At 44.5% G+C, this 57,007-nt stretch carries 56 protein-coding genes (1 of these 56 cut by a window edge); 30 read left to right on the top strand and 26 right to left on the bottom strand.

The features are described 5' to 3' along the window. The 3 genes from DVG78_RS15575 to ctlX all read left to right on the top strand — a co-directional run. A protein-coding gene (locus DVG78_RS15575; RefSeq protein WP_114461991.1) for an arginine deiminase family protein crosses the window boundary here: on the top strand, positions 1 to 1,195 show its 3' portion. The gene continues 251 nt to the left of window position 1, outside the view; the window shows 1,195 of its 1,446 coding nt (coding positions 252-1,446); its start codon lies off the left edge, out of view; its stop codon occupies positions 1,193 to 1,195. Between the two features lie 61 nt (positions 1,196 to 1,256). Then, positions 1,257 to 1,823 carry a Uma2 family endonuclease gene (locus DVG78_RS15570; RefSeq protein ID WP_114461990.1) on the top strand — a complete coding sequence of 189 codons (567 nt, stop codon included), beginning with the start codon at positions 1,257 to 1,259 and terminating at the stop codon, positions 1,821 to 1,823. Between the two features lie 20 nt (positions 1,824 to 1,843). Then, on the top strand, positions 1,844 to 2,785 hold the full coding sequence (gene ctlX, locus DVG78_RS15565; protein WP_114461989.1) for a citrulline utilization hydrolase CtlX: 942 nt from the start codon (positions 1,844 to 1,846) through the stop codon (positions 2,783 to 2,785). Between the two features lie 72 nt (positions 2,786 to 2,857). Here ctlX and DVG78_RS15560 read toward each other — a convergent pair whose 3' ends face one another. The 4 genes from DVG78_RS15560 to DVG78_RS15545 form a co-directional block, all read right to left on the bottom strand. Beyond that, entirely contained in the window at positions 2,858 to 4,531 is a 1,674-nt protein-coding gene (locus DVG78_RS15560) for a D-alanine--D-alanine ligase family protein (RefSeq protein ID WP_114461988.1), read from the bottom strand. Between the two features lie 93 nt (positions 4,532 to 4,624). Further along, a complete protein-coding gene (bla, locus tag DVG78_RS15555; protein ID WP_114461987.1) occupies positions 4,625 to 5,527 on the bottom strand; it encodes a class A beta-lactamase, subclass A2 in 903 nt (300 codons plus the stop codon). Between the two features lie 30 nt (positions 5,528 to 5,557). Beyond that, a complete protein-coding gene (locus DVG78_RS15550; protein WP_114461986.1) occupies positions 5,558 to 7,642 on the bottom strand; it encodes a glycoside hydrolase family 97 protein in 2,085 nt (694 codons plus the stop codon). A 34-nt stretch (positions 7,643 to 7,676) separates the two neighbouring features. Further along, on the bottom strand, positions 7,677 to 8,297 hold the full coding sequence (locus tag DVG78_RS15545; RefSeq protein WP_114461985.1) for a DUF4230 domain-containing protein: 621 nt from the start codon (positions 8,295 to 8,297) through the stop codon (positions 7,677 to 7,679). A 207-nt stretch (positions 8,298 to 8,504) separates the two neighbouring features. On the opposite strand from DVG78_RS15545, the gene pyrG reads away from it, so the two are divergent. Further along, positions 8,505 to 10,190 carry a CTP synthase gene (gene pyrG, locus DVG78_RS15540; RefSeq protein WP_114461984.1) on the top strand — a complete coding sequence of 562 codons (1,686 nt, stop codon included), beginning with the start codon at positions 8,505 to 8,507 and terminating at the stop codon, positions 10,188 to 10,190. Between the two features lie 87 nt (positions 10,191 to 10,277). Here pyrG and ribD read toward each other — a convergent pair whose 3' ends face one another. Next, positions 10,278 to 11,339 carry a bifunctional diaminohydroxyphosphoribosylaminopyrimidine deaminase/5-amino-6-(5-phosphoribosylamino)uracil reductase RibD gene (gene ribD, locus DVG78_RS15535; RefSeq protein WP_114461983.1) on the bottom strand — a complete coding sequence of 354 codons (1,062 nt, stop codon included), beginning with the start codon at positions 11,337 to 11,339 and terminating at the stop codon, positions 10,278 to 10,280. Positions 11,340 to 11,465: 126 nt separating this feature from the next. Between ribD and DVG78_RS15530 the strand changes: the two genes are divergently transcribed. Then, positions 11,466 to 12,323 (top strand): prephenate dehydrogenase, encoded by an 858-nt coding sequence (locus DVG78_RS15530; protein ID WP_114461982.1) that lies wholly within the window; start codon positions 11,466 to 11,468, stop codon positions 12,321 to 12,323. Positions 12,324 to 12,444: 121 nt separating this feature from the next. Then, entirely contained in the window at positions 12,445 to 13,998 is a 1,554-nt protein-coding gene (locus DVG78_RS15525) for an acyl-CoA carboxylase subunit beta (protein WP_114461981.1), read from the top strand. A 42-nt stretch (positions 13,999 to 14,040) separates the two neighbouring features. Here DVG78_RS15525 and DVG78_RS15520 read toward each other — a convergent pair whose 3' ends face one another. From DVG78_RS15520 to DVG78_RS15510, 3 genes are all read right to left on the bottom strand, one after another. After that, positions 14,041 to 14,613: a helix-turn-helix domain-containing protein gene (locus tag DVG78_RS15520; protein ID WP_114461980.1), complete on the bottom strand. Its 573-nt coding sequence runs from the start codon at positions 14,611 to 14,613 to the stop codon at positions 14,041 to 14,043. Between the two features lie 616 nt (positions 14,614 to 15,229). After that, complete coding sequence (locus DVG78_RS15515) at positions 15,230 to 15,937, bottom strand: LytR/AlgR family response regulator transcription factor (protein ID WP_114461979.1); 708 nt, start codon at positions 15,935 to 15,937, stop codon at positions 15,230 to 15,232. Positions 15,938 to 15,953: 16 nt separating this feature from the next. After that, complete coding sequence (locus DVG78_RS15510; protein WP_114461978.1) at positions 15,954 to 16,979, bottom strand: sensor histidine kinase; 1,026 nt, start codon at positions 16,977 to 16,979, stop codon at positions 15,954 to 15,956. 157 nt (positions 16,980 to 17,136) lie between these two features. On the opposite strand from DVG78_RS15510, the gene DVG78_RS15505 reads away from it, so the two are divergent. From DVG78_RS15505 to DVG78_RS15485, 5 genes are all read left to right on the top strand, one after another. Then, positions 17,137 to 17,958 carry an NHL repeat-containing protein gene (locus DVG78_RS15505; RefSeq protein WP_147277095.1) on the top strand — a complete coding sequence of 274 codons (822 nt, stop codon included), beginning with the start codon at positions 17,137 to 17,139 and terminating at the stop codon, positions 17,956 to 17,958. A gap of 11 nt (positions 17,959 to 17,969) precedes the next feature. Next, entirely contained in the window at positions 17,970 to 18,464 is a 495-nt protein-coding gene (locus tag DVG78_RS15500; RefSeq protein ID WP_147277094.1) for a hypothetical protein, read from the top strand. Then, on the top strand, positions 18,461 to 18,961 hold the full coding sequence (locus DVG78_RS15495) for a copper resistance protein NlpE N-terminal domain-containing protein (protein WP_114461975.1): 501 nt from the start codon (positions 18,461 to 18,463) through the stop codon (positions 18,959 to 18,961). Before DVG78_RS15500 ends, DVG78_RS15495 begins: the two co-directional genes overlap by 4 nt. A gap of 22 nt (positions 18,962 to 18,983) precedes the next feature. After that, on the top strand, positions 18,984 to 19,337 hold the full coding sequence (locus DVG78_RS15490; RefSeq protein WP_114461974.1) for a hypothetical protein: 354 nt from the start codon (positions 18,984 to 18,986) through the stop codon (positions 19,335 to 19,337). 150 nt (positions 19,338 to 19,487) lie between these two features. Then, entirely contained in the window at positions 19,488 to 21,887 is a 2,400-nt protein-coding gene (locus DVG78_RS15485; protein ID WP_114461973.1) for a TonB-dependent receptor, read from the top strand. Positions 21,888 to 21,923: 36 nt separating this feature from the next. Here DVG78_RS15485 and DVG78_RS15480 read toward each other — a convergent pair whose 3' ends face one another. After that, complete coding sequence (locus DVG78_RS15480; RefSeq protein ID WP_229598239.1) at positions 21,924 to 22,952, bottom strand: ligand-binding sensor domain-containing protein; 1,029 nt, start codon at positions 22,950 to 22,952, stop codon at positions 21,924 to 21,926. 386 nt (positions 22,953 to 23,338) lie between these two features. On the opposite strand from DVG78_RS15480, the gene DVG78_RS15475 reads away from it, so the two are divergent. The 3 genes from DVG78_RS15475 to DVG78_RS15465 all read left to right on the top strand — a co-directional run bounded on the left by DVG78_RS15475 (position 23,339) and on the right by DVG78_RS15465 (position 26,385). Next, positions 23,339 to 24,763, top strand: a complete 1,425-nt coding sequence (locus DVG78_RS15475; RefSeq protein ID WP_114461971.1) for a CotH kinase family protein — start codon at positions 23,339 to 23,341, stop codon at positions 24,761 to 24,763. Between the two features lie 344 nt (positions 24,764 to 25,107). Continuing rightward, the gene (locus tag DVG78_RS15470) at positions 25,108 to 25,713 is read left to right on the top strand and encodes a dioxygenase family protein (protein ID WP_158550037.1); all 606 of its coding nucleotides are present in this window, start codon (positions 25,108 to 25,110) and stop codon (positions 25,711 to 25,713) included. A 42-nt stretch (positions 25,714 to 25,755) separates the two neighbouring features. Continuing rightward, positions 25,756 to 26,385, top strand: a complete 630-nt coding sequence (locus tag DVG78_RS15465; RefSeq protein WP_114461969.1) for a LysE family translocator — start codon at positions 25,756 to 25,758, stop codon at positions 26,383 to 26,385. Between the two features lie 109 nt (positions 26,386 to 26,494). Here the strand turns inward: DVG78_RS15465 and DVG78_RS15460 are convergent, their stop codons facing one another. Further along, on the bottom strand, positions 26,495 to 27,049 hold the full coding sequence (locus DVG78_RS15460) for a hypothetical protein (protein WP_114461968.1): 555 nt from the start codon (positions 27,047 to 27,049) through the stop codon (positions 26,495 to 26,497). 104 nt (positions 27,050 to 27,153) lie between these two features. Here DVG78_RS15460 and DVG78_RS15455 point away from each other — a divergent pair, with 104 nt between their 5' ends. Beyond that, on the top strand, positions 27,154 to 28,239 hold the full coding sequence (locus DVG78_RS15455) for a CaiB/BaiF CoA transferase family protein (RefSeq protein ID WP_114461967.1): 1,086 nt from the start codon (positions 27,154 to 27,156) through the stop codon (positions 28,237 to 28,239). 17 nt (positions 28,240 to 28,256) lie between these two features. On the opposite strand, the gene coaE is transcribed toward DVG78_RS15455, so the two are convergent. The 6 genes from coaE to nusB form a co-directional block, all read right to left on the bottom strand. Further along, positions 28,257 to 28,844, bottom strand: a complete 588-nt coding sequence (coaE, locus tag DVG78_RS15450; RefSeq protein ID WP_114461966.1) for a dephospho-CoA kinase — start codon at positions 28,842 to 28,844, stop codon at positions 28,257 to 28,259. Positions 28,845 to 28,910: 66 nt separating this feature from the next. Continuing rightward, positions 28,911 to 29,684 carry a YbbR-like domain-containing protein gene (locus tag DVG78_RS15445; RefSeq protein ID WP_199563261.1) on the bottom strand — a complete coding sequence of 258 codons (774 nt, stop codon included), beginning with the start codon at positions 29,682 to 29,684 and terminating at the stop codon, positions 28,911 to 28,913. Between the two features lie 10 nt (positions 29,685 to 29,694). Next, positions 29,695 to 30,006: a preprotein translocase subunit YajC gene (gene yajC, locus DVG78_RS15440; RefSeq protein WP_114461965.1), complete on the bottom strand. Its 312-nt coding sequence runs from the start codon at positions 30,004 to 30,006 to the stop codon at positions 29,695 to 29,697. A 42-nt stretch (positions 30,007 to 30,048) separates the two neighbouring features. Further along, on the bottom strand, positions 30,049 to 30,489 hold the full coding sequence (locus DVG78_RS15435) for a DUF1573 domain-containing protein (RefSeq protein ID WP_114461964.1): 441 nt from the start codon (positions 30,487 to 30,489) through the stop codon (positions 30,049 to 30,051). A 12-nt stretch (positions 30,490 to 30,501) separates the two neighbouring features. Further along, positions 30,502 to 30,804 carry a YtxH domain-containing protein gene (locus DVG78_RS15430; RefSeq protein ID WP_114066780.1) on the bottom strand — a complete coding sequence of 101 codons (303 nt, stop codon included), beginning with the start codon at positions 30,802 to 30,804 and terminating at the stop codon, positions 30,502 to 30,504. Positions 30,805 to 30,870: 66 nt separating this feature from the next. Further along, entirely contained in the window at positions 30,871 to 32,043 is a 1,173-nt protein-coding gene (nusB, locus tag DVG78_RS15425) for a transcription antitermination factor NusB (RefSeq protein WP_114461963.1), read from the bottom strand. 329 nt (positions 32,044 to 32,372) lie between these two features. Between nusB and recA the strand changes: the two genes are divergently transcribed. Next, positions 32,373 to 33,431 carry a recombinase RecA gene (gene recA, locus DVG78_RS15420; protein WP_114461962.1) on the top strand — a complete coding sequence of 353 codons (1,059 nt, stop codon included), beginning with the start codon at positions 32,373 to 32,375 and terminating at the stop codon, positions 33,429 to 33,431. 127 nt (positions 33,432 to 33,558) lie between these two features. Here the strand turns inward: recA and DVG78_RS15415 are convergent, their stop codons facing one another. Further along, positions 33,559 to 34,698, bottom strand: coding sequence for an acyl-CoA dehydrogenase family protein (locus tag DVG78_RS15415; protein WP_114461961.1), 1,140 nt, complete (start codon positions 34,696 to 34,698; stop codon positions 33,559 to 33,561). A gap of 399 nt (positions 34,699 to 35,097) precedes the next feature. Here DVG78_RS15415 and DVG78_RS15410 point away from each other — a divergent pair, with 399 nt between their 5' ends. Genes DVG78_RS15410 through DVG78_RS15400 form a run of 3 tightly spaced genes read left to right on the top strand, consistent with a single transcriptional unit; the run spans position 35,098 to position 37,664 of the window. Further along, positions 35,098 to 36,414 (top strand): UDP-glucose dehydrogenase family protein, encoded by a 1,317-nt coding sequence (locus tag DVG78_RS15410; protein ID WP_114461960.1) that lies wholly within the window; start codon positions 35,098 to 35,100, stop codon positions 36,412 to 36,414. 28 nt (positions 36,415 to 36,442) lie between these two features. Further along, a complete protein-coding gene (locus tag DVG78_RS15405) occupies positions 36,443 to 36,760 on the top strand; it encodes a four helix bundle protein (RefSeq protein ID WP_114461959.1) in 318 nt (105 codons plus the stop codon). Next, positions 36,693 to 37,664, top strand: coding sequence for a UDP-glucuronic acid decarboxylase family protein (locus DVG78_RS15400; RefSeq protein ID WP_114066775.1), 972 nt, complete (start codon positions 36,693 to 36,695; stop codon positions 37,662 to 37,664). The genes DVG78_RS15405 and DVG78_RS15400 overlap by 68 nt, the downstream gene beginning before the upstream one ends. 104 nt (positions 37,665 to 37,768) lie before the next feature. On the opposite strand, the gene DVG78_RS15395 is transcribed toward DVG78_RS15400, so the two are convergent. After that, positions 37,769 to 38,743, bottom strand: coding sequence for a ComEA family DNA-binding protein (locus DVG78_RS15395; protein ID WP_114461958.1), 975 nt, complete (start codon positions 38,741 to 38,743; stop codon positions 37,769 to 37,771). Between the two features lie 120 nt (positions 38,744 to 38,863). Here DVG78_RS15395 and DVG78_RS15390 point away from each other — a divergent pair, with 120 nt between their 5' ends. Then, positions 38,864 to 40,348, top strand: coding sequence for a glycine--tRNA ligase (locus DVG78_RS15390; protein ID WP_114461957.1), 1,485 nt, complete (start codon positions 38,864 to 38,866; stop codon positions 40,346 to 40,348). Positions 40,349 to 40,446: 98 nt separating this feature from the next. Here DVG78_RS15390 and DVG78_RS15385 read toward each other — a convergent pair whose 3' ends face one another. Together DVG78_RS15385 and DVG78_RS15380 are read right to left on the bottom strand one after the other, a co-directional pair. Next, entirely contained in the window at positions 40,447 to 41,184 is a 738-nt protein-coding gene (locus DVG78_RS15385) for a hypothetical protein (RefSeq protein ID WP_114461956.1), read from the bottom strand. Next, complete coding sequence (locus DVG78_RS15380; RefSeq protein ID WP_166561171.1) at positions 41,181 to 41,519, bottom strand: PadR family transcriptional regulator; 339 nt, start codon at positions 41,517 to 41,519, stop codon at positions 41,181 to 41,183. Before DVG78_RS15380 ends, DVG78_RS15385 begins: the two co-directional genes overlap by 4 nt. 54 nt (positions 41,520 to 41,573) lie before the next feature. Between DVG78_RS15380 and DVG78_RS15375 the strand changes: the two genes are divergently transcribed. From DVG78_RS15375 to DVG78_RS15330, 10 genes are all read left to right on the top strand, one after another. Next, the gene (locus DVG78_RS15375) at positions 41,574 to 41,843 is read left to right on the top strand and encodes a Uma2 family endonuclease (protein ID WP_199563260.1); all 270 of its coding nucleotides are present in this window, start codon (positions 41,574 to 41,576) and stop codon (positions 41,841 to 41,843) included. Positions 41,844 to 41,936: 93 nt separating this feature from the next. Next, complete coding sequence (locus DVG78_RS15370; RefSeq protein WP_114461954.1) at positions 41,937 to 43,091, top strand: MFS transporter; 1,155 nt, start codon at positions 41,937 to 41,939, stop codon at positions 43,089 to 43,091. A gap of 108 nt (positions 43,092 to 43,199) precedes the next feature. Continuing rightward, positions 43,200 to 43,862 (top strand): heme exporter protein CcmB, encoded by a 663-nt coding sequence (locus tag DVG78_RS15365; RefSeq protein ID WP_114461953.1) that lies wholly within the window; start codon positions 43,200 to 43,202, stop codon positions 43,860 to 43,862. Positions 43,863 to 43,947: 85 nt separating this feature from the next. Further along, on the top strand, positions 43,948 to 44,601 hold the full coding sequence (gene ccsA / locus DVG78_RS15360) for a cytochrome c biogenesis protein (protein ID WP_114461952.1): 654 nt from the start codon (positions 43,948 to 43,950) through the stop codon (positions 44,599 to 44,601). A 22-nt stretch (positions 44,602 to 44,623) separates the two neighbouring features. Further along, positions 44,624 to 44,848: a CcmD family protein gene (locus DVG78_RS15355; RefSeq protein ID WP_114462083.1), complete on the top strand. Its 225-nt coding sequence runs from the start codon at positions 44,624 to 44,626 to the stop codon at positions 44,846 to 44,848. After that, on the top strand, positions 44,845 to 45,054 hold the full coding sequence (vapB, locus tag DVG78_RS15350) for a type II toxin-antitoxin system VapB family antitoxin (RefSeq protein ID WP_114461951.1): 210 nt from the start codon (positions 44,845 to 44,847) through the stop codon (positions 45,052 to 45,054). Before DVG78_RS15355 ends, vapB begins: the two co-directional genes overlap by 4 nt. Further along, the gene (locus tag DVG78_RS15345) at positions 45,051 to 45,434 is read left to right on the top strand and encodes a type II toxin-antitoxin system VapC family toxin (RefSeq protein ID WP_114461950.1); all 384 of its coding nucleotides are present in this window, start codon (positions 45,051 to 45,053) and stop codon (positions 45,432 to 45,434) included. The genes vapB and DVG78_RS15345 overlap by 4 nt, the downstream gene beginning before the upstream one ends. A 25-nt stretch (positions 45,435 to 45,459) precedes the next feature. Continuing rightward, positions 45,460 to 45,894, top strand: coding sequence for a cytochrome c maturation protein CcmE domain-containing protein (locus tag DVG78_RS15340; protein ID WP_114461949.1), 435 nt, complete (start codon positions 45,460 to 45,462; stop codon positions 45,892 to 45,894). A gap of 67 nt (positions 45,895 to 45,961) precedes the next feature. After that, a complete protein-coding gene (gene ccsA / locus DVG78_RS15335; protein WP_114461948.1) occupies positions 45,962 to 48,520 on the top strand; it encodes a cytochrome c biogenesis protein CcsA in 2,559 nt (852 codons plus the stop codon). Between the two features lie 119 nt (positions 48,521 to 48,639). Then, the gene (locus tag DVG78_RS15330; protein ID WP_114461947.1) at positions 48,640 to 49,236 is read left to right on the top strand and encodes a hypothetical protein; all 597 of its coding nucleotides are present in this window, start codon (positions 48,640 to 48,642) and stop codon (positions 49,234 to 49,236) included. Between the two features lie 92 nt (positions 49,237 to 49,328). On the opposite strand, the gene DVG78_RS15325 is transcribed toward DVG78_RS15330, so the two are convergent. The 6 genes from DVG78_RS15325 to DVG78_RS15300 form a co-directional block, all read right to left on the bottom strand. After that, positions 49,329 to 49,799 (bottom strand): YybH family protein, encoded by a 471-nt coding sequence (locus DVG78_RS15325; RefSeq protein WP_374755721.1) that lies wholly within the window; start codon positions 49,797 to 49,799, stop codon positions 49,329 to 49,331. Continuing rightward, a complete protein-coding gene (locus tag DVG78_RS15320; RefSeq protein WP_114461945.1) occupies positions 49,789 to 50,724 on the bottom strand; it encodes a D-2-hydroxyacid dehydrogenase in 936 nt (311 codons plus the stop codon). The genes DVG78_RS15325 and DVG78_RS15320 overlap by 11 nt, the downstream gene beginning before the upstream one ends. A 266-nt stretch (positions 50,725 to 50,990) precedes the next feature. Next, on the bottom strand, positions 50,991 to 53,453 hold the full coding sequence (locus tag DVG78_RS15315) for a zinc-dependent metalloprotease (protein WP_114461944.1): 2,463 nt from the start codon (positions 53,451 to 53,453) through the stop codon (positions 50,991 to 50,993). Between the two features lie 400 nt (positions 53,454 to 53,853). Continuing rightward, on the bottom strand, positions 53,854 to 54,210 hold the full coding sequence (locus tag DVG78_RS15310; RefSeq protein WP_114462082.1) for a DUF2200 domain-containing protein: 357 nt from the start codon (positions 54,208 to 54,210) through the stop codon (positions 53,854 to 53,856). Between the two features lie 51 nt (positions 54,211 to 54,261). After that, a complete protein-coding gene (locus DVG78_RS15305) occupies positions 54,262 to 55,155 on the bottom strand; it encodes an NAD-dependent epimerase/dehydratase family protein (protein ID WP_114461943.1) in 894 nt (297 codons plus the stop codon). A 99-nt stretch (positions 55,156 to 55,254) separates the two neighbouring features. After that, the gene (locus tag DVG78_RS15300; protein WP_262511872.1) at positions 55,255 to 56,871 is read right to left on the bottom strand and encodes a COR domain-containing protein; all 1,617 of its coding nucleotides are present in this window, start codon (positions 56,869 to 56,871) and stop codon (positions 55,255 to 55,257) included. Positions 56,872 to 57,007 lie beyond the last annotated feature (136 nt).

Below are 57,007 nucleotides of genomic sequence, written 5' to 3'. Positions count from 1 at the left end.
GTCGTTTTATAAGCCCGGAAATCCTCAGTATTTTAATTCGGATAAGGTGGTCGATATTCAGAAACTTTTGACCGAAATTCTTGAAAACGAAACCATCAAAACCAAATTGATTGCGTCGATTTGTGCGGTTGAGCGTTGTTCGTTCAAAATACAACATAAACTCAAAGAATACGACGCGTCGGAATTGGCTAAAATCCTGATTTCAGGGTCATTGCCCGATAAGTCCATGATTTTTGCGCCCGTTCCCAATTTCATTTTCACGCGTGATATAGGAATCGTCATCAACGATTATGTTTTGTTGAACAAACCAGCCAAAACGGCCCGCACGCGGGAGTCGCTTCTGACGCAGTACATCTTTTTCTACCATTCGATGTTTGAGGTGTATCGTGACAATATCATCGAAATCCCCGACAACGAGCACCATTTTCTGTTGACCGACGATGAGCTAAAAAGTGATTATCTGCGCTCAACCCTCGAAGGCGGCGATGTGATGATGGTAGCACCCCGACATTTATTGATTGGTTGTAGTGAGCGTACCACGCTTTATGCGGCCCAGCAGGTAATGAAAGCGCTGTTTGAACGAAATGTGGTGGATACCATCACCATCGTCAAAATTCCTAAAAAGCGGGATTATATGCACATTGATACGGTATTTACGCAGGTAAAACGCAATATGTGGGTGTTGTTGGGAGCGATTGCGCGGCAAGGTGACGAAGCAAAAAAACGGGATGTGCTGCACTTTTTTGCGCCTAAAGAAGACCCAGACCGCCTGCAAATTATGCAGTTTAATAAAGGTTGGGAAAACAAACCGACCGAAATCGAAAATTTGGAAGATTTGTTGACCGACATCAGCAAAAATGACTTGGGGTGTGCAGAACCAGTGCAATTTATTTATTCGGGAAACAACGAATTTCCTTTTGGCGCACGTGAACAATGGACTGATTCCTGCAATTTACTGGCGCTCAAAGACGGCGTTGTGATAGGCTATGACCGCAACGACAAAACACTGGAGGCGTTTCGGACGGCAGGGTTCAGGACCGTTCGGGCCAAAGATTTATTGGATGAATTTGAAGCGGGAATTTCCTCGCCTGATACCCTCACAGATACGTTTATCATGTTGCCTTCGGCAGAGCTTTCGCGGGCGCGTGGAGGCTCACATTGCATGAGTTTACCGATTTTACGGGATGATTTTTAGTCAATTTCTTATTTTGATTCATCAGTTTTATGGCTAATTTTAGGATAAAATTAAGAAAGCTATGACAACCACATTAGTTCAAACTGAAGTATTGCCTACTGACCTTCAAACCGTCGAAGAGTTTGAAAATTGGCAGCGCCAACACGTGTCGGAAGGGAGTTTTGAATTTTTAGATGGCAGAATCATTCAAAAGGAATCTATGAAGCAAGACGAAGCTTTTATCGCAAACTTTTTGTTACGCACTTTCATGCAAACTACAGCATTTCAAAAAGGGGATATGCTGTTGCCAGAGTTAGACTCTTACGTAAGCGAAACCCGAAAGCGAGTGCCTGATTTGACTTATTTTACTGCCGAAGAAATCCAGCAAATGCGCCAAAAAGTGCGGGTAAAATCTAAGTTTGCCATTGAGATACTGTCTGATTCTGAATCTTTTGAAGATGTGATTGACAAAGTACAGGATTATTTTGACGCAGGGGGGCTGTTGGTGTGGTACATTGTTCCTAAGCAACAAAAAATTTACGTTTATGCGAGCCCTGATGAATCAAAGGCTTATAAAGGTAATGAGGTAATTTCAGCAGCGCCCGTAATCGCTGATTTTCAGTTTGAGGTATCCCAAATGTTTTCCTAAAATCAGAAAAAGAAGTTGATATGTCGCACAAAATGCAACCCCAAGCCACATCGCACATTCTGATGATTCGACCGGTGCGATTCGCTTTTAATGAACAAACCGCCGAAAGTAACGCATTTCAGAGCGTTGAGATTGCCGCTAAGACCAAAGAAGCTGCCCAACAGGAAGCCTTGGAAGAGTTTGAACACATGGTGTCGCAGCTTACAGCGGCGGGCGTAGAGGTAACCGTCTATGAAGATACGCCTGAGCCTTTTACACCCGATTCGATTTTTCCTAACAACTGGATTTCTTTTCACCAAAGTGGTAAGGTAGTACTGTATCCGATGCAAGCCCCTAACCGTCGGTTGGAGCGACGGATGGATATCATCGAAGACCTCAGGAAGCGCTATCAGGTGGAAGAAATCATTGATTTGTCGTCGTTTGAGCAGCAGGGAAAATACCTCGAAGGCACGGGGAGCATGGTGCTAGACCGTCGTTATAAAATTGCGTATGCCTGCCTTTCACCCCGCACACACGAGGAAGTGCTGGATGCTTTTGCCAACGAAACAGGCTATAAAATTGTGAAGTTCAACGCGGTGGATGCGGGTGGAAAACCCGTATACCACACCAACGTGGTGATGTGCGTCGGCGATTCGTTTGCGGTGGTATGTTTGCAGTCGATTCAAGACCCCGACGAGCGGCTCATGGTTCGTGAAGAACTCGAAAAAACGGGCAAACAAGTGATTGAAATCACCTTAGAACAGATGAATAGTTTTGCGGGTAATATGCTGTTGGTCAATAACAAACGCGGAGAAAAACTGTTGGTGATGTCGACGCAGGCGTTTGAATCTCTTTCTGCCAAGCAACGCGACGAAATCGACGATTACGCCGTGCTTTTGCACTTCGATTTGTCGGTCATTGAAGGAAACGGCGGCGGCTCAGCCCGCTGCATGATGGCCGAGGTACACTTACCTGAAAAATAAATTTTATACTTGCCAAGTTTTTGGACAGGGCCGCCTAGACAGGGTCGCCCAGACTTGGCAAGTATCGTTTTTTTATCCCACAAAACGACGGGTAATATTTTTCGCTTTTTCGCGGGTTTCTTCGATGAGTGGGTGTAGGGGTTGCGAAACCATTTCCAATACATCTTCAATTGTATCTTTAAAAAGCAGACTTACTGGTAATTCGTATTTTTCTTCATCGCTGATTTTCAACACGGCTGTGGGTTTTACTGTACCCGAGGCAGAAAGTTGGCTGAAGGTACGGCGGGCTTCAATATAAGCCTCCGTAGTAGCCTCAAATTCAACCGATTGAAAAGTCAACTCCGAAAGTTTTTGTTCAATTTTGGCATCTAAAGCCGTCAGCAATTGCCGTAAATGCACCGTGTCTTTGCCTGTACGAATACGCTCGCGCAATGATTGCCGAATCAGGTACGTGATAGCATGCGTAACGTCCAATCCGATTTCGGCCATTTGTTTGAAAATCAAAGAAGTAGGCGACATGCCGGGCAGCGTATTGGGGTCGTGAAGCAGCACACGCCCGTCGGGAGTGAGGAAGCCATCAATGCGAGCTACGGCGTTCATGCCCAATTTCTCAAATACCAATGCAATGTTGTATTGAATTTTTTGGTTGTTTTCCAGTACCGTTCTTACTGGAATAAACTTACGGGTAACGTTGAGTTTATATTTGGTCTTGAAATCAAACGTCTGATTTTCGTCCATTTTGGCAATTTCGGTAGGAGGCAAGGCAATGACGGTGCCGTCGTCGTCCTGAATGACCCCGCACGAAAACTCCTGCCCCGTCATAAATTCTTCCAACAACACTTGGTCTTCGGCATTAACGGATAGCAGCGATACGTGGGAAGAAAAGAGGGAAGAATCCAGTTTTTCAATTAAGTCGATTGGGTGGTAAATGGTTTCGCCCGTTTCCTGAATCACTACGGGATAACCGATGCTTTCGTCGAGGTTGCCGATGCGCTGCGCAAAAGCGTGTTTTTCGGTCTCTGACCAACTTTTCCAATCGTCGGACTTTATTTCCAACGAGAAAAAACATTGATTCATGGCGGCTGCAAAGGCCGTAGCGCTGTCTTCTTTCACAATCGCTACCCCAATCGAAGAGCCTTGGTGCGGCGCTTTTACCACGATGGGCAATCCTACGGCGGCTTTGGCCGCCTCAAAAATGGTGTTTATATCACCGCCGTTCCACTCTTCCCAGCGGACTACTTTCATTTTTTTCTGCTGACCATTGGCGCGGGCGATTTGCTCATTTTGCAAGATTTTATCAATACTTACCGCCGAGCCGAGCAGCCCCGGACCCATATACGGCATTTTGTGCCACTCCATTAGGCCCTGAATGGCGCCGTCTTCGCAGTCGGGGCCGTGGAGGATAATGAAAGCAAAATCGAAATATTTTTTGAAATCTTGCGGTTGAATTGGCGTGCCGATGCCGTGCATCAATGCCTCCAGTTCAGCCTGCGAAAGTTGTTGCTGTAACGACTCAATGTATACTTCAAAACCGCCTTCTCTGAATGCAGGCCCTGGATAAAAAGCGCGGATGCCAGCATGATAAAGGGTAGACTCGTCGGTCAGGATAAAATTGCCGAGGCTGTCTACAAATACCAATACGGGCGTAAACAACGCCTTGTCCATGTTTTCATAGGCCGTTTTACCGCCTGCATAAGAAATTTCGCGCTCACGCGCGGGGCCGCCAAAAAAGATTCCGATACGCACGATGTAAACTAATTAGAGTAGTAGTGAATGGAAAATGAGACAATGGGCAAAGGTAGCGACGCTTTTCGGAATTTGAAACGACAAACTACTAGTTCATTTGGCCGAAAAATAATCCCAAGCTGCTTTGGTTACTTCGGCAATGACTTTGTCGCTTTCTTTGTCGCTCAATTTGGTGTTTCCGTAAAAAATGGAAATGATAAAATGCTTACCGTTGGGCAAGGTCACGATGCCGATGTCGTTGGTGGCCGCCGTAATGCCTTCCTTGTTTGCTCCCGAAAGACCCGATTTGTGCGCAACGAGGGTTCCTGCGGGCAGCAATCCTTTGATTTTTCCGCTTCCGGTGTTGGCTTCGGTCAATACTTTCCACATAAAGGCGTGGCTGGCAGGCGAAAGAATTTTCTTTTGGTAAAATTTCTCCAATAATTGCACCGCCGACCAAGGAGTAGTCCAATTGGTAAACTGTGCACCTTCGGTTTTATGCATTTCTTCTTCTGTGGTACGGATCGAAACATCCGTCATGCCAATGCTCTTGATGTAGTTGTCAACCACTCTTGGCCCGCCCATAATTCTGAATAAAATGTCACAACCGTTGTTGTCGCTCTGGGCAACCGTAAATTGAATCAGTTCACTGAGGGGGATTTCTACGTTTCCATTGGGATATTTTTCGCGCAATGGACTCCACGTATCTGGCAGTAAATCTTTTTTCTGAATGAGGATTTTCTGGTTCAGTTTGAGATTTCCTTTATCAACCTGATTCAAAATGGCCAATCCTAGATGAAACTTGTACACACTTTGCATCGCAAAATGAACGTGATTGTTGAGCGTAAGCGTGTCTCGATTTTCCAACCCTAAAATCCCCACGCCCAATGTGCCATCGGTTTTAGAGGCGATTTGCTGGATTTTTTGTCTCAATGGGTCGATTTGGCCCATTGAAGAATGAGACATTAGGGCAATGAAAAGCGTAAAGAGTGTGGCTTTTAAAGTAGTGTTTTGCATGGATATTGGACTTGAAAAAAGAATAAAAACTTACATTTTACGAAAACTGACGGCACAACCGCCTCCTTTAGCTAAACGTAAATTCAGTGTTGTTTTGTTTGTAACGGTCATTTTTTCTATTGAATACGCCGCAGGATTGGTTTGCCAATCGGCATTCTCGGCATCTCGATAAATGGTAGCTTGATAAGTGGCGCCTTCTTCCAGAAAATTCAAGGGAAGCGCGGTTGTCCGGCTGTTTTCATCAGAAATAGCGCCCAAAAACCAGTTAGGTTTGCCTTTTTCCCGGCGAGCAATGGTGATATAATCGCCAGGTTCGGCCTCTAAAATTTGGGTGTCATCCCAATCTACGGGTACATCCTTAATGAATTGAAAAGCGTCTAAATGTTTATTGAAATTTTCGGGAAAATCACCCGCCATTTGCAGAGGGCTGTACATTGTCACGTACAGCGCCAATTGCTTGGCGAGGGTTGTTTTGACGCGCGTAGTACGGGTGGCGTCGTACTGGTTCAACTGAAAATGAAAAAAGCCGGGTGTATAGTCCATGGGCCCGCCCATCAACCGGGTAAAAGGCAATATGGTTTCGTGCTCGGGCACGAGGCCGAGTTTGGGGGCATTGTTAAACTCATTGCCGCGCGCAGCTTCGTTGGCCAGCCAGTTGGGATAGGTGCGGTGGAGGCCCGTGGGGTGCGCGGGTTCGTGGGCTTCTACCATGATTTTGTACTCCGCGGCTTTTTCGGCGACGCGCTGGTAATGATTGACCATCCATTGACCGTCGTGGTGCTCGCCCCGGGGAATGATTTTGCCGACATAACCCGTTTTGACGGTATTTATTTGGTGGTCGTTCATGTATTTGTAGGCTTTGTCCATCCAGCGTTCGTAGTTGGTGGCCGAGCCAGAGGTTTCGTGGTGCATGATGATTCGGACGCCCTTTTGCCGCGCGTAGGCCGTCAGTTCTTCCAAATTGTAGTCAGGGTAAGGGGTAATAAAATCAAACACATTTTCTTTCCAGTTGCCAAACCAATCTTCCCAACCTTCGTTCCAGCCTTCCACCAAAACACCGTCAAAACCGTGTTTTGCCGCAAAATCAATGTACGTTTTTACGTTGGCCGTGTTGGCCCCGTGTTTTCCGCCCGCTTTCTCCCAAGTGGCTTTCCCCACGTGCATTTCCCACCACATCCCGATGAATTTTTGCGGTTTTATCCACGAAACATCCGTGATTTTGGAAGGTTCGTTCAGATTGAGAATGAGCTTTGAAGCCAAAATGTCGGTCGCTTTATCGCTGACGTTGATGGTGCGCCAAGGCGTTTGAAAAGGCGTTTGCAGATAAGCTTTGTTGCCCACGGCATCAGGTACTAAGTGCGATGTAAGCGTAAACGTTTTTTTTTCCAACATCAAATGCATCACTGGATAGTTGACCAATGCCGCTTCGTGGAGGTTGATGTAAAGCCCCTGAGGCGTTTTGAGCATCAGCGGTGTTTGTATGGCATTGGGGCCGATGACAGACTTGAGCGCGATGTCGGTTTCTTTGGCCGCCGCCGCTACGGCGTTTACTTCGCTGAGTTTGGTGGTGTTATAAAGATATTCGTTGGTGTCATAATCGCCGGGAATCCAGAACGCTTTGTAGTCTCCCGCCAAATTAAACTGGGTCAACTCGTCGGCAACCACAAAATGCGTCAAATTTTCCTGTTTGGGAAATTCGTACCGAAAGCCGATACCCTCGTTAAACACCCGAAAATGTACCTTGACCAACACGCCTGATTTATCCTTCAGGAGTAGGCTGAGGGCTTTATAATGATTTCGAATGCGGTTTACTTCGCCCCAAACGGGCTGCCAAGTTTCGTCGGTCGTGGAGGAATCAACGGATATAATCCTGAATTGGGAAAGGGTAAGTTTGGGCCTGCTCAACGAAAAACCCAGAGAAGATGGCTCGATAAAAGTGTTGTTTTTGTAGCTGACGCGGTACTGTACATTGCCATTTGTAGCCAAGGTGGTGGTTAGCGCAACGAAATGATTTGGAGAGGTAACGGAAATAGATTGCTGTGCTTGCGGCAAAAAAGGGAGTAGAAGCCCCCCGACCACGTAGAGGACAGCTTTAAGGGTAAACGTATTCTTCATTTTATCATAGGTTTTGTTGGTTCATTTTAGACCCTTACCTTGGGTTGGGGATGGTCGCTTTTAAGCGATAGCGCAGCACTACCTTTTTGCCCGATATTTTTTCTAATACGGGTTTCAAAATCAGGTTGGCATTCTGTTTTGTTTGCTCCAAAATGCCCAAATCCAGCGCTGATTTTTGGATTTGTTTTTCGGCCTGTTGGTAGGCTTCTTGTACCAATTTTGCCTCTTCCGTAAAGGCATATTCGGTGTTGTAGACCTTTGATTTTGTATGGTCGATTTTATAGCTACACAACTCCGGCTCAGGCAAATGCACCACGACGGTGTCAGAGGCACTCGTGATGTCGGAGGTGGTGATTTTGGTTAAATCAATGCAGCCGATGGCTTCGCCTTGCACAATCAAAATGGCTTTGGGATTCGGAAACCACTGGAGTTTTTGTTCGTGTTCTACAATGTCCTTAAAATTGTACCTCACCAGCTCCAATTTTCCCATCGCTTGCACCTCTTCAAGCACCATGGCGTGGGTCGTTTCGGTCTCTCCAGCGGCACCGAGTGAAAACCATTTGCCAGTCTTCATACCTTCCCAAACCGAAATGATTCCAACGGTGAAAATCGCAAAAAGAAACAGACGCAGCAACAGACGAAGAACAGCACTCATAAGGGACGGGGATTTGAAAAGTAAAAGTAAGAAAGTTGAACCAAATTGTGACCGACAAACTATTTTCAACTTTTTAAATTTTTTTTTAATATTGATTGTCAGTGTGTTACATTGAAAATAGAGGTGCTTTGTAAAATCTGATAGTGCCTCAGTGCCAAATTTTAGTACCTTTGTATCCCGTAACCAGTCAAAAACTCACTGCTAATCATGGCTGCTAACGGGCAAAAAACCGCAAAATATATCTTCGTTACGGGCGGCGTAACGTCATCTTTGGGAAAGGGCATTATTGGCTCTTCCCTCGCAAAACTCCTTCAATCACGGGGATTGTCGGTCACTATCCAAAAATTCGATCCGTACATCAACGTTGATCCAGGTACACTCAATCCTTACGAACACGGCGAGTGCTACGTCACCGACGACGGTGCCGAAACTGACCTTGATTTAGGGCACTACGAACGCTATCTAAACGTACGTACTTCTCAGGCCAATAACGTCACCACTGGGCGCATCTATTACGATGTCATCATGCGGGAGCGTCGCGGCGATTTTTTGGGGAAAACGGTTCAAGTGGTCCCTCACATCACCGACGAAATCAAAAACCGAATGCTTTTGCTCGGCGAAACTGGCGAGTACGACGTAGTCATTACCGAAATCGGTGGATGTGTGGGCGATATTGAGTCGCTTCCGTTTCTGGAAGCGGTACGTCAGCTGAAGTTCGAATTGGGCGTCAACGACGCGCTTGTAATTCACCTGACCTTGATTCCGTATTTGAGTTCAGCGGGCGAGTTGAAAACCAAACCTACGCAGCACTCCGTCAGGATGTTGCAAGAGTCAGGTATTCAGCCCGACATTCTGGTGTGTCGCACGGAGCATCCGCTCCCGGTCGAAATGCGTAAAAAAATCGCGTTGTTCTGTAATGTTCAGCCTGCATCGGTGATTGAAGCCATGGACGCTTCCACGATTTACGATGTTCCACTTTTGATGAAAAGAGAGAGACTCGACCAACGTGTGCTTTACATGCTAGACATCTACGACGACAAAGACGTAGATTTGGATGCGTGGCAGGTATTTGTCGATCGACTCAAAAACCCCAAAAGTACGATTCGCATCGGCTTGGTAGGAAAATACGTGGAATTACACGATGCTTACAAATCCATCACCGAGTCATTCATTCATGCGGGAGCGGTCAATGAGTGTAAAGTGGAAATAGAATGGATTCACTCTGAGCATCTTACGCCAGATAATGCAGCCGAAAAAATGGCAGCGTTGGACGGAGTACTCGTAGCGCCAGGCTTTGGCGAGCGAGGAATTGAGGGCAAAATCGCGGCGGTGCAGTACGTACGCGAAAATAATATTCCGTTCTTCGGAATTTGTTTGGGAATGCAAATGGCGGTCATCGAATACGCCCGCAATGTGTTGGGCTGGGCCGATGCGCATTCAACCGAAATGGACAGTGAAACCGATCATGCCGTTATTGGGATGATGGAAGAGCAAAAAAGCATTACCAACAAAGGAGGAACGATGCGTTTGGGGGCATACGCCTGTAAATTGCAGCCGCTAACGTTGGCGCATAAAATCTACGGAAAATCAAACATCAGCGAGCGTCACCGCCACCGCTATGAGTTCAACAACCAGTTCCGCAAAGACTTCGAAAAAGCGGGCATGGTGTTGTCGGGAATTAATCCTGAGAATGACTTGGTGGAAGTGATTGAATTGCCGAAACACCCTTATTTTATCGGGGTGCAATACCACCCTGAGCTTAAAAGCACGGTGATGGCTCCGCATCCTCTGTTTGTTCATTTTGTAAAAGCGGCGTTGAACAATGCGAATCAAAAACGCGAAGTGGCTCAATTGCTCGTACCCGAAACCAACGAGTTGGTGGCTGAACAATAGAAGTTTTGGATTTAAAATACCTTAGTACTAAAAAAGCCGATGGTATCATCGGCTTTTTTAGTTGTATAAAATCGGCGGAGTGTCATTTTATCCCTCTTTTTCAAAATAGGTCAGCCAATCCACCCCAATTTTTTCTTGCGTCATGAACCTAACGCCTGGCGGCAAGAGCGGCGACGAAGTGCCTTTCCCGATGGGATTGGGGCTTTTTACAATACGGATTTCGTCAAAACGGCCATCATTCAGAAATGCTTGCAGTAATTGAGAACCGCCTTCCACCAGTACAGATTGAATTTTGCGGTGGTGGAGGTCGTCAAAAAAATGATCGAGGAACATATCATCAAAATTGATTTGTACAAATGTGGTTGCGCCTGCTGCTTCGTTGGTGAAGGCGTTGTAACAAATCGTTTTTTGTGAATTATCAAACAAATGAAGCGCACGAGGCAGTCGTAAGGTGCGGTCAAGCACGATTCGGACGGGATTGTGCCCCGCCCACAGCCGGGCGTTAAGTTGAGGGTTGTCGTTGAGGGCGGTGTTGGTTCCTACCAGAATGGCATCTTCTTGGGTGCGCCATTGGTGACTCAACGTGCGCGATTGTCGGCAACTGATGGCGAGTGGTTGTTTATCTTCGTCGGCGATGAATCCGTCGGCGGTTTCGGCCCACTTGAGAATGACGTAAGGGCGTTTTTTTTCAAAGAACGTAAGAAAGCGGGCGTTGAGTTTGCGGCCTTCTTCGTTCAATACGCCCGTCGTAACGTCAATTCCTGCGTCTCGTAATTTCTGAATTCCTTTTCCTGCCACGAGCGGATTAGGGTCATCGTTGCAAACAACGACTCGTTTTACCTGCTTTTCAATCAATAAATCGGCGCAAGGGGGCGTTTTGCCAAAATGTGAACAAGGTTCAAGGGTTACGTATATCGTAGATTCTGGTAGGAGAGAAGCCGCGTTTTGTGTTAGTGCGTCATTGACGGCGTTGACCTCGGCGTGCCAATCGCCATAGCGTTGGTGCCAACCTTCACCGATGATTCGGTCATTGTGTACAATCACACAGCCCACCATCGGATTGGGACTGACGCTGCCACGCCCAAGCGCCGCCAACTCCAACGCGCGGTGCATGTATACATTATCCAATATTGATAGAGAATCGGTCATCAGACATCATTCGTTTTTGAAGGAGACAAATTAACGAAACAAAAAGCCGGATTAAAAACCGGAACTTTCTACTTTTGCATCCCAACAGGAGCAAGCGTCTCCCTGATTCTCTAATTAATTCAAAAAATGGTTACCACAGTTATCGGCATCGGTCTCCTTGGCGGCTCGTATGCGCTTTCGTTACGGGATAAATACCCAAAAATGCATTTTATCGGGGTGGATGCTTCCGATGTTCACGGTCGTTTGGCGGTAGCCAAAGGCATTGTAGATGAGGTTCTTCCGATGGGAATAGCGATTCCTAATTCCGATTTGGTAGTGCTTGCTGTACCCGTCAATTATATCGTAGAACTGTTGCCGAGAGTATTGGATTTGATTTCTGATACCGCGACCGTGGTAGATTTGGGCTCAACCAAGCAGCTCATCTGTGAAGTGGCCGATGCGCACCCAAAACGCCATCGCTTTGTGGCCGCTCACCCGATGGCTGGAACCGAAAACTCAGGACCTTCAGCGGCGTTTCGGGAGTTGTTGCCCGAAAAAAACGTCATTTTGTGCGATTGTGAAAAAAGCGATGCCGATAGCGTAGCGCTGGTCGAAGCGCTTTTCAAAGATATCGGTATGAAAATTCATTACATGACGCCGGCGGAGCATGATTTGCACTTAGCGTACGTATCGCATTTGAGTCACGTAACGTCGTTTGCCTTAGGATATACGGTGTTGGAAAAAGAACGCGACGAGCAAAATATCTTCGACATGGCGAGTACAGGTTTCAGTTCGACGGTGCGTTTGGCAAAAAGTTCACCCGCGATGTGGGCACCCATTTTTGACCAAAACCGCGAAAATCTTTCGCGGGCGTTGGGAGATTATATTGAGTTTTTGCAACAATACAAAACATTCATTGACGACCGCGACATTAAGGCGAGTGTTGATTTTATGCAGAGAGCCAACGAAATTCGGCGCATCCTGTCGGGTATTGACCGCAAATAATCGGGTTCTCTATAGTTCTTTAGCAAATGTTCGGCGCATAACTCATTAGATTAAGCTATAAACTCGCTTAAATTTGTGACCGACATTTATAAACCATCCTGAATCGAGCCAACCAATCGCTATGACGAATCAATCTGTGAACCGGAATCAAATCCTTGATACTAAAAACGAAGAAGCATTGCTCGGTGGTGGGGCAAAACGCATTGAGCAACAACACAAAAAAGGCAAGCTGCACGCTCGCGAACGGGTTGAGTTGTTGATGGATGCGGGGTCGTTTGAAGAAATCGGCAAGTTTGTCATGCACCGTTGCAAAGACTTCGGTTTAGATAAAGAATATTATTTGGGCGACGGCGTCATCACGGGTTATGGCACCATCGACGGAAGGTTGGTGTACGTATTTGCGCAGGATTTTACGGTTTTTGGGGGCTCATTATCGGAAACCCACGCCGAAAAAATCTGTAAAATCATGGATTTAGCCATGAAAAATGGCGCGCCAGTCATTGGTCTCAATGACTCAGGTGGAGCCCGAATTCAGGAAGGGGTGTTGTCGTTGGCGGGCTATGCCGATATTTTTTACCGAAATACGCTGGCGTCGGGTGTTATTCCGCAGATTTCGGCTATTATGGGGCCGTGTGCGGGTGGTGCGGTGTATTCGCCAGCCATCACGGACTTTATTATGATGGTTGAAAATACCTCCTATATGTTTGTGACGGGGCCAAACGTAGTCAAGACCGTGACGCACGAAGATGTAACTTCGGAAGAACTGGGCGGGGCCATGACCCACGCTACCAAATCTGGAGTGACGCACTTTGTGAGCGCCAACGAGGTGGAGTGTATTGCTGATATTCGCCGACTCTTGAGTTATATTCCCCAAAATTGTGAGGAAGACGTGCCCATGCTTCCGTATACGGGTGGGGATGAAAAACGCCTTAAACTGAACACACTGATTCCAGAAAATCCCAACCAGCCCTACGACATGCGCGAGGTGATTGACGAAATTGTGGACGCGGGCAGTTTTTGGGAAGTGCACAAATATTTTGCCGAAAATATCGTCGTGGGCTTTGCCCGTTTGGGTGGCCGTAGTATCGGAATTGTAGCCAATCAGCCCGCGGTTTTGGCGGGAGTTTTAGACATTGATTCCAGTACCAAAGGGGCGCGGTTTGTGCGTTTTTGTGATAGTTTCAACATCCCTCTGCTGGTGTTGGAAGATGTGCCCGGCTTTTTGCCTGGGACCGATCAGGAATGGAACGCCATCATCACCAACGGCGCCAAGCTGCTGTACGCATTCTGCGAAGCAACGGTGCCGCGCGTAACGGTCATTACCCGCAAAGCCTACGGCGGAGCTTACGACGTGATGAACTCAAAACACATCGGTGCGGATATGAACTACGCTTGGCCGACGGCCGAAATCGCTGTGATGGGGGCAAGTGGAGCGGCGGAGATTATCTTTAAAAAAGAGATTGCTGAAGCAGAAGACCCAGCGGCCAAATTGCAGGAAAAAGTACAGGAATATACCACAAAGTTTGCCAACCCGTACCGTGCGGCGCACAGGGGCTACATTGATGAAGTAATTTATCCCGAACAGACCAGAGAAAAACTAATGCGAGCGTTTAAAATGCTTGAAAACAAAGTGGCAACCCTTCCCAAGAAAAAACACGGAAATATCCCATTGTAGCATTCTGAGAAAAGGGAAATCACTCCAACGGCTGACTGAAAATCAAATTTGCGGTTTCTTGGCTGCATGAAACTCTGTCGGGTATTTGGTTTTCAGCTTTCCGGGGGTGATTTTGTATCTCTTTTTAAACACCATTATGAATTTAATGGGTTCAGAGTAACCCAACAATTCCGAAACCTCTTTGACCGAATACTCCTCATTTTCAATCAAAACTTTTGCCTGCTTTAGTTTTTGTGTTTTAAAGTACTGATAATAAGGTTCTTGGTAAATTTTCTTAAAGATTGTCTTAAACTTAGAAGGGCTAAGCCCTAGTCGTTCAGAGGCTTCTTGAACCGAGGGGATTTTGTTGGTGATATGACTCGTGACCTCCTTATGCAGGCTTGACAACTGCTCAATAATACTCAAATTTACCTTTTTAACGGGCGTAGGGAGGGATTTTTGAGAAGATGAAAAAATATTGTCGGCGTCTTTTTTATCTTGAAAACAACTGAATGAAATTTCTCTTTGTAAGAGAAGATGAAAGACTGTTTCCGCATCTTTCTTTAAAATTCTAATTTCTAACGTTGGACTCTCTCCATCGTTATTTGTTAATTCTTCAGAGGGTAAAGCGCTCATTCTAATTGATGGCAGTTAGAGGTTAAATGAAAAATTACCATGTTTTTCTTCATCGTTGAGTAGTAATTTTTTTTCATTCTGACTCGCTTGCTAATACTGTTTCAGTGATGTTTTGTATTTTAAACGGCATTTTTAGTGCCACATTCAATGTACAAAACGACTTAATAGAATTATTTATGGTTATCTACTTTTTTATTTAATCATCTGAGTCACATACAAAAACATTTAAAATAATCAAGTTATTAACTTGTTTGAATATCTACTGGGATATGAATTCTGTTTGTACTCCTGCGCTGTTGAAGCAAATACAATGATTAGATGGTTATTTTGTTTATTTTAGTGATGAAAATTTAGAATATATCTAAAATTAAACAAAATTACTTTAATTTGTCTCAAAGGTATATTTTTTAATTGCTTTCAAAAAAAGAATTTTCCCCAAAAATCTAATTATGTTTAATCTAATTAAACATAATTAGGGCTTTGAACATCGTAGTAAGAGACTCTCCCGAGGTTATTGGGTGAACTAACGTAAAATTTGAATCGCGCTATAAAAGTCAAAAACATGAATACAATCCCTATGAAGGAACGAAATTAAAGAATAGGGCAAGTAGATAGGTCAGCGTCTTATCAGTTTCTCATCAATACGCTGCAATACATCGGCTCTGAGGGTGCGACTGAGCGGAAGTTTTTCGTTGCCAATGTGTACCTCATTGCCTTCGATACGGTCAATCTTGGCAATGGGAACAAGGTAAGATTTATGAATCTTGACAAATTGCTCGGTAGGTAAATACTCCTCCAAACCCTTCATTGTCAGGTAGGTGATGTATTTTCGTTGGGTGGTCTGAATGATGATGTAGTTTTCTAATGCCTTGACATATAGTAAATCACGTAGTTCTATACGCTCAATGTTGCCGTCGCATTTTACAAAAAAGTAGTCAATCGTCGGCGACGAAGCTTTGTTTTTTTGCTCAAAGAGCGCCTTGGCCTTTAGGGCGGACTTCAGAAAACGGTCAATCGAAATCGGTTTTAGTAAATAATCCAACACGTCCAATTCAAATCCTTCGATTGCATAAGTTGGATAGGCCGTGGTGATAATAACCACAGGCGGATTAGTAAGCTTTTTGAGTAATTCGAACCCGCTCATTTGGGGCATTTCAATGTCTAAAAATAGTAAATCCACCGAATATTGTACCATTAGATTAATGGCTTTTAAAGGGCTTTCGGCTTGACCAACAAGCTGCAACCAGTCAAATTCTTCGATATATTCCCGTAGGATTTTACGGGCTATGGGTTCGTCATCCACAATAAGACAGTTGATTTTCATAGGGCGTTTTCGGAATTTATAACACAATACTTAATTCAACGCTAAATACATCGCTCTCCTCAGAAATTTTCAGTGAGTGGTGCTGAGGATAGAGTAATTCGAGGCGGCGTTTTACGTTGGCAATCCCGATACCTCCTGAGCCATAAATTGGGTTTGTAGGGTGCTGATTTTTGGAATTTTCACACTTGAAAATTAAAAGGTTTTCGTTTCTAAAAAGTTGAATATCAATATGATTGTGTTTGTTTTCGTGGTTGCTGACATACTTAAACGCATTTTCTACAAAAGGTGAAAAAAGCAGAGGAGCTACTGTGATGCCAGTGATATTTTCGTTGGGAGTAAAATGTACGTTGAGATTGTCATTTTTTCGTAATCTTTGCAGAATAACGTAATTTTTTAAGTAGTCGATTTCTTTTTCAATGGACACTTTTTCTACGTTACATTCATACAATTGATAGCGCAATAAATCTGAAAATTGCAGGACGAGTTGTCGCGCTTCGGGGTTTGTTTTGTGGATAGAGCCGTAAATCAGGTTGAGCGTATTGAAGACAATGTGCGGATTTATCTGCGATTTTAGATACTGCAATTCGGTGGCTAATTGTTCATTTTTGATTTTTTGGACTATTTCTCGCTGATAAAACCATTCTCGACTCAGCCATATTGCCATGCTGAAAATGGCGTAAAAAACGGCAATAGATACGTTGTAAAATGCATTGGTGAGCAGCGACCGCCGCTCTATATCCCCCAAAACATATCCGTAGAGATACATATCGTGCAGATTTTTGAGTACTACATATCCCAAAACAACGCCTGAAAGGGTCAGAAAATACAATCCATATCGTTTGTTGTTAAAAAAACGAGGAATCAATACCCATAAATTGCCGTAGATAACCCCCGCCAAAAGAATGTTCCGGACCAATAACTCACCCACAAAATCACCGAAACTCAATTTATAGATGATATAACTCCGATTGTAGGCATGGAAAGAAATGGTTGCAATCCAAAAGAGAACATGGTCGAGGCGGTATCTGAAGAATTTTTCCATGGTGAAAGTTAGGAAATTAGGGTATTCAGAAACAAAAAAGTTACGTCAAACGATAAAAAGACGTGACATCAAGAATTTTCAACCTGTTACCAAACTATTTTCATTGATACGCCTTGTTTTTGTTGATTTGAATTGTCAAACACAGCGGGATAAAGATATGAAATGGCAACTTATATGGGTGTATTTATTGGCAGCGCTGACTACGGTTGCCCATCCAGGTATCGGCATAGTTCAAAACTCAAAGGGTGAGATTTTTTACACGGATACCGAGCGTATCTGGAAAGTTTCGCCCGACGGAAACTCGAAAACGCTAGTTGTTCCCAATGTGCATACCCACGAACTCTACATGGATGCCCAAGATAATCTTTACGGTGAACATCTGTGGTACGAAGGAGAAACAACAAATAAATGGGGGCATTATGTCTGGAAATACGATGCGAGAGGGAAGTTTAGCAAAGTGCGCCCTGCTGCCGAAGGTTTTTTGCGAAATTATAGCTTTGTGCGTGATACGGCAGGCTGTATGTATTGGCTGGTGAGCAGCAAAAACGGCAGCGATTGGATGAAAATGTCGCCCAACCAAAAAATTGAATGGCTTGCCACGGTGCCCACCAAAGATGTGCGCAGTCAGTTTTGTGGCAAAGACGGTACTTTTTATTACGTTGACGACAACGATTTGTGCAAGATAGTGGGAAATAAAGCCCGAGTGGTGGCGCTGGATTTAGACGGAATCACGGGCGAAGACCCGAAACGAAAACCGAACAACAGCATTTATGGGGTGTGGGATGACCCTGTGGGTAACGTTTACATAGCCGTAACCTCTAAAAAAATGGTTAAAAAAGTAACCTGTGATGGTCGGGTGTTCGTGGTGTATAAAAGCCCTTTTAGTTGGATGCCTACGGGTGGGGTTGTTGACAAAAAAGGTAATCTTTGGATTTTGGAAACCAATCAATTGAATGTTGTTCGTGTGGTAAAGTCTTAAAAATTAGCCTAATGAAGAAAGTATTTTTTTTATTCGTAACATCTTTGTCAATGTTTATTAACGGCTATTCACAAACATCGTCCATATTTGGCTTTTTTGTGGGAAGTAGCCCGTGCGGAAACGTAATCAGGCCGTTGCTGAATATGCCCTTAACGGCCGAATGTGAATTTACCAAATGGAAAATCATGCTCCATCAGGATTCAGCTACGCGGGCTCCCACCACCTTCAATATAAGCTGTGTCTATGGAATAGGGCAGCCAAACACTTCTGGATTTGTGGGGGGCGGAACCAAAGTAGAAATAGCAGGAAAATGGGCCATCGTAAAAGGTTCGAAGACAGATTCGGAAGCGGTAGTGTATCAATTAAATCCAGACCAGCCCGAAAAGTCGGTGTCGTTTGTGAAACTGGAGGACAACGTTATCCACTTGTTATACAGTGACAAAAGTTTGATGATTGGCAATTCAGGTCAAAGTTATACCTTCAATAAAATCAAAAACAGACCATGAAAAAGCTGCTCTTTTTTTTCCTTTTAGGCATAGCGTCGGCGGAGGTTGGTGCCCAAAATGTACCGTCGTCCATCACCTCAACGCGGGTTTTTGCGACGGGAGCGGGCGTGATGGGGATTTTTGAGGGAAGGTGCCCGTGTCAGGAATTGGCAACACTTCTAAAGGCGTCGGTATCGGCCGAATGTTTTAAGACCAAATGGTCGCTTACGTTGCTTCAAGACCCGCAAACGCGGCAACCTACTACTTATGAATTGGACGGGAGTTTTTACCGAGCCAATCGTCGTAAAGGAAGTTGGTCGATTGTGCAAGGCACAAAAAATGACCCCAACACGGTGGTTTACCAACTGGAATCCGACAATCCCGACGAAACTGTTTATCTAATGAAAGGTGATGAAAATGTCCTTTTTTTTCTGGATAAAAATAAAAACCTGTTGGTCGGAAATGAGCTGTTTAGTTATACGCTCAACCGTGTTGAACGAAAAATAAAAACTGATTAACTGCATTTTAAACTTCCTTCCTATGAAAACACAACGATTTGCGCTGTTTATGTGCCTGCTCAATGTAGGTCTACTGTTTTTTCTTGCCGCCAAGCCGCGCCATGAAGTGTACGAAAAAATCACGGTTCGAGCGTTTGAATTGGTGGATAAAAAAGGCGTAGCCCGCGTCTCTATTCAATCCTACGACGACGGAGAAGTGGTTTTTAGAATGAAGGATGCCAAAGGCGCCATACGCGTAAAAATGGGGGCAGGTGAAGCTGGCTCAGGCTTGGTTCTTTTAAATGATGCCACCGAACCTGGAATTCATGCCTTGGCCCAAAAGAAAGGCACTAGCATTACGATGACCGACAAAGACGGGAAGAAGAAAGCGCTGTAAATTTTATTTGGGGCTTCATGCAACACTTTAAAAAAATCCCACTCTTTGCTGTAACTAATTTTAAAAAGGAGAGTATCCACCATAAAGCCATTTCTCATAACCACTAAATACAGCCATACCAACCCAATTCACAGCCAACTACTCTAAACAATGAAACAGCTATTCTTACTAGCCCTTTGCATGGGGCTGATGGGGACTTCTTTTGCCCAAAAATCAAAAATTACGGGTTTCGTCCTTGATTCCACCGCCCGCAAACCCGTTGAGTTCGCCACCGTTGCCCTGATGAAAGACACCAAAATCGTGGAAGGTACAACGTCTGATGTAACAGGAAAGTTTACGTTTTCAAAAGTGTCAGAAGGGGTCTATCAAGTAAAGATTACGTTTGTGGGGTACAAGGACAAAACCCTACTGAATGTGGCCGTTACAGCCGACAATGACTTGGATTTAGGCGTTTTGCCGTTTGCGCAGACAGCCCAACAACTCAACGAAGTAACGGTGGTGGAACAAAAAGCATTGTTTGAAGACAGGCCCGACCGTTTGGTGTATAATGCTGAAAAAGACATCACCATTAAAGGCGGAAATGCGGGCGATGTGTTGCGCAAAATTCCTTCGATTGCGGTAGATTTGGACGGTAATGTGGAATTGCGCGGAAGTTCCAACATCAAGGTGTTAATCAACAACAAACCTTCTAATTTGATGGCCAAGAGCATTGCCGAAGTGCTCAAACTCATTCCCGCCGACGACATCAAACAAATTGAGGTAATCACCTCGCCGTCTGCTAAATACGATGCCGAAGGAACCGCAGGAATCATCAATATCATTACCAAACGGAACAATTTACAAGGCATCAACGGAAAAGCAACTACGTCGTTTGGCCGCTGGAATGACAATTACAACGGCTCGCTCAATTATCGCAAAAAAAGCTTTGGAATTTCGGCCCGGGGTGGTTTCAACAAATGGCGAAATTTGGGAGAAAATTACACGAGACGAGTCACCACCGTTGAAAATTATAAAACGGAATTGCTTCAAAATACCTATTTCAGAGGCGGCGGCGAAAACATGAACGGGACCATTTCGGCAGAGTGGGACATTGATTCCCTCAATCGCCTGAGTGCCGGACTCAATTTTTACGATGGCAAAAATGCCATGAACTTCGATTACATCAACAATTTCACGAGCAGCAGCGAAAAAACGCTTTTTACCCGAAAATTGTATCGTATCTACGACTGGGACGGCGGCACGCTGAATGTAGATTACAACAAGACGTTCAAAAAGCCGAAAAAAGAGTTTAATGTGCTGACGATGTTTTCCAAAGAAGCCGAAGACAGTTATTATAATCTCGACCAATTGAATGCCGAAAACGCCGTCTACTACCGCGAAAAAAGCCCCAACGCCAGTCGAAACTACGAAGGAACGGTGCAAATTGATTTTACAAATCCGTTGGACAGCGTCAGCACCTTGGAAATGGGAACAAAAGCTATTTTACGAAACGTAAAAAGTGATTATCGCGTAGCCACGGCCCTCGACGGTTCTTCCAATTTTACGGATGTACCCGCTTTGGCCAATGTATTTGACTATAATCAGCAGGTGGCCTCTACCTACATTGCCTATTCGCGTACTTCCAAAAACAAATGGGGAATCAACGCCGGGGCGCGGTATGAGCACACGTTTATTCAGGCCGCTTTTTTGTCGGGAACCGTGCCGTTTTCTAATAATTACGGCAATATCATTCCCAACGTCAGTTTGTCAAGAAATCTGCCTAAAAACCAGAAATTGAAATTGAGCTATTCACAACGTATTCAGCGCCCGATGTTGTGGTTTTTGAATCCGTACGCCAACGCCAGCGAGCCGAAAATGACGTATTCAGGAAACCCGTATCTGAAACCCGAACTCACCCATAGCGCCGAAGCCAGCTACAACGTATATATCAAAGAGTCGTCGGTCAATGCGGTGTTTTTCATGCGCCAAACCAACAACGCTCTGGAACGTATCCGCACCGTTGACAGCGAAGGCAATGCCAATATTACCTTTCAAAATATCGCGCAGAATATTTCTTACGGACTTACTTTGAGCGGAACGGCCAAAATCAAGAAGAAATTTTCAACCAATGGCTCATTCAACCTCTATTATAACGTATTGAATAGCCCCGCTTTGCAGGCAAGCAATGCCAACTGGATGTACCGTGTCAACCTGAATTCAACCTATGATTTCGGTAAAGGTTTCAAAGCGCAGTTTTTCGGGTTTTTCAATTCTCCGCGCGTGATGTTGCAGGGGAAAATGAGTGGCTATGCCTATTATAACATTGCTTTACAGAAAGAAGTATTGAAGAAAAAAGGCTCAATCAGTGCCGGATTGGATAACTTCTTTGCTCCTTTTATTGAACAAAAAATGTCGTTCTCTTCCCCCACTTTTGTGCAGGAAGGCGGCAGTAAATTCTTTAATCGCGGCTGGAGAGTCAGTTTTTCGTATGAATTCGGTAAAATGACCAACGCGCCCCAACGCCAGAAAAAGAGCATCAATAACGATGATAAGAAGGGTGGGGAGAATTAAACTTCCCGCCATTTTTAAAGTTATCGGCTATACACATTATTTCTGATTCTTAAAGTCGGTAATGGTATGTCCAACTGCCCGTCTGGAGTCATAACGATATACTCCATCAAATGAGCCAAACCAAATACTGCCATCATTCGCTTCTAAAATCCCAAACAGGTTGAGTGATTGGGTTATTTCAATGACCGTTGGCTTTTTACCGGAGGATGACTTTTCATCATAACGAGAAAGTACCCAAATTCCATTCACATTTTTTCCACTGGTCCAAATGTTCCCTTTTTTATCTTCGTAAACATAACCAACAAAATTCTCGGTGAAAGTGGTAGATGTACTGCCGTCATAGCGCCAAAGGCCATCGCTTCCTCCAAGCCAAATATTGCCTTTTTTATCTTCGATGATAGACCAAACATTCCTAAAAGTGCTGCCGTTCACAGTAAAAATTGTAAATATTTTTCCATCATAAATGCAGGCATTGCCTCCTGTGCCAAGCCACAACTTCCCTGTTTTGTCTTCAATAATAGAACTAATCCAATTATCGGGCAGTCCTCCTTTAGTTGTGAAATTTCGAAAAGATTTTCCATTATAACAACTTGCTCCACTGCTGGTACCGAACCAAATATTGCCGGTTCTATCTTCATACATACAAATAATCTGATTACTGGGAAGTCCGTCCTCGGTGGTGAAATGTTGAATGGATTTCTCAACCGGATCGTAATAGTAAGCACCTGAGCCATTATTACCGAACCAAAAATTTCCCTTTCTATCTTCTAACACAGAAAAGAAGCGATTGGGACTCAAGTCGCCTGTGATATTGGTAAACGATTTTCCAACTGTCTGGTTGGAATCGTATCGAATAATCCCTTCGTTTGAAGCAAGCCAAATGTTTCCTTTTCTATCTTGCCTGATGGTACGAACCGATGTGTTAGGTCCGTAAGAGGTGATTACGCCTTTGTTTTTGTACTCGGTATGACCGGTTGGTAATTCAGTTTTGTTTTGTGCGTTACAGAAACTGCAAAAAACAAACATCAGCAACGGAGCAACTGATTTTGCGTATTTTATCATCATTCCTTTTTGATTTTCAACAAACCTACCGGTTTTATGCTGAGCTTTTGTTAAGGACTTGTTAATGAAGATTAACGAAGAGTAAAAGTTTTTTGGGACAACCCGGAAATGCTCATTTTAGACATGATGTAGTTTGAATTTTTGCCCAATCCCTGAAAGTAGCGTTTTTATGATTAACGTTTTCTATATACCCTACTGTGTCGACAGTCTGTTTTCGCAGGGTCTCTCATGCCAGAGGTATTTCACCTGAATAAGGAGTATTAAGTGAGCTATTTTATTGCAGTCAATTTTTGATTAGAAATTTATCTTCTTCTACTTATAAAGCATTAAATTGACGATTTATTTTATCCCCTGTACTTACTGTTTTTTACGCTAAAATACCCACATCAATGACTGGCTGTCGATTAAATAAGTATTATAAATTGTTGACACTTGCCACTTTGGGCTTAGTAATAACTCTTTCCTGCTCAAAAGATATGCCGACTCCAATAAATTCTACTATTCCAAATCAAATCCTACCCAACATAATACCCAAAGGCAATGAAAAGTATCTACAAGAAAGCTCCGATTATATCTATAACCAGGAAAAAGTAAGAACGTATGAACTGATTATTAAAAACGATGACCTGTCAAAATTAGATTCCGACCCCGCCAAAGAAGAATATGTAGAGGCCGCTTTGATATTTGAGGGTGATACTATCAGTCCGGTTGGTGTGCGTTACAAAGGTTCGATTGGGGCTTTTGCAGGCTGTTTGTCGAACCCTGATTGGGCGAACCCTTCAGGACAAAAAACGTGTGAGAAGCTCAGTATGCAGATAAAAATCAATTGGAAAGACCGTAAAGAACGTTTTTTCGACGTAAACAAACTTCAATTCCATGCGCAAAACTATGATAAATCGCAGCTCCGTGAACGCTTGGCCTATTGGCTTTTTGCCCAAATGGGGGTTCCTTCTCCTCGCTCGGTTCATGCAAGGTTGCTGATTAATAATAAATATTCGGGTTTATACGGTCTAACCGAAGAAATTGATAATCGCTTTGCCAAGTATTTTTATAAGCAAGGAAATGGTAATATCTACAAGGAAGTTTGGCCGGTAAAAGCCAACGGCGAACTCCAGGCGGATAATGCTTTTATAGACGCCCTAAAAACCAATGAGGCGGAAAAAGATATTAATTTAATCAAAGAATTTAGTCAGGCAATTGCTGCTTCTAACGCATCAACGGGCAAAGAAGTGATAAGAGAATACATGAAAATCGACGAAATAATGTCTTATATTGTGGTAGACAGAGCAATCAGGCACGACGATGGCCCATTTCATTGGTATTGCAGCAATGAAATGGTAAATTCTTGTGTAAATAAGAATTTTTACTGGTTTGAAGACAAAAAAAACAGAAAAATGCATCTCATTCCATGGGATATGGACGGCACTTTTGAGCATATAATCAGAAATGCTAATGATAATACGGCGTTAGCCGATAAATGGGGAGAAACATCGAAAGACTGTTTGCCTTTTACAAGTGGAAGCAGTACCCTAAAACAGCGTTCGGCCGCTTGTGATAAGCTAACAGCGGCATGGGTAAGTTTTGATTCAGAATATAATTTTATTAAAAATCGGTTCCAGACTAATTTCGTTGCAAACAATAAAATGCTTTCTCAGTTGGATATTTGGGCAAAACAAATTGAGCCTTTCATTACTGAGGCCGATAATATTCATAATAGATATATTATGAACGCAGTCAATAAAAAAACGACTACAGTTCTTGTTTGGGAAAATGCAACAAATACATTGAGAAGTCAGGTAAAAGCTATTCAATGATTTTTATTCACTACTAAATATAGCTTTCAAAACTTCCAAGTGCCTATTTAAATCTTGGCTTATTCAATTTTTATAGTAGATGTACTGATTTAAACACTGGCTTATTGCGATACACTTTTGCGTGTTCTATCTATTCTAATCAACATAAAATAATCAAAAAATCGGCAAGCCCTTCCTCCGGTGCATTTTGTAGTTTCTATCCCCGGGCAATCCTGCTTCAAAATTCACTAAAACTAATTGCGTATAAAGTAGCATGTCAAGGAATTCTGACATCTCACCTAATAAATTAGCTCATGTTCAGCCATTTTTTTTGGTTTGTATCAGAAAACCAACACGATACGGCCATGAAAAACCTTCTTATTTTCTCAATTTTGCTTTTTGTAGGTGTGCTTTCTCAAGCCCAAAAAGTGGGCGACAGCTGTGAAGATTGCGAAATGATGTTTGAAGGAATGCCGAAAACACTATCTTGGCAAACCACTATCGCTGATGCCAAAGAAGCGGGTGAGCGCATGGAAATCAGCGGTAAGATTTACCAAGCTGATGGCAAAACCCCCGCGACTGATGTAATTTTGTACGTGTATCATACCGATGTAAAGGGAGAATATACACCCACCGCCACGCAGGTCCATGCCCGTCGGCATGGGCATCTGCGGGGCTGGATAAAAACCGACGCACAGGGAAGGTATCAGTTCAGTACCATTCGTCCGGCGGCGTATCCAGGTCAAAAGTTTGCGGCGCATGTGCATCCCATCATCAAAGAAACCGCCAAGAATGAATATTGGATTGATGAATATCAATTTGAAGGTGATTCACTATTGACCCAAAAAGACCGCTCAAACGCCCAGAACCGAGGTGGGTCGGGTATTATCAAATTGACCAAAAATGAACAAGGAGTTTGGATTGGCAAAAGAGACATTATTTTAGGGAAGAATATCCCGAATTATCACTAGGCGTTTTGCGTTACCAAAACAGTAAACCAAAACGCTTTTTGTATGAATCCAAACGAGTTTCTACTTTTCGCTTTTGCGACCTTAATGCTTAATCTTACGCCAGGCTCCGACATGATTTACGTGGCCACGCGCAGTACTACTCAAGGAATTCAAGCGGGTATTGTATCGGCTTTGGGTATCGCAGGTGGATGTTTGGTACATACTTTTGCGGCGGTTTTGGGGCTTTCGGTGCTGATTGCTGAGTCGGCGGTGGCGTTCAATATTGTCAAGTTTCTGGGAGTGGGGTATTTGTGCTATTTAGGAATTACGTCTTTATTGAGCAAAAATACCCTGTCAACCCAATCATCTCTGGAATCTACACCTTTAAAAAAAATATTTTGGCAGGGAGTTTATACCAACGTGCTTAACCCCAAAGTGGCGCTATTTTTTCTGGCTTTTTTGCCCCAATTTGCCGACGTTCATTCCGAAGATTTCAAGTGGCAGGTATTGGTGTTGGGTATTTGGTTTAACGTTTCAGGAACGCTGGTAAACGCGGCCGTGGCGGTATTTTTTGGGAAAGCAGGAAGGTATCTAAACCAACTACCTCATTTTTCTCGCATCCAAAACAAGGTGACGGGGGCTATGATGTTGGGTTTGGGAGTTTATCTGGCCTTTGCCAAACGGTCAGAATAGAGCTGGCAGTTTATAGTATGACAGTAGGCAGTGTCAACGAATCAATGTTAGATTGGTTTTAACCTAAGCTAACTGTTTACTGCCTACTGTAGACTGCATTTGTATCAAATTAATCTTCGTCTTCTTCGTCGCTGGTGAAAGAATACAGCGTTGTATCCAATTTCAGACGACCGTGGTTAAAGTCTTCGATAAATTTCGTAATCACTTCGTCGGTAACGGCCTCGATGTTGAGACAAGCGTCTAAGCCTACGCCATATTCAAATTCTGGCTCAATTTCCAAATGTTCTTTGACCTTTACTTCCTCTTCTTCCTCAATGGATTCGATAAGTTCGGTGATGAGTTCTTCGGCCTCTTCTTCCACGGCAGGGCTGATTTTATAGCCGGGAGCGCGTTCGTCCAATGGCAGGTAATCAGGATATACTTTTTGGGCTTGTTCTACCGCTTTTTCGTACACCAAACTGCTGTGGTGCAGGCGCAACGTATAAATGATGGCATCATAAATAACTTCCTGACCTTTATAACTACCTACAAACTGGACGTGGGCCAATTCGCCATTTTCGGAGGTACTGACATCTTCATCGTCGCAATGAATGAAGTTGGTGCCTGCTTCTTGGCACTCTTCCTTTAATAATTTGATTTCCTCGGGGTTATATCCTTCATTCATGATCGCAATCTGATTTTAATGATGAGTAAGAGTTGGTAAAGTAACCGAATCATTACTGAAAATCAAAGAATAGTTGGCAAATTTGGGACAAATAAGCCGAATGTATGACCGAACAATTTTTCAAAAACCGGCTCAAAGTAGTCGAATTGGCCAGCGTTTTGGCGGGGCCTGCCGTGGGGATGTTTTTTGCCGAATTGGGCGCAGAAGTGATAAAAATTGAGAATAAAAAAACGGGTGGCGACATGACACGTTCTTGGAAACTACCCACCGAAGATTCCTCTTCTTCGTATTCGGCCTATTACGCAAGTGTCAACTGGAATAAAAAGATCTATCTGCTTGATTTAGAAGATGCTGATGACCGTGAGCAAGTGTATGGATTGCTTCAGAATGCCGATATTGTGATTAGTAATTATCGAACAACCGTCGCCGAAAAATTGGGGGTAGATTATCCAACGCTTTCCCAAATCAATCCAAAATTGATTTTTGCGCAGCTCAATGCCTTTGATGATCACAGCGAACGTCCCGCATTTGACGTGGTACTGCAAGCCGAAGCGGGTTTTTTGTACATGAATGGCGAAGCGGGCGGGCCGCCCGTCAAAATGCCCGTTGCGCTGATTGATGTGTTGGCAGCACATCAGTTGAAAGAAGGAATATTGTTGGCGTTGTTGCGTCGTACCCAAACGGGAAAAGGAGCTTATGTGGCAACTTCTTTGTTTGACTCGGCCGTGGCGTCGTTGGTCAATCAGGCGACTAATTGGCTCATGGCCACCCACATTCCTCAACGGATGGGCACGCAACATCCCAATATTGCCCCTTACGGCGATATGTACACTTGCAGCGATGGAAAAGCGATTTTATTGGCCGTTGGCACCGAAAAGCAGTTCAGAAATTTGTGTCAAGTGCTGGATTTATCAGAAATTTTAACGCAGCCCTCATTTAGTTCAAATGTGGAACGGGTCAAAAACCGAGCAGCATTGAATGCAAAACTGGCCGAGAAAATTTCGGTTGTTGATGCTGCCTCATTGCTTCAGCAACTGGAAGTTGCATCTGTACCCTCCGCCGCCATTCGTAACATGCAAGAAGTATTTGAATTGGCCGCGGCGCAGTCCATGATTTTGGAAGAAACGCTGCCCGACGGGACGGTCAGTAAGCGGGTAAAAACGGTAGCGTTTGAGATGGATGAACGTTGAAAAACGTTGCCAGAATATTATTTTTTGAACAACTGATGAAGCCCCCACACCTGCGGAATCAGCAGTTGGCTTTCATCATTGTAGATGATAAAATCAGCGATTTTATGGCGCTCTTCGTCAGAAATTTGACGGGCTATAATGTCGCGGACTTCTTTTTCTGAGCGTTGAGGGTCACGTTGCAGCACGCGGGCTACGCGTAGGTCGGCGGGGGCATAAACCACAATCACTTGAGCGAGGGCGTTGTTTTGGCCCGCTTTGGCCATAATGGCCGCTTCTTTGATGAGGTAAGGCGCGTTGGTGTTGTGCTCGACCCATTTCTGCGTATCTTCACTCACCCGAGGATGTACGATAGCGTTTAGTTTTTGCAACAGCGGAGGATTCTGAAACACTTGACTCGCCACCCAAGCGCGGTTGTAACTGCCGTTTGGTAAATAGGCCTCGCTACCCAATAACTCAGTAACGGCGTTTTTGAGAGTAAGGTCGTGATTAAGCAACCATTTGGCGCGGTCGTCGGCGGAGTATACAGGGATGCCCAAAGCCGAAAAAATCCGACAAACAATGCTCTTGCCCGAGCCTATACCGCCTGTGATACCGATTTGGAGCATTTCCAATGGAGGGTTGATTTACGATTTTAAAAATCGAAGGTAGTCAGTCTGCCGTTTGAAATAAGTCTATTTCTTTTTTGATTTTTTGCCGCCCGACTTGGATTTTGGCGTTGGAGTCGTTTTTTCTTCCGTGGTTGGGGAAGAAGTTGGGGGGATGTTGCCGAATAACTCCGCTACTTCAAAACTCACAAAAACACGGTCGGTGCTTGCTTTCAAGAGGGGAGATTGGGGATACCGGATGGGCAGCTCTTCATCGTAATTACCCCTTATTTTTTGGGCGGGTACCCGTACCAAAATAGTGTCTGCAATATCGCTTACCAACGAAGTTGGGCCGTCAAACGTGACCGTTGTTGGGCGGAGATTGATGAAACTTGATACCACAAATCGCGGCGAGAGTTGCAATCCGGCACTGTCTACTCTCAGCACCGTAGTTTTGATCATTCGTTCTTCAAAATCCAAGCGATTTACATCCAGCATCACGTTGCTGATTCGCACATCTTTCACTTGTTCGTGCATGATGGCGGTCAATGCCGCCGGATTGAGGGTTTGGGTAGCAAGCGGGTTGAGAATGGGATACTGAACGGGCGAAACTGTAAAAGGAAGTGATTTTCGCAGCAACATCCAGCCGTTTCCAGTGAGCGTAGCGCTGACGCTTTTGGGAAGGGGCGTAATGGGAATATAAAGCGAATCGTTGTAGGTTAAATTAATGGGGTACTGGACCCGAAGAGTATATCCATCTTTGTTAAGCTCATTGAAAAGCCAAATAATCGTAGCCGCCACCAAACTAAACAGGATGATGCGGCTACGAGAAGGTTGGGATGAAAGGGGAATCTGCGCCACTTGATGTCAATTAGGATGCACTTGTACCTGCCAAACGCGAAACGGATGATTTCTCGAATTTCATTTTTGTGCCTTTGCTGCCGTCTACTTCAAGCGTAACGGTCGTTTCGTATACGGATACTACCGTACCGTGCAAACCGCCGATTGTAACTACTTCGTCTCCCTTTTTTAGTTCTTCCAAAAATTTCTTTTGGTCTTTCTGCTTCTTTTGCTGAGGGCGAATCATGAAAAAGTAAAATACACCAATGATACCCGCCCAAAGAAGGAGTTGGTAAATCATGGAAGATTGGCCGCCGGCCTGTAAAAAAATGCTGTTGAGCATGGGTTTATGATTAGGGTTAAATAAAAGGTTTGTCGTTGGTTTTTAGAGCGAACTGGTGGTCACTGAATCTTTAGCGGCTTCAACGTCGGCTTTGAACTGAATATCCGTCGTTGCTGGATTGGTATTGGCAAAAATCGTGACTGTTTTAAACTGTTGCCCCTGTTTGCCTTTACTGTTGAACCGAACCAAAATGGCACCTTCATCGCCTGGGCCTATGGGTTGGCGGGGCCACTCGGGGATGGTACAGCCGCACGAAGCGCTCACGTTGTTGATGATGAGCGGAAAATCGCCTACATTCTTGAATTTAAACGTGTGTTCTACTTGAGCGCCTTCTTTAAGAGAACCGAAGTCAACATTTTTAATGTCTTCCGCAAATTCAAACTTTGGAAGTTTATCATCCAGGTTGCTCGTGGCGTTTTTATCCTGATTGCTTCCGCAGGATAAAAGAACCGTACTTACTAAAGCTAAAAATAGGTATCGCATGGGGGACTGAAATTAAGCAGTTTGTCCTTTGATTTGCGCCATCAGACGGTCCACATCTTCCAAGAGCCGTTCGGCTTTTTCGCGTGCATCGGTGACCACTTTTTGTCCTTCTGCTTTTGCCAGACTTTCGGGCAAATCTTTGCCTTCTAGCAAATCAGAGATAAGGCCCTGTAATTGCTCACGGTATTTTGAAAGACGATACGACAGTTTGTCACGCGTGATTTCGCCTTTTTCGGGTGCGTACAAAACGCCAACGGCGGCGCCCGTAGCAACGCCTGCCAAAAATGCGATCAATACTTTTGATGAATTGCTCATGTTGTTTTAAATGTTTATTGTTTTCAGTGATTGTGCGGGCAGTAAATACCTACAGTCAACTCGGATTTATTTATTATCCAACAATCCCCTTCCGCTTTTTCGGATTTTGCCTTCTTTGATCAGCGTTTTTGAAAGGGTATCTAAGATTCCATTTACAAATTTACCACTTTTTGGCGTACTATATTCTTTGGCCATTTCAATTGCTTCGTTTATTGTCACCTTGACGGGGATTCCGGGAAAAGACATCATCTCGGAAACACTCATTTTCAGGATTAAATAATCCATCGGGGCCAAACGGTCTAAATCCCAGTTTTTGAGTGGCTCGGCAATGATTTGCTCGATTTCGTCGTTTCGGGTGGTGGTTTGCTCAAACAATTCTTCCATAAAAAAGCGATCTTCTTCCCAATCATCGGTCAAAGGAGTGAGCTGAAGCCCGCTGTCTTCGATGGTTGATTTGAATGTTTTGTTGGCCATTTTACGGGCAAGGTCGCCGTTTTCGCTCCAGTACAGGTCTTTGAGTTCAAAAAAGCTAACAACATCCTCATTTTTCAGAACCACATCTTTGAGCGCATTCAGAATGAGTTGCAGGTCTTCTTCGGCGGTGTGTTCTTTGGTTTCACAATAGGCCCGATAGGCATCGTCGTTCCGAAAAACATCCCTGAACAGCGTACGTACAAGTCCAGTGGTTTCTTGCCCCCACGTGATTCCGCGACGAATAAACTCATTTTCCAAGGTTTTGCTCTCACTCAGCGCAACCACGACTCGGTTGGTATCAAAACCCGCAATTTTTGAGAGCGGTTTGTTGTCTGGATCGTCGTACTGGCGTTCGCGTTCAGCTTGAGATAGCGAGCCAAATTCAATGAAAAGCTGTAAAAGGAGCAGGTACGTGTTGTAGATGGCCTCCACTTCGGGCGTCAGTTGCCGAGCGATGCGTTGCTTGTCTTTTTTGAACAAATCTTGGTAATACCGGAGGGCATTTTTGGCCGTGACCAAAGCCGTGGGTGGGGTATCATCATCGTGTGGGATTTCCCCTTTGCGATAATTTTCCTCCAGCAAAAGAGTGGTCATTTTTCTCATTCCTTCCAACTTCAAGGGGTCTTGGGGTGTCATGGAATTGAGGTCTGGCTTGAAAGATTCCGTGATGAAATCTACCGCCAATAGATAGTCTGCCTCGCGGGCAGCTTGCAGAGCGTAAAGGGATTGCAGCACCTTTACGCGCAGGTGTCTTCGACTTAACATTCAGTCTTGAAATTTGTGCAAATAAGCAGCAAGGAAAAGAACTTGCTTGTGTTTCCAGCCGCAAAGGTACGTTAAATAACCCAAATTTTCCAAGAATACTCGTGACGTTGACCGCAATTACCGTCCAATAGTACCGTTGATGTACAGAATTTTTGCCCTTATTTTTATTGTTCCAATAAAGACAGAAACGGGTGGATTTTGTTCAAAAAAAGAGTTTGTAATGTCACAGAAAAGCCGTAATTTTACTTCTATAAAGGTGGCTGCTCAAGGCAGCAAAATTTCGATAATTTTAACATTTATAATTAGCTGTAAAGCAACAATTTAATCCAATGGCAGACAACAAAGAACAGAAATTTAAAGCCTTGCAAACAACACTTGAGAAGCTAGATAAAGCCTACGGAAAAGGCACAGTCATGCGTCTGAGTGACAAAAAAGTAATGGACGTAGAAGTCATTTCAACGGGTTCCGTTGGGTTGGACTTAGCGTTAGGAATTGGCGGATTGCCACGCGGCCGGGTCGTGGAAATCTATGGTCCTGAGTCATCAGGAAAGACGACCCTTGCCATGCACTGCATTGCCGAAGCGCAGAAAGCAGGCGGATTGGCCGCCTTTATTGATGCCGAGCACGCTTTTGACCGCAGTTATGCCCAAAAATTAGGGATTGATACCCAAAATTTATTGATTTCACAGCCTGATAACGGGGAGCAAGCGCTCGAAATTGCCGAACATTTAATTTCTTCGGGGGCCATTGACATCATCGTGATTGACTCCGTGGCGGCCCTTGTACCAAAGGCAGAAATTGAAGGTGAAATGGGTGACAGCAAGATGGGTTTACAGGCCCGTTTGATGTCGCAGGCTTTGCGTAAATTGACGGGGGTAATCAACCGGACCAACTGCTGCTGTATCTTTATCAACCAGTTGCGCGATAAAATCGGCGTTATGTTTGGTAGTCCCGAAACCACCACGGGTGGTAACGCCCTAAAATATTACGCGTCGGTTCGTTTGGATATTCGTCGTATCGGTCAAATCAAGGAAAGTGCTGACAACATCACGGGTAACCGTACCAAAGTGAAAGTGGTGAAAAATAAATTGGCACCGCCGTTTAAAGTGATTGAGTTTGACATCATGTACGGAGAAGGTATCTCCAAAGTGGGTGAAATCATCGACTTGGCGGTGGAGTTGGAGATTGTTAAAAAATCAGGTTCATGGTTCAGCTACGACGGCAACCGCTTGTCGCAAGGCCGTGATGCTGTAAAACAATTGCTGAAAGACAATCCTGAATTGACGGAAGAACTGGAAGCCAAAATCCGGGCCAAAGTCAACGAAGATGAAAATGCGCTCGTCGATACTCTTGAGCCAAACATCGCCGATGACGGAAAACCTGAGTAAGGTTTTTAAATTAATGGTAGGGGCAGGCTTTACGTCTGCCCTTTTTTATTTGGAACAGAGGTGCTATCCCTACCAACGCGGTAGGGGCAGACGCAAGCGGTCCGCCGCGGGCCTGCCCCTACGGATGTTATTTCAAAATTTCTCTTGAAATAACCAGTTTCTGAATTTCGCTCGTTCCTTCGCCGATGGTGCACAGTTTGCAGTCGCGGTAAAATTTCTCTACGGGATAATCCTTCGTAAAACCGTATCCGCCGAAAATCTGCACTGCTTCATTGGCTACGCGTACTGATACTTCAGAAGCGTAATATTTGGCCGTTGCACTTTGTAGTGTAACGGTTTCGCCCCGGTCTTTGCGATCGGCAGCGTCATAAACCAGTAATTTAGCGGCTTCAATTTCGGTGAACATATCGGCCAATTTAAACGCAATGGCCTGAAACTGCGAAATCGCTTTTCCAAACTGATGGCGTTCTTTGGAATACGCCAAAGCAGCTTCGTAGGCACCGATGGCGGTTCCTAGACTCAAAGCGGCAATGGAAATGCGTCCACCGTCCAATATTTTCAGTGATTGAATAAACCCTTCTCCCACTTCCCCCAACACCTGACTTTCGTGAATCCGACAATCCTGAAAAATCAGTTCTGCCGTTTCGGAAGCCCTCATACCGAGTTTATCTTCTTTTTTCCCCGCCGAAAATCCGGGGGTATTTCGTTCGATGATAAAAGCCGTCGCTCCCCGTTTATCGCCTGGCGCACCCGTCCGCGCAATCACGACGGCTACATTGCCGCTTTTGCCGTGGGTAATGAAGTTCTTAGCGCCATTCAAGACCCAATATTCTCCGTCTTTGACGGCAACGGTTCGCATATTTCCAGCATCGGAGCCCGTGTTGGGTTCGGTCAAGCCCCATGCGCCAATCCACTCGCCCGACGCAAGTTTTGGAAGGTAGTTCTGCTTTTGGGTTTCGTTGCCAAACATTAAAATGTGATTGGTGCACAGCGAGTTATGGGCGGCCATCGAAAGACCGATGGAAGGGTCAACTTTGCTCAATTCAACAATGGCGGTTATGTATTCGCGATAGCCCAATCCTGCGCCACCGTAAGACTCAGGAACCAATATGCCCATCACGCCCAATGCTCCAAGCTGATGAAAAATTTCGACGGGAAAATACTGACTTTCGTCCCAATCTCTAACGTGAGGTTGAATCAGACGCGCTGCAAAATCGCGGACTGACTGTGCAATCAATTCTTGGTTTTCTGCAATTTCTGCCATCATAGTCGTAACAAGTGAAAGGTATAGTTGTTGATTCCGTTTCTCTAATGTATGCTTAGTCAATGATTATGCCAACAACCGTTGCTCATTTGGTTAGAAGGCGCTATTTTGAATTTGGTGTGGATTGAATAACGGTTCAAAGGTATTTGGAAGCAAGGAGTAAAAAGCTAGATAAAATTTGTCTTAACAACGAATTTTTAGGTAATATTATTTCTTGAAAAAATTGGGTGTTTGCCGTAAAATCAATGATGCATAGACAAATATGCGTTTGATTTAGAGGGATTGCCAAAATTCTTCTAATTTTGAGGCGATTTTATAAGCTAAAAAAAATACAATTTTTAGATTTCTTAAATTTATAGAATTCCAAAGCGGAATAAAATAACAACCAACAAACAGCGATTTATGAAAATAGCAGTAGTAGGAACCGGATATGTAGGACTTGTAACGGGAACTTGTTTTTCGGAAACAGGGATTCAAGTGACTTGTGTTGATATTGATATTAAAAAAGTTGAAAAGCTGAACAACGGAATTATTCCGATTTATGAACCCGGGTTGGACGTGCTTTTCCATCGCAACGTGGCAGAAGGCCGGTTGAAGTTTACAACCAATCTGGTTGAAGGAATCAAAGATGCGCAGGTTATTTTTCTGGCATTGCCTACGCCTCCCGGTGAAGATGGCTCGGCCGATTTAAAATATATTTTGAAGGTAGCCGATGATTTGGGAAAAATCATGGAAGAATATGCGGTTATCGTTGATAAAAGTACCGTACCCGTCGGCACCGCAGAAAAAGTAAGTGCCGCCATTGCCAAAAATGCAAAAGTAGAGTTTGATGTGGTTTCCAATCCTGAGTTCCTGAGAGAAGGAGTAGCGGTGGAGGATTTCATGAAGCCCGACCGGGTGGTAGTAGGAACGCGTTCGGAAAGAGCTAAAAAAGTAATGGAAAAACTGTATGCACCGCTGGTACGTCAGGGCAACCCCGTTATTTTTATGGATGAGCGCTCGGCAGAAATGACCAAGTACGCGGCCAATTCTTTCTTGGCGATGAAGATTACGTTTATGAACGAAATTGCGAACCTTTGTGAATTGGCGGGTGCCGATGTAGACAATGTTCGTAAAGGAATCGGAACGGATAGCCGCATCGGAAAACGTTTTCTGTTTGCGGGTATCGGGTACGGCGGAAGCTGCTTCCCGAAAGATGTTCAGGCTTTGGCCAAAACGTCGGAGGAATACAATTACGATTTCAAAGTGTTGAAATCAGTAATGGAAGTCAACGAGGCGCAAAAAACCAAAATGATTCCTCTGGTAAAAAAACATTTTGACGGAGATTTGACGGGCAAAACCATTGCGGTGTGGGGATTGTCATTTAAGCCATATACCGACGATATTCGTGAAGCACCGGCATTAGAAAACATCAGTATATTGCTCGAACAGGGCGCCAAAGTGATTGCATACGACCCTGAAGGAATGGAAAATGTGCGCAACTACGTGTTGGGCAACAAAATCACGTACGCACATACGCCCTACGCTGCTTTGGATGAGGCCGACGCGTTGATGATATTTACGGAATGGCCGCAGTTCCGTACGCCAGAATTTGAAAAAATGGCGTTGCTGATGAAGAGTAAAGTAATTTTTGACGGTCGTAATGTGTATGAACTCGACCAAATGAAAGAACTTGGATTTACGTATTATTCCATTGGAAGAGAAACGGTTGGCATTTAACATTGACCAGTTAATATTGAGCATTTAAATGGCAAAATCAGATTTTTCTGCTAAAATGTCGATTGCTTACAAGGAATGTCTAGAAACGAAATATTGGCTTTCTTTACTGAAAGATACGGGCTATATTGAGCAAAAGGCTTTTGAAAGTATTTATAACGATGCTGATGAACTAGCTAAAATCCTGTTCTCAATTCTTATAAACCACCCGAATAAACCCTATCAAAATGTTTTTGATGTGGTTCTGGTAAAATTGTTAAATGATAAATGTTTACTGATAAATGAAAAGAGTTTTAATCACCGGCGCAGCAGGATTTCTGGGGTCACACCTTTCCGACCGTTTTATTAAGGAAGGCTATTATGTCATCGGGATGGATAATCTCGTCACGGGCGATTTGCGCAATATCGAGCATTTGCGTTCAAATCCTCATTTTGAATTCATTCATCATGATGTTTCTAAGCACATCGTGATTGATGGTGACTTGGATTATATTCTCAATTTTGCCTCTCCGGCAAGCCCGATTGATTATTTAAAAATCCCGATTCAAACCCTTAAAGTAGGCTCGCTGGGTACACACAATTGCCTTGGTCTGGCCAAAGCAAAAGGTGCTCGTATCTTGGTTGCCTCAACTTCAGAAGTATACGGCGACCCGTTGGTTCACCCCCAAAATGAAGAATATTGGGGCCACGTTAATCCCGTCGGATTGCGTGGTTGTTACGATGAAGCGAAGCGTTTTCAGGAAGCCATAACGATGGCCTACCACCGTCATCACGGCGTAGAAACGCGTATCGTGCGGATTTTTAATACTTACGGCCCTCGTATGCGCCTAAACGACGGGCGGGTATTGCCTGCGTTTATCGGTCAGGCTTTGCGCGGTGAAGATTTAACCGTTTTTGGTGATGGTTCGCAAACGCGCTCTTTCTGCTACGTCGATGATTTGGTGGAAGGGATTTATCGTTTGCTCTTGAGCGACCACCCCATGCCGGTCAATGTAGGTAACCCTGCCGAGATTACCATCGGGCAGTTTGCCGAAGAAATCATCAAATTGACGGGAACTTCGCAGAAAGTTATCTACAAGCCGCTTCCGCAAGATGATCCAAAACAACGTCAGCCAGATATTACGTTGGCAAGAAAGGTGTTGGGTTGGGAGCCGAAAGTGTCCCGCGAAGAAGGTTTAAGAATTACGTACGATTACTTCAGAAACTTGCCAGAAGAGCGCCTCTACGAAGAGTCAAATCACCGTCAGTTCTAGGAATTAACTCCTGAAAGTATACTCACGCAAAGACGCGGAGATGCAGAGAAAAACTTTGCCCCAGCGACGGACCACTCTTTCGCGACTTTGCGTGATTTTTTTTGTCAAAATGCCAAATAAGGCGCTATCTTATTGACAAGCTTCTCGTCCAAAATCTTGATATTCAATAAGTCCTGAGGGGTTTTGTAAGAACCATGCTGCTCACGGTATCGCACGATGATTTCAGATTGGCGTCTGGAAAGATAAGGGTGTCGGTCCAGTTCTTCTGGTGAAACGGTATTGATGCTGATTTTCTGTACCGAACTACGTACTTGCGCAAAACGATTTAACTCACTCAACGCCAACGAATCCAGCCCGAAAACTTCGGTGTACTGCGTCGTAGAAGCAAAGCCACCCAATCCATCCCGAAATTTCACAATCCTGGCGGCGAGTTTGCTGCCAATCCCCTTCAAACGAATCAACTGACTTGTATCGGCCGTATTGATGTCGAAAGTCGTCAATGCAGGTTTTGTAAACGCAGGTTTAGGAGCCGCAGGGGTAAAGGCTGGCTCAGGAACGGGTGGGTTTGTAGTTGCAGCAAACGGTTTTTTTTCGGGAATGTTGATATAGGGTTCGAGACGTTCGTACAAAGCAGGAGCCAAGCCGTAAATTCTCTGTAAATCTTCTTTCTTGCGAAATTGTCCGCCTTTGGTGCGATATTTTATAATCCTTTCGGCAATGAATTTTGGCATTCCCAACTCTTGAAATTGCGTAACAGAAGCGATATTAGGGTCAAAATAAAACAGCGACAACGGCCGTTCTGGATTTTCTTCACGGTCTTTTTGAGAATAGTCTGCCCCATTTGATTTGGAATAATACGGTTTTTCGGGTTGTATCTTTTCTAAAATAGCCAACAAACTGTCGGCTTTTCGGCTATCAGTTTCGGGAATGACAGTTGATTTTTCGGACGTAAAACGGTCGTAGGTCAATGGCCCAAACCAGCACAAAACCATCACGACCGCAACCACCAAAAATCCCCGCGCCTGACTGCGCGAAAGGCCAAATTCATCGCGAATTAAGTATAGAAGGCGTTTTAGCATAGAGAATTAGAAGCTTGTCTAGCGGCTTTTTGACTTAGATTGCATCATTACGTCACAAATTCCCTAATTTTGCGCGCTTATATCATCTTGAACAATAGATAACAAACGAATAACGTACCCATGAGTCAAGCACCGGCTACTTCTTTACAGGACATTGTGGCGCACGCCAAAGAATACGGATTTGTATTTCCTTCTTCTGAGATTTATGACGGTCTACAGGCGGTTTATGACTACGGTCAAAACGGCGTAGAACTGAAAAATAACCTCAAAAATATCTGGTGGAAAGCCATGACGCAGCTCAACGACAATATAGTCGGAATTGATGCCGCGATTTTCATGCACCCGCTTACGTGGAAAGCTTCCGGACACGTAGACGGTTTCAGTGACCCGATGATCGACAACAAAGATTCCAAAAAACGCTACCGTGCCGATCAGTTGCTGGAAGGCAAAGCGGAGCAATACGCGGCCGACGGACAACCTGAAAAAGCACAGGCGCTGTTGAACGAAATGGGTCGTTTGTTGGGGGATGAGAATCTCGAAGGCGTCCGCGAACTGATCATTGCCGAAGGAATTAAATGTCAAGTCTCAGGCACTGCCAATTGGACCGAAGTACGTCAGTTCAACCTGATGTTCAGCACGCAGGTAGGGTCGGTGGCAGAGGATTCCAATTTGATCTATCTGCGTCCCGAAACGGCGCAGGGGATTTTTGTGAACTTTCTGAACGTACAGAAATCAGGTCGGATGAAGATTCCGTTTGGCATTGCCCAGATCGGAAAAGCCTTTCGGAATGAGATTGTTGCGCGGCAGTTTACGTTTCGGATGCGGGAGTTTGAACAAATGGAAATGCAGTTTTTTGTGCGCCCTGGTACCGAAATGGAATGGTACGAAAAATGGCGCGATACGCGTTTGAAATTTCACCAAGCCGTGGGACTTCCTGCCGCGAAGTTGAAATTTCATGATCATGAAAAATTGGCTTTTTATGCTAATGCTGCCGTGGATATTGAATACCAATTTCCGTTTGGTTTTCGTGAAATGGAAGGGATTCACTCACGAACTAATCATGATTTAAAAAGTCACCAAGAGTTTTCCAAAAAGAAACAACAGTATTTTGATAATGACCTCGACGAAAACGGCAAACCTTTCGGAAACTACATCCCGTACGTGGTCGAAACGTCGGTAGGGGCCGACCGTCTGTTTTTGGCGGTATTCTGCAATGCCTTTACCAAAGAAACGGTAGGAGAGGGCGATGCCCAGAAAGAGCGCACCGTGTTAAAACTGCATCCCGCGCTGGCTCCTTTCAAAGCGGCGATTTTCCCGTTGGTGAAAAAAGACGGTTTGCCCGAAAAAGCGGAAGAAATCGTCAAAGCACTCCGTGGCGAGTTTCGGGTGTTTTATGAAGAGCGTGATGCCATCGGTAAGCGCTACACCCGTCAGGACCTCATCGGTACGCCGTTCTGTATCGCGGTGGATTATCAGACCTTGGAAGACGATACCGTTACCATTCGTCACCGCGACAGCATGGAGCAAGAACGTGTGCACATTAGCGAGCTGAAAGCCAAGATTGGCTACGCGGTGTCAGAGCAGCGTATTTTGGAGTTGATATAGTTGTTTTCAACCACAGGAACGCCTGCCGCAGAGAAACGGAGGTACACAGAGAAAAATCACTCCTCTGTGTACCTCCGTTTCTCTGTGGTTATTTTATTTTACGTCATAGTTACTTTAAATCGCTCGCGGTAGAGTTGATAAAAACTGAGCGCGTAGGCGATGTAAAAGCAAAGTAAAGCGGCTACGATGAAGAGTGGGCCATCCTTGAATACATTATAATCAAAGAAAGCACGTGGCAAGTTCAGCATAACGCTAACTAAGGCAAACAAGAACCCAAGTCTTGTATATATAGCGTTGTATTTAAGTGAGTTAATAAATTTTTGCTGCCCAAATCCATAACCCCAAATTTGCTTGGCCACTTGAGGCAATACCACTAAAATAGGAAAGAGAACACATGCTGAAATGACCCATACAAAAGATGTACGCGGCACCAAATAGGCAAATTGAAACGTAAGTAATCCCACCAAAATCGTAGTTACGAACGTGGGCCAGCGGAAGTAGTCTTTCATGATTTGCCAATGTCTTTGGGAAATTTCTCCCGTTAGGCTTTCTATGTATTCGGCTTGGAGTTTTTCTAAACCATATTCGGGTTGGCCTCCATTAGTATAATCTTTCCAAACACCGTAATGATCCCATGTGCGGGCGGGGCGTTTGTAATTTACAAACTCGGAATGCACTTCCCCAAACGCTTCTCCAAACGTCTGCCCTTGTTCTACACGATCTTCGATAGCCAAAATATAATGATCTAATAGCTCTTCGTACAGGTCTTGGTATTTGATACCGCCTGCGATGATTTCCTTGCTGATGAGGTCAAGTTGGTGGGCCGTTAATTTCATCCGATTGAAGGTTTTAGGTGTAAGATTTTTTGAAGGTTAGAAACAAAATCTGCCAATTCCGACACGGCGCTTTGGGCCTGTTGGTGGCCGTTTTCGGTGAGTTTATAATACTTGCGGTTACGCCCGTCCACTAGCGCATTTTCGGTGGTCAATACGCCTTCAGCTTCCAGTTTATGCAGGGTAGGGTAGAGCGCTCCTTCGGTGAGTTGGAGTTCTCCCGCCGTGATTTCGCGCACTCGTTGCGTGATTTCGTAGCCGTACATGCGCTTGTTGTCCTGCAATAATTGTAGCACGATGGCACTTAGGCAGCCTTTGAGGTAGGTTTGTTGTTGCATAACGCAAATATACATGACATTTCTATATACAAAATTTTCTTAGGTATAAAATTTTTGTATTTTTCTCCCGCTAATTACGACAGAGGCGAAAAATTTGAACTTTTCCGTGATATTCCGACGTTTAGAGAATATCTTTTGATTGATTCTCGCCGAGTTTGGGCGGAGTTGTGGCGAAAAAGCAACGAGGGAATTTGGTCATTGGTATTTGAAGGAAAATCATTGGAATCATTACTCTGTTTAGAAACCATCGGGATGGACTTGCCGCTGTCAGATTTGTACGTCAACACGGAAGATTTGCCCGAAACTGTTTTCGAAATAAGATAAACAATCATTAATAAAACATGAGAAAGGACTGAAAGATACCCCAAAAGCGTCTTTCAGTCCTTTCTTTTTTCATTCTCCACCGTTATTTTCGTTATGTACAACCTTCAGTTTTGGCTTCTTTGCATCAGTAACTTTCTGTTTTCCGCAAGTTTTCAGATGATGATTCCTGAATTGCCCGATTACTTGACTGCTATGGGTGGCAAGGAACACATCGGTCTTATCATTGCTCTTTTTACACTCACTGCAGGCCTGTCGCGGCCTTTCAGTGGCAAACTCACCGACACCGTTGGGCGTGTGCCTGTGATGGCCTTCGGGTCATTGGTGTGTTGCGTGTGTAGTTTGTTTTATCCCTTTGTGCATGTAGTATGGGGTTTTCTGTTGTTGCGGTTTTTACACGGTTTTTCAACGGGAACCAAACCTACGGCGACGGCGGCCTACGTGGCCGACATTATTCCTGAAAACCGTCGGGGCGAAGCAGCGGGGATGCTGGGGATTTTTACGGCCACGGGGATGTCAATCGGGCCGTCCATCGGTAGTTACCTGACGTTGTGGTTTGGCATCAATCCTATGTTTTACGTAGCGTCGGCGTTTGCGCTGATTTCAATTCTGATATTGCTCAACATGAAAGAGACGCTTGTTGACAAACAACCATTTAGTTTGAAGTTGTTTAAAATTTCGCGACGCGATATTTTTGAGCCGAGGGTATTGAGTGTGTTTATCGTGATGTTTTGTGTGTCGTTTTCGTCGGGCGTGGTTCTAACCCTTGTGCCCGACATGAGCAAAACCCTGGGCGTAGGCAATAAGGGTCTGTTTTTTACCGTCTATACGGTGGCATCTTTATTGATTCGGGTGTTTGCGAGCAAGTCGTCGGACATTCATGGGCGAGTGCCAGTCTTGATTATCTCTACGGTGATTTTAGCGGTTGGAATGACCATTTTGGGTTTGAGCCAATCACCGTTTGGTTTTTGGGCTGCCGCAATTCTGTTCGGATTTTCGTGGGGATTGAACACGCCAACGCTGACGGCCTGGGCCATTGATTTGAGTCATCCAGATTATAGAGGCCGTGCCCTTGCTACAATGTACATTGCGTTGGAAGCGGGTATTGGCGTAGGGGCTTGGTGGTCAGGCTGGTGGTACCAAGGAGATGTGCATAACATGCCTTTTGCGTTTTTCATTTCGGCGGTTTTGGCGGTGGTCTCATTGGGATATTTACTTTGGTGGAAGCGTGCGAAACAGGTGCTAGCCTGATAAAAATTAAAAACTAATGACTTCCCTCAGTACAACGCGTTGGTTTGTGTCGTAATTTTGACGCGCCAACCACCTATCACTATGATAGTGACGTTGTAACTAACACCAATGCAAGAACTTCGCACCCTGATTGGAAAAGAAATTACGTTGGAATGGCGGCAACGCTATGCCCTCAACGGCATGTTGCTGTACATTGTAAGCACTGTTTTTGTGTGTTATTTGAGCTTTCGGCTCAAATCCAATCAACTCAATCCACTCACGTGGAATACCCTTTTCTGGATTATTGTGCTTTTTACGGCGGTGAGTGCCATTTCAAAGAGCTTTACGCAGGAGCGCGCGGGCCGATTGCTCTATTACTACACGCTGGCGAGTCCACGGGGCATTATTCTTTCCAAAATCCTGTACAACTCTGGGCTGATGATTGTTTTATCGTTGGCGGGTTTCGGATTTTATGCGTTTGTAATGGGAAATCCGGTAGGAGATATACCGATGTATCTGCTTACCATTGTATTGGCAAGTATTGGGTTTGCCTCTACGCTTACGATGGTAGCGGGTATTGCGTCGAAGGCCGAAAACAACGCCGCGTTAATGTCTATTCTGAGTTTTCCCGCCATTATCCCAATGTTGTTGATGGTCATGAAATTAGCAAAAAATGCCCTTGATGGTCTGGATCGGAGTGTCAGCGGCGAAGAAATCGTAGTATTGTTGGCCTTGGATGCAATTGTAGTCAGTTTGTCATTAATTTTGTTTCCGTATTTATGGAAAAGTTAGTCATGACGGCTGTTTTAAGAACTTTTAAAATAATAAAAACAGAAGGAATGTGGTGTTAAAACATCGTTCATTCAGCGCATAAACTATGAAAAATAACTGGTGGAAAGTACTGGCCGTTGTTTTGTTGACGTACGGGTTTTATTTTGGATTGATGGGCGAGGTACCTCGACGCAATATTTTGAACGAAAGTATTCGAAACGTATACTTTCACGTCTCACTGTGGTTTGCTACGACGCTGTTTTTGCTTACCTCGGCGATTTATTCCATTCGTTACCTGCGTTCAAATAACCTGACCCATGATATTAAAGCCGTAGAATTTACCAACGTCGCTTTGCTTTTTGGCGCACTCGGTTGTGCTACAGGCTCGCTTTGGGCACGCGTAACTTGGGGAGATTGGTGGCCCAACGACCCCAAACTCAACAGTGTGGCCATCAGTATGTTGATGTATTTTGCCTATACTGTGCTGAGAAGCTCGCTAGAAGATGAGCAGAAAAAAGCCCGAATTTCGGCCGTATACAACATTTTTGCCTTTGCGGTTTTTATTCCGCTCATTTATATCCTGCCCCGGATGACCGATTCACTCCACCCCGGCAATGGCGGCAATCCAGCCTTTGGCGAATACGATATGGACAACCAAATGCGGCGGGTGTTTTATCCCATCATTATTGGTTGGATGTTGCTCGGAACCTGGATTGCTACGCTGCGCATTCGGGTACGGGCGTTGACCTTAAATGATTAACCATTTACAACTTGATAAACCGATGAGAACTATATTTTATTTTTTTCTTTTTACGCTGGTAACTAATGTAAACCTCTTTGCCCAACAATCTGTTGTTGAGGAAGTAGCGATGGCCGACCAAATGCGGGCCGACGGCAAGATTTGGGTCGTTGTAGCGGTAATTTCGGTGATTTTTGCGGGGATTATTACGTTTTTAGTCAACATTGACAGGAAAGTGTCGAAGCTTGAAAAACAATTGAAGAAATGAGCATCTTAGACTTAGTAGCAAAACTTGAAAAATTGCCTCCAGAACAATTGGCTAAAATAGAGGATTTGGTAGATTCATGGATGAGTGAACAGCCTCATGATGAAATTCCTAAAAAACGCCAATTTGGGGTATTTAAAGGAAAAATAACTATTTCGGATGACTTCGACGAGCCATTGGAAGACTTTAAAGAATATATGTATCCGTGAAATACTTGCTTGATACTCATTTCCTTATTTGGTTTACCGAAGGCAATCCAAAGTTGCCGGAAACTACAAAATCAGTTATCGAAGATATAGATACCGTATGTTTTGTCAGTGTAGCCTCTTTTTGGGAAATCGGCATAAAAATTAGTTTGGGTAAATTAAAATTAGATATGCCATTTGTGGATTTGGAAAATTGGGTTGTCAATAACAGAATTAATATTTTGCCAATTCGTTTTGATAACATAATCCAACTTTCTCAGCTTCCATTTCACCACCGCGACCCATTCGACCGCACTCTAATCGCACAGGCACTAAGTGAAAAGTTAACCATTATTACAAAAGAAAAACTTTTTGAAGAGTATGGCGTAACACGCCTTTGGTAGTAAAGAATCAAAAATCAGTACAACAATGAAAAAAATACACATTTTCGGATTAATCGTCATTGCCATTGCCATCGGAATCATCGTGTCAACCTACGGCAGTGCAAGTACATACTCAAACTTCACGGAAGCTGAAGAACTGGCCCAGGAAGGAGAAACCTCTGAGGTGCACGTGGTGGGAAAATTGACCAAAGATGCCAACGGGCAAATCGTAGGCATGAAATACGACCCCGTCATGGATGCCAATCGCTTTGAATTTATGCTGGTCGATACCAACAAAATTGTCAAAAAAGTCGTTTATCTGAGTCCTAAACCGCAGGATTTTGATAAATCGGAGCAGGTAGTGGTGATTGGGCGGATGCAGAAAGACTATTTTGAATGTAATAAGATTCTGATGAAATGTCCTTCAAAATACACCAACGAAGCGCCTGATTTTAAGGAAGCTACGGCGGAGAAAATATAATTCATAGACAAAAAATGACGGCGGGTGATACATACCGACTGGCATTTTTTGTCCAACAACCCAACTCATGACTCTCGGAAATTTAGGACACCTTCTCGTAATTTTCTCCTTCGTAACGTCGTTGGTCGCTACGTATGCGTATTTACGAGCCACTCTTTTATCGACTGATAACCTACAGGTAGAAACCTGGAAGCGCTTCGCTAGAGGTGCTTTTTATATTCACGTAGCGGCCGTTGTCGGTGTGTGTGCTACGCTGTATGTTATTATCTACGGTCATCATTTTGAGTACCACTATGCGTGGAGCCACTCATCTAGGGCGCTTCCGTGGTACTATATGCTGTCTTGCTTTTGGGAAGGACAGGAAGGCAGCTTTATGCTCTGGATGTTTTGGCAGGCGGTTTTGGGCGTGATTCTGATTCGCACCAATAAGCTTTGGGAAGCGCCCATGATGACGGTTTATGCGTTGGTACAGGCTTTTTTAACTTCCATGATTCTGGGTGTTATCATTCCAGGATTGGATTTTAAAATAGGAAGTACGCCCTTCTTGACCATTGCCGAAGCCAACCCCGGCGCTCCGTTTTTACAACTCAATCCTGATTTTGTGCCCAAAGACGGAAACGGTCTCAATCCGTTGTTGCAAAATTATTGGATGGTGATTCACCCGCCTACTTTGTTTTTAGGCTTTGCCCTTACATTGGTGCCTTTTGCATATCTGATGGCGGGCCTTTGGCGCAAGCAAGTGGTGGAGTGGTTGCGGCCTGCTTTGCCTTGGACGTTGCTGACGGGTGTTATTCTCGGGGTTGGTATTTTGATGGGCGGTTATTGGGCCTACGAGACGCTGAGCTTCAACAGCTATTGGAGTTGGGACCCCGTTGAGAATGCCGTCTATGTGCCTTGGCTCATCGTGATTGCGGCCTTGCATACGATGATTATTGCCAAGAAAAACGCTACTGCGCTCAAAACTTCGGTGATTTTGGTTATTGCGCAGTTTATTCTGATTCTTTATTCTACTTTCCTCACGCGCAGCGGGATTTTGGGCAATGCCTCCGTTCACTCGTTTACCGATTTGGGTCTTTCGGGGCAATTGCTGCTTTATCTGTTTGCCTTTATTATCGTGGCAACGATTTTGACCGTTCGGGTGTGGAAACTTATGCCTTCCGACAAAGATGAAGTATCAACCTACTCGCGGGAATTCTGGCTTTTTATGGGGGCTACGGTGCTGTGTTTGGCGAGTTTTCAGGTCATTATTCCGACTTCTATTCCCGTTTGGAACAGTATTGTACAGGCTTTTGGTGGAGTTTCCAAATTGGCTCCTCCCACAGACGCTATCTCTTATTATACCAAATTTCAGCTTTGGTTTTTTGCCGTTATTACCATCTTATCGGGCATCGGCCAGTATTTTTGGTGGAAGCGGGTGCAGAAAGGAAAAATGCAGGACTTGCTTACACCGGTATGGATTTCGCTGTTTATCAGCGCTTTGCTGATTACATTTGGTGGCATCAATAAACTACCTTATATCGCTTTGTTAACGGCGGCGGTGTTTGCGCTGGTTTCCAATACTACCATCATTATCGGTGTTTTACGCGGTAGTTATCGCGTATCGGGCGGGTCTATTACCCACATTGGTGTGGCGTTGATGCTGATTGGTATTTTGTGGTCATCGGGTTATCAAAAAGTGGTGTCGCTGAATGCGTCGGGCTTACTGATTTCAAAAGATGATTATTTTACGAAGGAAGACAACAAAGAAAATAAGGAAAACGTCCTCTTGTGGCTTGGTCAGCCGACGCGTATGGGCGATTATCTGTTGACTTATCGTGGTCCTCGCATCGAAATCCGTGATGTGCCTGAGTTTGTTCCTAACACTTGGGTCGACGTGATTGAAGGTGATTTCCACGCGGTTTGTCTGCGTGACATTACAATCGGCGAAAAAACGTACCACAAAAAAGGCGACACGGTGGCAGTCTACGCCGAAAACGCGCATTATGAAGTTGAATACCGCGAGCCTAATGGTCGAATTGCAACGTTGTATCCACGGGTGCAATTCAACGAAAAAATGGGATTGGTGACATCGCCGGATATTAAACGCGAGCTTAATAAAGACCTGTATTCTTACGTAACGGTGGGAAGTGACCCCAAGAAAGCGGAAGAGTGGTCGCCAACCGAAAACTTCCGCGTGGCGATGCAGGACACATTTTTTGTCAATGATTTTGTGGCCGTGCTCGAAAGTGTAGGCCGTACCGATAAGGTGGAAGGAATAGCGCTTACGCCCAACGACGTGGCCGTAAAGGCACAAATTAAGATATTGGATAAAGAGCGTGAATACTTCATTACGCCAACTTTTGCCATTAACCAAGATCGTATGGTGATGCGCAAGCCAGAAGTAAATGAAGATTTGGGTTTACGTGTTCAATTTATGGAGATTGACCCCAAAACGGGAACCTTCAGTTTTGCCGTCAACTCCAAACAACGTGACTACATTGTGATGAAAGCCGTCGAAAAACCACTTATCAATGTGTTATGGATCGGAACCATTGTCTTGATCATCGGTTTTATGATGTCGACTATCCGGCGTTTTCGAGAGTTTCGTCTGGTGAGAGATAAGGGCGTGGAACTGGAAAAAGTTTAACCAAAGCATAAATAAAATCAAAAAAGCGGCTTTTTGGCCGCTTTTTTGATAGTGGTTAAGTATTAATTAAAAATGGTTAATCTCCAACTTTCTTTAGGCTCTGCAAATCATCGGGTTTAGTGCATAAAAAGTCACAAATAGCCTCCATTTCAGTACTTTTGGTTGCGATTTTCGCACTGGTGGGATTTTCACGTTTTAATGAAAAAGAAGCCGATATTCCCGCTTTCGACAGTTTTAAGAAAACCATTGCCTTCCAAAAGCATCAATTTGACATCAGCACCAACGAATCTGGTGCCATCAGGGAGTTGGTCATTAAAGTGAGCCGCGACAATAAGCAGTTGATTCTTATCCGACAAAAAACGGATGGATGGGTGGTCAATGCCGAAGCGGCTGATTTGAATCGTAACGGTTCTCCCGAGATTTACGTTTATTCGAGTACGTACGGGAGTGGCTCATTTGGCAAAATCTATGCCTTCGAATTTCTGCCTACGTCGTTTGATGCCATTCGTACCGAGCCGTTTTTGCCGATGTTGGCCGAAGGCTACATGGGGCACGATTCGTTTAAAATTGAAAATGGACAATTGGTGCGCGAATTTCCCATTTACCACGCTGGCGATACCAACGCGCGCCCCACGGGAGGCACTCGCAAAATTTGGTATGAATTGCGGGAGTCTGAGAAAAAAATGCTCCTGAAAGCGGTGGAATATGAGGACTGAAACGAAAATGATAAACCGAAAACTGGTAAACTGAAAAATGTAAAAGGGTTGAATTTTGCCCAATGCAGTTGATTCAGGAGTCTTTATGCGCTTTAAGATGTATGATCGCTGACGATGAGCCATTTTCCACCTATTTTTCTGAAAACAAGTGTATAATGTCCTCCAATATCTCCTTTCTCTGGGCGGGTAAGGTGCCATTTGCCGATGACAAAATACGCGTTTTTGTCCAACGCATTCAACCGTAAAATCGTGAATTTTAGCGTGCCCATCGTGGCGCGGTCGGGATAGCGTACTTTGTAATTTTCTAGGGTGTTTTTCCATCCGTAAGTAGGGCCTTTTGCACCAATAAATGCGAGGGAGTCCGATTTCCAATAGCCTTCCATGAATGAGTTTACATCGCCCGCGTTCCAGTCAGCTTCCTGTTTTTGGAGAATTTTTAAAATCACTTTTTCGTCGGCATTTTGTTGGGAAAAACCAGTGACTCCAGTAAACAAACAGGCGATAATCAAAAAGAATGAGAAGAGTTTCATGTCAATGCAGATAAATGTTGAGTTAGTAGCCACGGGTTAAATCAATCTGATTTTCAAGAGGTTGTCCATTTAAAAAGCGTTGGAAGTTTTTGACGAAAAAAGCAATTTTTCCTTCATCTTCACTCGCCTGTCCGCCGCCTGTGTGTTGGGTAAGAATCACATTAGGCATATCCCAAAGCGGGTTTTCGACGGGTAAAGGTTCAACTTCGGTCACGTCCAAGACCGCGCCAGCCAGTCGTTTTTGCTGCAAAGCGGCAATGAGTGCTGGCTCGTCTACCGTGGTTCCGCGTCCAACGTTGGCAAAAACCGCCGTTGATGGCAAAGTATCAATCATTTGGGCCGTAAAAAAGCCCTTGGCGGTGCCAGGAAGACAGTTGATGACTAAGTCAGTTTGGGGCAATACAGTCATCAATTCTTCGGGCGAATGAATCGACGCACTTGGGTGAGAACGCGCTACCATTTGAATGGAGCAATCAAAGCCCGAAAGCATTTTTTTGACGGCTTGTCCGATGCTGCCAGCGCCCAAAATCACCACGCGTTTGCCCGTGAGCAAATTGAGTCGAAAGCGAATTGGCGCTCCAACCCAGCGTTTTTCGGCTTTGAGCGAGGTTAGCTCATCTACACCGCGGTAAAAAGCCAGAATACCAGCCACGATGGTTTCGGCGCAGGGAATGGAGAAATAATCGGCCAGATTGCAAATAGCCACGTTGGGTAAAATCAGGTTTTTAAACCCGTCAAAACCCGCCGAATCCAACTGCCAGTATTTGAGCAGTGGCGGGGCGGTTGTCAACCAAGCGGCGGGTGGATTTCCCAAAATCACCTGTGATTGTTGGAAGGCCGCTGCTTGCTCGGTTTCTGACCATTCATTCTTGAAAAATACCGAATGCCCCGCGGGCAACTGTTGTTTCAATGCTTGGCGAAGCGATTCATTGAGGGACGTATTTACGAAAATTTGCATTAGATTTGCTGAAAATTAGTGCGAAAAAGTCAGTAGCGAAAGGCCGTTCTTCGTCCTTCGCTAGCCTGATATTCTACATTGAATAATATTAAAATACGCGATAAAGATATGATCTCTAAGTGGTTAGATAAACTGAATCGTCAAGATTACCCTTTCATTGATTTGTTTTATTATTTAATCGTGATCGTGGTCTTCTTTTTACTGGTCATCATCTCCAGCATCTTTTTTGATTAGTAGAGACGGAAAATCTTCCGCCTCTACCTCGGTTATTTTCCCTTCGAAAACGCAGGCAATTCCCAGTCGCAGGCTGGCGCTAACCAATCATAACCTGATTCGATAGGTTGGCCGTCGGGAGGAGTCATGGGCGTTATAGAAATAATATCGCTGACGTTGGTGTTTGCCTCTTCAATTTGTTGTTTGGCAAAGAGATAATGCGCTTTTTGTTTCGTATCGTTGGAGGTGCGGGTCGACAGCCAGACTTTGAATTCCTGAATTTTTAGTCCTACAATGGCCCGGACCTGCGGAGTAACTTCTTTGTTGCGGCTGAGGTCAATTAAATGACTCAAGACCAATTTCTCTACCAAACGTTCAATCTCTCCGTTGTAGGCTACGCGCGGCGCGGCGGATTTCCAAGTGGCATTGAGCAATTGATCCAAGGTTTCTTCCAAACTAGGCAATGAGGCATCAATCGACGATTGAATCACCAAGCGACTCAAACGCTCAGGATTAAGCAACATTCGAAGCGTTAGTCCAGCGGCGGCTTCTGGTGGCCCTAGTGGGTCGAATACCAGCCCCGTACGGCGCTTAAAGGTCTCACGCGGATTGGCGTTATACCCAAATGCCCGTGGTGGCGTTAGTTTCAAGACTGCATCGGGGACTTTTAGAAAGTCGGGTTGAATGGTTTGTAACAACCCCGCCAATGCTTCGCGCTGCTCTTTTCCGTTGATGGGCAAAGTTTCTAGATTCTTCTCGCCTTTTACCGAAAAACGATAGTTTACCCCCGCCAATACTTTAGAGGCTGCTTCTACCTGAAAGCGGTGAAACATATACATCGGCACAAAAACCTCTTCCAATGAGCTCATCGGTGTGCCCGTGCGGAGTTTTCGCTCGTCAAAGTTAGCCAAGGTCAGCTTGCGAATTTCCGAAACTCGTTTTAACTCTGCGGTGGCATTCACACCGTTGTCCCAGAGGTGCGTTTGCGGATGTGCGCTGCCTTCGGGACGTGCGTCTTGATCGGTGAGGAAATACAGGCCTTTGCCATACATTTGGTCTACAATCGCATTCAACGCCTTTTTCTCATCGGTACCTTTAGGGAAATCCTGATAGCCCCAAATGATGGACCATTTATCATAATCGCCAATTTTTTTGTCGTACGCGTTGGATAAATCTACTTTGCCGTTTTTCAATTCAACCTGCATGTGCGGATAGTCCATCACCGATGCGCGGTCGTGCACGCTGGCCACGTAGTTGTGGGGGAGTCCCAATGTGTGCCCAATTTCGTGCGCCGACAGTTGTTTCAAGCGGTCGAGCGACATGCCCATCATGTCTTCGGTGTTGGTAGAATCAGTTTTATAATCGCCTACCAGTCCTTGTGCGATGAGGTAATCTTGACGAACGCGTAATGAACCCAGCGTGACTTTGCCTTTCAAAATCTCGCCTGTACGCGGGTCAATGATGCTGCCACCGTACGACCAGCCGCGCGTAGAGCGGTGTACCCACTGCACCAGATTGTACCGCACATCCATCGGGTCGGCATCGGCGGGAAGAAGTTTTACCTGAAACGCATCTTTGTAGCCTGCCGCTTCAAACGCCTGATTCCACCATTTGGCACCTTCGACCAAGGCCGAGCGGATAGGCTCGGGCGCGCCCGGGTCGATGTAGTAAACAATGGGTTTTACGGGCTCGCTGATGGCGGCGTAGGGGTCTTTTTTCTTCAAACGATGGCGCACAATGTAACGTTTTGTGATTGGCTCACTCACGGGAGAGGCATAATCGTAAAAAGAGGTAAAAATATATCCCATGCGTGGGTCAAAACCGCGCGGTTGGTAGTTGTTGTCGGGCAGTTCAACAAAGGAATGGTGCTGACGCATACTCATCGTGGTGGCCGTTGGGGCTACAGCACGGAGGTAAGCCCCGGGAGCATCTCCAGTGAGCGTAATGGTTACTTCAAATTCCGTGTTTTGGGGGAAGTTTTTGGTATTGGGCAAATACAAAGCCGAGCGCGAAGCGTCCAATCTGAAGGTGCCTTGCCGGGTACGTGAAATGTCCTGAATGGCTCCGACGGCATCTTGCAACAGAAAAGGCGTCAATTCGACGAGCACCGTTCCCGCATTTTCGGCGGTGATTTCAAACCCCCAATGCACCGACTGCGCAAAGGATTCTTCCACGGCGCGGCGTTCGAGCGGGTCGTTGCTGAGGGCGCGATAGCCGTAATTGGGCTCCACCATCAAGACTTTATTGCCAGTACGTTGAAATTTAATGACGTGTTCCTGCCCCAATCGCCCGCGGTCGAGGCCGATGTCGTTGGAGCCGATGCCTTGGGCTAAAGTTGGATAATACAACAATTCGGTATCAAATCGGGTGATTTCCAAATAAATTTTACCCTTTTTAGCGTCCCAATAGTAGGGCATGAAACCGTCCTTCTTTTCCATGTCTTTGGTGAAGGTTTCGATAGGGTTCTGGGCAAAAAGCGAATAAGAAAAAAGGGTTAGGAGTAGTAATTTCTTCATAAAAAGGGGGTAAGTCGGTTTGTTGGATGAAAATATACCTCGTTTTTGAGGTTCTTTACAAAGAAACCAATTTTTTGGGGAAGAGAGAAATTTTAAGGGCTGTCCTTAACTATCTACATGCATCTGCCGCCTAGCCGTAGGAGTGCCACAGCGTTGATTTTATTACAAATTCAAGACATACAATTTCATAAAATCAGGAGGATGTCAATCTATCTGAGAAAAATAAGGGTTGGCCATGAATATTGCGATAAAACTCAAAAAGTTGCTTTGGATTGATGCTTTTGCGGGCTTGAGTAGTATTGGACTGCTTTGGTATTTTTTTGATAAAGCCTCGTTTGTAGCTGGGAAAAGGGTACTTACTGTTGGACTCAGTGGGGGTGGGTACACTGGCTTTGGTAGACTATGAATTTCTCAGGATTTTTTCCATTTTTTTGCCCTTCGCCAACTCATCAACCAACTTATCCAAATACCTGACTTTTCGCGTCAAAGGATTCTCTATTTCCTCAATCCGATAACCGCATATCAGCCCCGTAATGAGATGGGCATTGGGGTTTAAATCGGCATTCTGAAAGAAGATTTCAAAAGTTACTTTATCGTCGATGTGGGCTTGCAGTTGTTGGTCATCAAAACCCGTCAGCCATTCAATGACTTGATGTAATTCTTCTTTTGTTCTTCCCTTCTTCTCAACTTTGTTGAGATAGTGCGGATACACCGAAGAGAAGGTCATGTTCGCGAAACGTTCATCGTGTGTTTTCATTGTTTTTATCATTTTTGCCGCTGTCGGTCTTATGACCGGCCGCCCTTCAATTCAATCCAAATTTACGTATTTTCGCCAGTTATGTTGTTCTTTAAAGCCCAGTACCTCACGGATTTTGCGATTGGAAAACAAGGCTTCATGCTCCTCCAATTCGCGTGTAATGGGCACGTTAGGGAAGAACCTTTCGGCCAATTCTTTGCTCGGAATAACAGCCCCGTTGTGGTCATTGCCAGCATTAAAAACCTGATAGCCTAGGCCATCTTTTTTCAAACATAAATCTACGATTTGCCCCAAATCGCGGGCGTCGATATAACAAAAGGCATTTCGGCGGCGCACTTCGGGGTGTTTGAAATAATGGGGAAACAGTTCGGCGTACTCGTGCGGTTCGATCACATTTCCGATGCGGAGGGCGTAAATATCAAACCCCGACCGTCGCTGAAAACTGCGGGCCGTTTTTTCATTGACCACCTTTGACAATCCGTAGCTATCCATGGGGTCGACGTCGTAATCCTCCTCCAACGGCAACATTTTAGGGTCGGTTTGGCCGTCCGAAAAACAGATACCGTAGGTGGTTTCTGACGAGGCAATGATAATCTTTTTGATGCCCAATTTCACCGCCGCCTCAATCACATTGTAAGTGCCTACAGTATTGACCCGAAACATTTCGTTATCAGGTTTAAGTAAGATGCGGGGAACGGCTGCAAAATGGACGACCGCGTCAAATGTGGGAACGCTGGTTCCCGGTTCCAATTCCTCAAAGCCCGTATAGGAAGTCATGGCATTGAACATTTGTCCCGAATCGGTAATGTCGGCGGTCAGGTTATCCACCCTCGGATGATGCAAAGGCGTCAGGTCTACATTCAGCACTTTATGGCCTTGGTCGAGCAGGTACGGAATGACGTGCTTTCCGGCTTTTCCCGAGCCGCCCGTAAAAAAGATTCGCATTGTAGTGAGTGGTTTTCCTGTTTATGAATGATTTTATCGGTAACTAACTGGGCAGGGAAAAAAGTTGTTAGTAAAAAAAATAAACAGATAGCAAAGACACTATTTGTTGAACTCATTTACAAAATCCTGTAAAGTCCAATCCAACATTTTTGTGTGTCCTGAATGCACAAATAATGTCCAAGACGCAGGCATGGACTGTTTATCATCTATTTCACCCGGGTTAACGGTGACAATGAAGGAATTGTGCCCGTTTGTAGCCGTTCTGTCGGTTCCCAATCCCCTATTGGAAGAATCCGAGTTGGAAGAAACCGTAGCTTCAGCATTTTCAAAAGCTTTGCGAAGTGTGGCATTTTTCTCAAAAAACCAACGATAGAAGTAATTAGCCAATCGCGCCGCCTCCACATCGTTGACTTTGGCATTAGTCGCAATAATGGCCTTCACGCCCTTGGCAGTGAGAATGCCGACGTGACCGGAAGAAAGACAACCGTTTAGGAAAACAATTGGGACAGGATGTTTATCATCGGGAATTAGTAAACGAGAAAAACGGATTTTATCCATTTTCTGCAATCCTTCGAGGACCACATGAGATTGCTCTGAATGCCCTCCAAAATGGAATAACAATAATTCTTCGCCATAATCCAGCATTGCATCAGCCAAATTCTCTACAGTGGTATCTTCTATTTTTTGTGCGGTGACCAGTACACTTTTGCTAATTGCCTTGTAAACGTTATTGGCTTCAGTTTGGATTTCTGCAAGACCATTAGATGCGAAAGCCATTAAAGTAATAGGTGTTTTCTTAAAAATTGGAGCGATATGTTCAGAATCTTTTCTATGGATTCCTCCTTTATATTGGGGTATTTCAAATAAACCTAATGCCTCGATTACATTGACTTTCCCCGTTTTCTTACTGATAAAAACACTTTCCTCTCCTGATTCCCAAGCTTCTATCAAAAATTGGTAGCTTATATTATCGCCTTGAGGCAACATAACTAACTGTTCATAGTCAAACTTCTCTGAAAAATCTTTAAAATCCTTATGGAAGAACTCCCAACAATCTCGAATTCGTTCGCCTTTAATCCAAAGCCTGATTTCTTTGTCTTTGGCATCAGCCTCTACAAACATTAGCGTGTCGCTATCAGGGTGCTTGACGACGATACCGTTGCGCCAATAGTCTTCTTCGTAAGCGTGCTTGACATTGCGAGCGATAAAACGATGAATAACCGATGAAGGTAGCGATGTTGTATATTTCAGGCAATAAAGCCGATAATCTTGTGCTTTAAATGCCACCAAATCGGTTTTTGATTGGCCTTCTAAGGAGGATGGGATTAGCCATTCATGCTTATTAAATTCATGGCAAAGATTAAATTCGGCCATAACATCCAACAAAAACTGATAATCAGAAGGCTTGTATTCAAAAAGTAGTCTTTCCGTGAAAATGATTTTTAAGTCCTGTGCGTTGATACGGCCACGTTTCTGGTTTGTATGGTTTGATAAAATGATTTGATATGCTCCTGTCGTGAGCCAATCAGGATTCAAAATATAGTATTTATCTCCAAATGGTCTGTCAAAAAACGTAATTGTGCCAACCGTATCAAGCATTTCAGCCAACCCTCTCTGAATGTTTTCTTCAGCTACCTGTTGTTGTTGGCATATAGTTTGATACTCGTCATACAAAAGATAGTTCTTTTGTACTTGATTGAGTAATTCATCTTTGATTGCGAGCCAATGTCCTCATTCCCCGAACCGTATCCATTTAAAAGTAGAAAAAATTATAAATTTCACTTTTAAACGGTATCCAAATGAAAAAAAGCAATTTTACAGAGGAGCAAATCGTAACGATTTTGCACAGTCA

The sequence above is a fragment of the Runella aurantiaca genome, from assembly GCF_003339505.1.
In the GTDB taxonomy this organism is placed as follows: domain Bacteria; phylum Bacteroidota; class Bacteroidia; order Cytophagales; family Spirosomataceae; genus Runella; species Runella aurantiaca.
The sequence above is the reverse complement of the archived record's forward strand: the minus strand, read 5'-3'. Positions and strand labels throughout refer to the sequence as shown.

Excerpts from the sequence above, each read along its gene's own strand:
- DVG78_RS15570 (WP_114461990.1), top strand. The coding sequence starts at position 1,257 with ATGACAACCACATTAGTTCAAACTGAAGTATTGCCTACTGACCTTCAA.
- ctlX (WP_114461989.1), top strand. The coding sequence starts at position 1,844 with ATGTCGCACAAAATGCAACCCCAAGCCACATCGCACATTCTGATGATT.
- bla (WP_114461987.1), bottom strand. The coding sequence starts at position 5,527 with ATGCAAAACACTACTTTAAAAGCCACACTCTTTACGCTTTTCATTGCC.
- DVG78_RS15550 (WP_114461986.1), bottom strand. The coding sequence starts at position 7,642 with ATGAAGAATACGTTTACCCTTAAAGCTGTCCTCTACGTGGTCGGGGGG.
- DVG78_RS15545 (WP_114461985.1), bottom strand. The coding sequence starts at position 8,297 with ATGAGTGCTGTTCTTCGTCTGTTGCTGCGTCTGTTTCTTTTTGCGATT.
- pyrG (WP_114461984.1), top strand. The coding sequence starts at position 8,505 with ATGGCTGCTAACGGGCAAAAAACCGCAAAATATATCTTCGTTACGGGC.
- ribD (WP_114461983.1), bottom strand. The coding sequence starts at position 11,339 with ATGACCGATTCTCTATCAATATTGGATAATGTATACATGCACCGCGCG.
- DVG78_RS15530 (WP_114461982.1), top strand. The coding sequence starts at position 11,466 with ATGGTTACCACAGTTATCGGCATCGGTCTCCTTGGCGGCTCGTATGCG.
- DVG78_RS15525 (WP_114461981.1), top strand. The coding sequence starts at position 12,445 with ATGACGAATCAATCTGTGAACCGGAATCAAATCCTTGATACTAAAAAC.
- DVG78_RS15520 (WP_114461980.1), bottom strand. The coding sequence starts at position 14,613 with ATGAGCGCTTTACCCTCTGAAGAATTAACAAATAACGATGGAGAGAGT.
- DVG78_RS15515 (WP_114461979.1), bottom strand. The coding sequence starts at position 15,937 with ATGAAAATCAACTGTCTTATTGTGGATGACGAACCCATAGCCCGTAAA.
- DVG78_RS15510 (WP_114461978.1), bottom strand. The coding sequence starts at position 16,979 with ATGGAAAAATTCTTCAGATACCGCCTCGACCATGTTCTCTTTTGGATT.
- DVG78_RS15505 (WP_147277095.1), top strand. The coding sequence starts at position 17,137 with ATGAAATGGCAACTTATATGGGTGTATTTATTGGCAGCGCTGACTACG.
- DVG78_RS15500 (WP_147277094.1), top strand. The coding sequence starts at position 17,970 with ATGAAGAAAGTATTTTTTTTATTCGTAACATCTTTGTCAATGTTTATT.
- DVG78_RS15495 (WP_114461975.1), top strand. The coding sequence starts at position 18,461 with ATGAAAAAGCTGCTCTTTTTTTTCCTTTTAGGCATAGCGTCGGCGGAG.
- DVG78_RS15490 (WP_114461974.1), top strand. The coding sequence starts at position 18,984 with ATGAAAACACAACGATTTGCGCTGTTTATGTGCCTGCTCAATGTAGGT.
- DVG78_RS15485 (WP_114461973.1), top strand. The coding sequence starts at position 19,488 with ATGAAACAGCTATTCTTACTAGCCCTTTGCATGGGGCTGATGGGGACT.
- DVG78_RS15480 (WP_229598239.1), bottom strand. The coding sequence starts at position 22,952 with ATGATGATAAAATACGCAAAATCAGTTGCTCCGTTGCTGATGTTTGTT.
- DVG78_RS15475 (WP_114461971.1), top strand. The coding sequence starts at position 23,339 with ATGACTGGCTGTCGATTAAATAAGTATTATAAATTGTTGACACTTGCC.
- DVG78_RS15470 (WP_158550037.1), top strand. The coding sequence starts at position 25,108 with ATGAAAAACCTTCTTATTTTCTCAATTTTGCTTTTTGTAGGTGTGCTT.
- DVG78_RS15465 (WP_114461969.1), top strand. The coding sequence starts at position 25,756 with ATGAATCCAAACGAGTTTCTACTTTTCGCTTTTGCGACCTTAATGCTT.
- DVG78_RS15460 (WP_114461968.1), bottom strand. The coding sequence starts at position 27,049 with ATGAATGAAGGATATAACCCCGAGGAAATCAAATTATTAAAGGAAGAG.
- DVG78_RS15455 (WP_114461967.1), top strand. The coding sequence starts at position 27,154 with ATGACCGAACAATTTTTCAAAAACCGGCTCAAAGTAGTCGAATTGGCC.
- coaE (WP_114461966.1), bottom strand. The coding sequence starts at position 28,844 with ATGCTCCAAATCGGTATCACAGGCGGTATAGGCTCGGGCAAGAGCATT.
- yajC (WP_114461965.1), bottom strand. The coding sequence starts at position 30,006 with ATGCTCAACAGCATTTTTTTACAGGCCGGCGGCCAATCTTCCATGATT.
- DVG78_RS15435 (WP_114461964.1), bottom strand. The coding sequence starts at position 30,489 with ATGCGATACCTATTTTTAGCTTTAGTAAGTACGGTTCTTTTATCCTGC.
- DVG78_RS15430 (WP_114066780.1), bottom strand. The coding sequence starts at position 30,804 with ATGAGCAATTCATCAAAAGTATTGATCGCATTTTTGGCAGGCGTTGCT.
- nusB (WP_114461963.1), bottom strand. The coding sequence starts at position 32,043 with ATGTTAAGTCGAAGACACCTGCGCGTAAAGGTGCTGCAATCCCTTTAC.
- recA (WP_114461962.1), top strand. The coding sequence starts at position 32,373 with ATGGCAGACAACAAAGAACAGAAATTTAAAGCCTTGCAAACAACACTT.
- DVG78_RS15415 (WP_114461961.1), bottom strand. The coding sequence starts at position 34,698 with ATGATGGCAGAAATTGCAGAAAACCAAGAATTGATTGCACAGTCAGTC.
- DVG78_RS15410 (WP_114461960.1), top strand. The coding sequence starts at position 35,098 with ATGAAAATAGCAGTAGTAGGAACCGGATATGTAGGACTTGTAACGGGA.
- DVG78_RS15405 (WP_114461959.1), top strand. The coding sequence starts at position 36,443 with ATGGCAAAATCAGATTTTTCTGCTAAAATGTCGATTGCTTACAAGGAA.
- DVG78_RS15400 (WP_114066775.1), top strand. The coding sequence starts at position 36,693 with ATGAAAAGAGTTTTAATCACCGGCGCAGCAGGATTTCTGGGGTCACAC.
- DVG78_RS15395 (WP_114461958.1), bottom strand. The coding sequence starts at position 38,743 with ATGCTAAAACGCCTTCTATACTTAATTCGCGATGAATTTGGCCTTTCG.
- DVG78_RS15390 (WP_114461957.1), top strand. The coding sequence starts at position 38,864 with ATGAGTCAAGCACCGGCTACTTCTTTACAGGACATTGTGGCGCACGCC.
- DVG78_RS15385 (WP_114461956.1), bottom strand. The coding sequence starts at position 41,184 with ATGAAATTAACGGCCCACCAACTTGACCTCATCAGCAAGGAAATCATC.
- DVG78_RS15380 (WP_166561171.1), bottom strand. The coding sequence starts at position 41,519 with ATGCAACAACAAACCTACCTCAAAGGCTGCCTAAGTGCCATCGTGCTA.
- DVG78_RS15370 (WP_114461954.1), top strand. The coding sequence starts at position 41,937 with ATGTACAACCTTCAGTTTTGGCTTCTTTGCATCAGTAACTTTCTGTTT.
- DVG78_RS15365 (WP_114461953.1), top strand. The coding sequence starts at position 43,200 with ATGCAAGAACTTCGCACCCTGATTGGAAAAGAAATTACGTTGGAATGG.
- ccsA (WP_114461952.1), top strand. The coding sequence starts at position 43,948 with ATGAAAAATAACTGGTGGAAAGTACTGGCCGTTGTTTTGTTGACGTAC.
- DVG78_RS15355 (WP_114462083.1), top strand. The coding sequence starts at position 44,624 with ATGAGAACTATATTTTATTTTTTTCTTTTTACGCTGGTAACTAATGTA.
- vapB (WP_114461951.1), top strand. The coding sequence starts at position 44,845 with ATGAGCATCTTAGACTTAGTAGCAAAACTTGAAAAATTGCCTCCAGAA.
- DVG78_RS15340 (WP_114461949.1), top strand. The coding sequence starts at position 45,460 with ATGAAAAAAATACACATTTTCGGATTAATCGTCATTGCCATTGCCATC.
- ccsA (WP_114461948.1), top strand. The coding sequence starts at position 45,962 with ATGACTCTCGGAAATTTAGGACACCTTCTCGTAATTTTCTCCTTCGTA.
- DVG78_RS15320 (WP_114461945.1), bottom strand. The coding sequence starts at position 50,724 with ATGCAAATTTTCGTAAATACGTCCCTCAATGAATCGCTTCGCCAAGCA.
- DVG78_RS15315 (WP_114461944.1), bottom strand. The coding sequence starts at position 53,453 with ATGAAGAAATTACTACTCCTAACCCTTTTTTCTTATTCGCTTTTTGCC.
- DVG78_RS15310 (WP_114462082.1), bottom strand. The coding sequence starts at position 54,210 with ATGAAAACACACGATGAACGTTTCGCGAACATGACCTTCTCTTCGGTG.
- DVG78_RS15305 (WP_114461943.1), bottom strand. The coding sequence starts at position 55,155 with ATGCGAATCTTTTTTACGGGCGGCTCGGGAAAAGCCGGAAAGCACGTC.